The following is a 56,503-nucleotide window of genomic DNA, read 5'->3' on the forward strand; positions in this document are numbered from 1 at the left end:
CTGACGATGATCTGCCGCCCTGCATCCACCAGCGCATTGAATGTATGGAAGAATTCTTCCTGCGTGCTGTTCTTCCCGATCAGGAACTGGAGGTCGTCAATCATCAGCACATCAACCGACCGGAGCTGTTCCTTGAACTCCATCTGGGATTTGGACTGCATGGACGCAATGAAACGGTACATGAATTTCTCGGCAGACATATAGGCGACCGAGATGTTCCCGCGGCTGATCAGCTTGAGGCCAATAGCGTGCATGAGATGGGTCTTGCCAAGACCAACGCCACCGTACAGGAAGAGCGGGTTGAAACCGGGGCTGGCGGGATGATCCGCAACACGCCCTGCACAGGCATAGGCGAATTCATTGGGCTTGCCGACCACGAAATTGTCGAACGTGAAGCGGCGGTCCAGCGGGACGGCAAGATCATTCCGCACTTCATTCATCGAGGGCGAAGTGGCTGCAACGGCCTCTTCACGATCCAGGGCCGCTGCATCTTCATTGGCCATGGCGCTGATGGAGAGATTCGCAGCCCCCCCGCCCTCTTCAGCCTGTGAAGCATCATCCCCGGTTTTTGCGGCACGCTGTGCTTTCTTGTCGATCCGTAATTCGACATGCTGGACAGCTGGATTCTCTTCACGCCACAGGGACTGAAGGCGTTGGCCATACTGGGCACGGACCCAGTCTCTCAGAAAACGTTCCGGCAGGTAGAGGGTAATTTCATCATCATCCAGCGGGCCCAACGTAATGCGCTGGATCCACATCCTGTATTCCACATCGCCGACCTCACCTTTCAGGCGATCGCAGATGCGCAGCCAAGATGCCTTGAGAGCAGAATTTTCAGAAGAGGCCATAGCAGCGTCCTGGGACTGAGCTTTTTCCACTTCTGATCTCCGTACTTCATGGTCTTGCAGGCCTTCGGCTAGGGTAGAACCCGCCAGAAGGGGTAATCAAGTGTTTTTGCCGGGGCGTTGGGTGCCTTGTCACACTAGCTTAACCTTCAGGAAAGGGAAAGCCTGCTTGGGCCATGATACGACCCCGCCTTGCGTGAGGGCAAAAAAAGAACGCGCCCAGTGGGCGCGCCCGAAGCCGTTTCATCAGGTCCTGATGAAACGGGCCATTCTGCCTGGATCGGACGATCAGGCAGCGGCGGTAAGAGACTTGATGCGGGCAGAGAGGCGGGAGAGCTTGCGGCTGACCGTGTTGCGGGAAATCACACCCTTGCCAGCTGCACGCTGCATCTCAGGCTGGGCCGCACGAAGTGCTTCTGCCGCTGCATTCTTGTCGCCGGACAGGATGGCCTTCTCAACATTCTTGATGAAGGTACGCATACGGGACAGGCGGGAAGCGTTGCGCAGACGGCGGCGCTCGTTCTGACGGATGCGTTTACGGGCAGATGCGTTGTTTGCCATGGGCTTCAGGTTTCCTGCGGATAGTTCGCTAAAAAATAATGTCTGCCCCTCTACCGCTCCGCTGACATGGCGTCAAGCACTGTCTTCATATCCTGCGGCAATAACGGGTCACTTACGCAACTTTTTCTGGCAGTGTGGACAGAAAAACGTGGACCGACTGCTCTGTGTCATACGCTGTATGGGGATGGAATGCCCTTTTGCCAGGCATGCTGGGCAGGGTTGCCCTTCCCTGCCATAGACAAGATGCAGGGTCTGGAAAGTCCCTGGCTGGCCATCAGTGTGCACATAGTCCCGCAATGTGGAGCCTCCGGCTGCAATAGCCGTCTGGAGTATCTCCACAATGAGGCTGCAGAGACGGTTTGTCTCCGCCTTGCTCAGACTGTCAGCGGCCCGTGCGGGATGGATGCGGGCCCGAAACAGGGCTTCGCAGACATAGATGTTCCCCAGTCCGACAATCCGGCGCTGGTCCAGCAGGGCATTCTTGATAGGCATCCGTGTCGTGACCAGGGTTGCCGCAAGGGCTTCTGCCGTAAACTGGTCAGAAAGAGGTTCCACTCCCAGATGGGCAAGCTGTGGCTGCTGGTGTTCCTGTTCTGTCTGGAAGAGACAGACCATGCCGAAACGTCTGGGATCCACCAGGGCGACACGATGGTCGTTGCTGGTCCACAGGACGAGATGCTCATGCTTGCGGGGTGGCAGATTCTGGCGGGCAGGGTCGATGAACAGCCTGCCGGACATGCCCAGATGTATGAGAAGGGTCCAGCCATGCTGGAAATCCATCAGAATATATTTGGCACGACGTCTCAACTGGATGATCGTTTGATGGAGGAGGATTGTGGAGAGACCTGGCGGAAAAGGCAGACGCAGGTCAGGCCGGTTGACCTCCACGCTGGACAGGCTGTGCCCCTTCAGCGAAGCCTTCATGCTCTGGAGAATGGTTTCAACTTCTGGGAGTTCTGGCATAAATATCCGCAATGAGATAACGGTGGCATATGACTGAACACCATTCTTCCCATACCTCCTCTTCTTCGTCAGCTGATTTTGAGGCTGATACGATTGATTTCGGCTACCGTGATGTGCCACGGGGCGAAAAGAAACCGCTGGTCCGACAGGTTTTTGAAAGCGTTGCTGGCAAATACGACGTCATGAATGACGCCATGTCCCTCGGTATCCATCGGGTCTGGAAGCGCATCTTCGTGACCATGCTGTCCCCGCAGCCGGGATACAGGCTGCTCGACCTTGCTGGCGGTACGGGAGACATCACTTTTGGCTGGTTGCGTCGTGGTGGTGGCCATGCCGTGCTTTCGGACATCAACGAGGCCATGCTGGAAGTTGGCCGTCAGCGGGCCATCAAGGCCGGGCTGATCGGGGAGATGGATGTCTGTGTTGCCGATGCCGAGGCACTGCCTTTTCCCGATGCTTCGATGGACAGGGTCTCCATGGCGTTCGGACTGCGCAACTGTACGGACAAGGATGCTGTCCTGCGGGAGGTCCGTCGTGTGCTGAAGCCGGGCGGGCGTTTTCTTTGCCTTGAATTTTCGAAAGTGGATGTGGCGGCCCTCTCGGCCCTTTATGATCTCTGGTCCTTTCAGGTGCTGCCCCGCATGGGGCAGATGATTGCTGGTGATGCGGAGAGCTATCAGTATCTTGCCGAAAGCATCCGCATGTTCCCGGATCAGGAAACACTGGCAGGCATGATGCGGGCGGCGGGGATGGATCGTGTATCCTATCAGAATCTTTCGGGAGGGATCGTGGCCATTCATTCTGGCTGGCGGCTTTGAGCATGGCCCGCGTCATTCTCATTCTGGGAGGTGGCATTGCTGCCTACAGGGCGCTGGATCTCGCTCGGCAGCTCCGGCATGAGGGCATGGAGGTCGTGCCCGTCATGACGGAAGCGGCGAAGCAGTTCGTGACGCCATTGTCCCTGGAAGTGTTGTGTGGCGCTCCTGTCCATGATGAGCTGTTCCGCCCCGGGCAGGAAAGTGAGATCGGTCATATCGCTCTTGCCAGGTCGGCCGACCTGGTGCTGGTCTGCCCGGCCACGGCCAATCTGATGGCTCGCATGGCACAGGGCATGGCTGATGATCTGGCCACGACCCTTCTCCTGGCAACGGCAGCTCCCATTCTTCTGGCACCGGCCATGAATCCTCACATGTGGTCCCATCCTGCCACACAGGCCAATCTTGCCCTGTTGGAGCAGCGGGGTGTCCGATGCGTTGGTCCGGCGCATGGTGCCGTGGCCTGTGGTGAAACCGGCATGGGACGTCTGGCAGAGCTGGACGAGATTCTGGCGGCAGTCCGTTCAACCCTGTCGGGGGGAACAGGCCTGAGGGGGTGCCGTATCATTGTCACGGCCGGCCCGACGGTAGAGCCGATTGACCCTGTCCGCTTCATTTCCAACCATTCATCAGGGCTTCAGGGCTATGCCATTGCAGGCGCTCTGGCGGCCAGAGGTGCCGACGTCCGGCTCGTGAGTGGTCCTGTCTTTCTGCCCACTCCACCGTCTGTCCAGCGGATTGACGTAAGGACGGCAGAAGAGATGAAGGCTGCCTGCCTTGCACAGCTTCCGGCTGATGCAGCCATCTGTGTGGCAGCTGTCAGTGACTGGCGCCCTGAGACTGTCAGCAGCCGGAAGATGAAAAAAACGGCAGAGGCTCCGCCTGTTCTTTCCCTGAGAGAGAATCCTGACATTCTGGCCACGCTGTCCCATGTTGCAAAACGTCCGGCACTGGTTGTCGGGTTTGCGGCGGAGACGGATGATCTTCAGAGTCATGCGGAGCAGAAGCGTCGCCGCAAGGGGTGTGATTGGCTTCTTGCCAATGATGTGAGCCGGCATCCGTTTGGTGGGCAGAAAAATCAGGTATTGTTCCTGACAGAGAATGGAACGGAGAGCTGGCCAGAAATGACCAAACCCGCTCTGGCAGAACAGCTTGCAGAGCGGGTGGTGGCTTTTTTCCAGAAACAGGATTAACAGTCCTCTGGCTTTAGCTGTGAGGGGATCAAGCCATGTCCGATGTCGTGAAAGTCCGTATTCTTCGCCTCCCCCATTCCGAGGGGCTGGAGCTGCCTGCCTATGGAACTGCCGGAGCTGCCGGTGTTGACTTCCAGGCGGCGGTGCAGGAGCCTCTGATACTTCGTCCGGGGGAGCGGAAACTGGTGCCGACAGGGCTGTGTGTTGCCCTGCCTGAGGGGCATGAGCTTCAGATACGTCCCCGCTCCGGGTTGGCCCTGAAGCACGGCATCATGGTGCCCAACAGTCCCGGCACCATTGATGAAGATTACCGGGGAGAAATCCGCATCATCCTCATCAATGCCGGGGCGGAAGATTTTGTCATCGAACGTGGGATGAGGATTGCCCAGGGGGTTCTGGCGCCTGTCGTGAGAATGCAGTGGCAGGAGTGCAGCAGCCTTGATACAACAGACCGAGGGCATGGGGGCTTCGGCAGTACCGGCCATTGACCGGTTTTCCAGTCCCGGCGGCTGATTTTTGAGGGGTCGGTCATGAAGATTCATTCGGCCATGGGCCAGCCATGAGACGGGATACTTGGCCCTTTGCGTACCTTTCCAGACTGGGGGAAAGAAGCAGGCACTGGCTGTTGGCTTATCAGGGAAGTGGTCTGTCCTGCTGTGTCCTGATTCTGGGGGGACTGTATGGGCTTCTGCGGGCATGTGGTCTGGTGCCCTTCCCTGTCTTCCCGTCTCCATGGGATGATATGTTCTGGACCCTGGGCAAGGGAGTGGTGGCGCTGCTTCTGGCGGCTGCGGGGCATTGTGTTCTCCTCTCCTTGGCGGCCTGTTCGACTGGCCTGCGTCGGGCGCTGGCTGGTGTGACGGCCATACTGGGAGAAATTCCCTCCCTTTGCCTTGTCGGGCTGTTCTGTATGGTCATGACGCCGTTCTGGGATGTCGTGGCGGTGGGCTGCTTCAGCCTGCTGGTCAGGAGTGTCCACGCCACCCTGAAAGCGGAAACAGGAATCCCGTCCAGTTTTCTGAAAACGGCAAGAGCCTTGCGGCTGGGGCGCTGGCAGGGTTTCTGGCGCCTTCACATCCCGTTTGCCTTCCCTGAACTCGTACGGTCCGTTCTGAGGGACCTGCCCGATTTCTGGCTCCGTATTCTGGGAGGGGAGCTGGTTCTTGCACTGTTTCTTTCCCATACCCCTTCCGGGTTGGGGGGAGCACTTCTCTCGGCCCTGAAAACAGGCGGAGAGTTGTCCGCCTGTGGCGTACTGATTCTCATGCTGGTGCCTGTGCTGCTGGTTCAGCATGGTCTCATTGCGCCCCTGCGCGGATACGGTCGGCATTATGCCGTCTGTGACCAGATGCAGACACAGAGGCTGGAGGAGCGTTCCGCTTCCTGGAAGAGGCGCTGCCTGCTGGGAGGGGCCGGAACCATGCTGACCATGATCCTTTCCTGGGGGTTCTGGGGCATACCGGGGCCGTTGGGAGCTCTTGTGGTAGCGGTCTGTCTGGTTGGTGGGGTCTGGGGGTGGCTGGGGGGCCTGCTGCTGGGTGCACCTGTACAGGTGCAGAAGCGGATCCGGAAGGCCTGCCTGGTGGTAGCGCTTTTTCCTGTTTTCATGGTCTGGCTGGGACTGTCCGTACCCGTCCCTCTGAATGTCATGCCGGCTCTGGCGGTCATGGGCATCACTGGCTGGGCGTTTCTTCGGGAAGCCGACGTTGCGGGGCGTCAGTTCATCGTGATGGGGCATCATCTTCGTTTGCCCCTGTGGTCATTCTGGAAGGATGTCCGCCTGCCCCTGCTTTGCCCGCCTCTGCTGCAGGCAGCTGTCGTGGCGCTGCCTTTTTTCTGGGACAATGTCTATCTGGCCGCTCTGCTGGAAAGGAAAACGCTCCATCTGCGTATTCTTCAGGCTCACGCCTACAGTGTACAGGGCATCCTGCTGTGCCTGATGACGCTGATGGCTGTGTCTGTCCGATGGGGTATCTGCATTCCATTGCAGGAGCGCATGGCGCACCGTTATAGGATCTAGCTCATGAGTGCTATCTTACGCTTGGCCGACTGTGCACAGTTTGCACATAAATCCCGCCATCAGGACGTTCCCATTGTTGAACAGGTCAACATGGATGTTCGGGAGGGGGAAATTCTGGGGCTTGTCGGACGTTCCGGCTCGGGCAAATCTAGCCTTCTGAAGATCATGGCTGGCCTGGAACAGCCCCGAAAGGGGAAAGTGTTCTGGCGGGAAGGACGAGCTACTGCCCAGGCGCTCGAAACGGTGTCCATCATCCTTCAGGATGATGTTCTCTTTCCATGGCTGACAGTACGGGAAAATGTTCTTCTTGCTCTGGAGGCCAGACGTCAGCCCCGGGAAGAGCGGGAAAAAATTGCGGATGCCATCATCGAGGTCCTCGATATGGACGGATATGAAGGTGCCTATCCGAGAGAGCTTTCTGATGCTCTGGCAGAACGGGCCTCGCTGATCCGTGCTCTGGCACGGCAGCCTGAAATCCTTCTGCTTGATGAGCCTTTTCTCAATATCGATCATCTGAGTGCCGAAAACCTGCGAACAGACCTGATAGAACTGTGGCAGGAACATCGGCTGGGACCTTTGAAAGCCATGGTGCTGGCCACTCATGCCATTGAAGAAGCCGTGCTGATGTGTGACAGGATTTTACTGTTCTCATCGGGGCCAGGGCGTATCACGCATGAGATTGTTGTGCCCTTCCCCCATCCCCGGAATCGTCAGGACGATGATTTTCGCCATTTTGTGGACCAGATATATACATTGATGACCCTTCGGGCGCCCAGTGTTTCGGAGGCTGACCTTTCCACGCCCGATCAGGGAGAGGTTCAGGATGAAAGTGATTCCTTCATCGTGCTGCCCGACATTTCCATTGAACTTCTGGTCGGCCTCATGGAATCGCTGGAACATGCGCCCCTCTCTGGTCGGGCAGACCTGCCGGAGCTGGCCAATCAACTCCAGATGACTCTTGATGACCTTTTCCCGCTGGGTGAAACCCTGCAATTGCTGGATTTTGCAGAGCTGGAGGATGGAGACATCATGCTTACCAGCACGGGCCGTACCTTCGTGGAAGGCGATGCCGATGCGCGCCGGGACATCATGCGGACGGCCCTGCTCCATTCCGTCCCGCTGCTGAAGCTGATCCGCAGCACGCTGGATGAGCGGAGCAACCATGCCATGGATGCTGATATATTCCGCCGCAAGCTGGAAGATACCATGTCCACAACCTATGCCCGGCAGACAATGAATACAGCCATATCATGGGCCCGTTATGCCAATCTGTTTGGCTATGATGAAGAAACGGACCGTGTGCTGCTGGAATATGACGAGTGAAGGAACCTTTTTCCGTTCCTCCACTGTTGTCATGATGGAGAACTGATTATTTCAGCCGGTCCCGGTAGAGCTTGCGGGCCTTGGCAACCTTGGGAGCCACGACAGCGGCGCAATAGGCTGTTTCCGGGTTGCGGGCAAAATAATCATGATGGCTTTCTTCCGCCTCCCAGAAGTGGGCAGGTCCCTCAATGGAGGTGACAAGCGGTGCCTCCCAGATGTTCTGGGCTGCAATGTCGTCCCGGACTGTCCGGGCAACGGCCTGTTGGGCTTCATCACCAAAGATGACGGAGCGGTATTGCGTGCCTACGTCATTGCCCTGTCTGTTCAGCTGGGTCGGGTCATGGGTTGTGAAGAAAACCCGGAGAATATCTTCCAGACCAATTTCAGCAGGATTGAACACCACCCGTACTACCTCGGCATGGCCGGTCCTGCCGGTACAGACAGCCTTGTAGCTGGGATGCTCTACATGACCACCCGCGTACCCCGGTTTGGCAGAGATGATGCCCCTGAGACCGTTGAAGATGGCTTCGACACACCAGAAGCACCCGCCCCCAAGGATGATGGATGATGTCTGTGTCATGGTTGCTCCTGTCTGTCTAAAATCGTGAGTGCCCTGCATATGGTCTTCAGCGGCCTGTATCGCTAGGGGGCAATCACCATGCTTTTCATATCTTTCAATTTTTTTGTTTTATGTTACCGTTTCTTACTATAGAACGCCCTGAAATATTTTTTTTGAAAGAGGTTTCCTGAATGCCTGCCTATCGTTCCCATACAAGCACCCGTGGCCGCAACATGGCAGGGGCCCGTGCGCTCTGGAGAGCGACAGGCATGAAGGATGGGGACTTCAGCAAACCCATCATTGCCATTGCCAATTCCTATACCCAGTTCGTGCCCGGTCATGTCCATCTCAAGGACATGGGAGCTCTGGTGGCTTCGGCTGTGGAGGAAGCCGGTGGTGTGGCCAGGGAATTCAACACCATTGCCGTGGATGACGGTATCGCCATGGGGCATGGCGGGATGCTCTATTCCCTGCCCTCACGGGAACTGATTGCGGATTCCGTGGAATATATGGTCAATGCCCACTGTGCCGATGCGCTGGTCTGTATCAGCAACTGTGACAAGATTACACCGGGCATGCTCATGGCCTCGCTACGGCTGAACATCCCGACCGTTTTCGTGTCTGGCGGGCCAATGGAAGCTGGCAAGGCAGACATGGACGGCATTGAGCGGGCGGTTGATCTTGTGACCTCCATGGTGGCGGCAGCTGATGAACGTGTCAGTGATGACATCTCCGAACGTGTGGAACGATCCGCCTGTCCGACCTGCGGGTCATGCTCGGGCATGTTCACGGCCAATTCCATGAATTGTCTGACGGAGGCGCTTGGTCTTTCCCTGCCGGGCAATGGCTCTCTTCTGGCGACACATGCCAAACGTAAGGAGCTTTTTCTTGGGGCTGGTCGCCTGAGCGTAGAGCTGGCAAAGCGCTGGTATGAAGAAGGCGATGCAACGGCTCTTCCCCGTGGCATTGCTACGAAGGCGGCTTTCACCAACGCCATGACGCTGGACATTGCCATGGGGGGCTCCACCAACACGGTGCTGCATCTGTTGGCCGCAGCCCGGGAAGCCGGAGTCGATTTCACGATGAGTGATATTGATGCCCTGTCCCGGAAGGTCCCTCACCTCTGCAAGGTGTCGCCCTCCGTTGCTGATGTACATATGGAGGATGTCCACCGGGCTGGCGGGATTCCGGCCATTCTTGGAGAGCTGGATCGTGCCGGCCTGATTGATGCGGGAACGCCGACTGTGCACTCTCCTACGCTGGCGGCGTCCCTGAGGCGTTGGGACATCATGCAGAATCAGGATGAGGCGGAAGAGCTGTTCCGGGCAGCGCCCGGTGGCGTGCGGACGGTTGAGGCTTTTTCCCAGAACAGCCTGTACAGGGAGCTGGACCGGGACCGTCGGACCGGTGTTCTGCGTGACCGGAACCACGCCTTCTCGCAGGATGGCGGGCTGGCTGTTCTTTATGGAAATCTGGCGCTGGATGGCGCCATCGTCAAAACGGCAGGGGTTGCAGAACATATTCTGAAGTTCAAGGGGCGTGCCCGTGTCTTTGACAGTCAGGATGCTGCTGTGAATGCCATTCTGGGCAAGGAGATCATACCGGGTGATGTCGTGGTCATCCGGTATGAAGGGCCCAAAGGCGGACCGGGAATGCAGGAAATGCTCTACCCGACCAGCTATCTTAAATCCATGGGGCTGGGAGAAACCTGCGCACTGATTACTGATGGACGTTTTTCAGGCGGGAGTTCTGGGCTTTCTGTTGGTCACATGTCTCCGGAAGCCGCTGAAGGCGGTCTGATCGGCCTGGTGGAAGAAGGTGATACCATTATCATCGACATTCCTGAAAGGCGTCTGCATCTGGAAGTGTCGGAGACAGAGCTTGAAGCGCGCCGTGCTGCCATGCATGGGAAGGGCTCTGCAGGCTGGCAGCCTCAGCGTGAACGTGTCGTTTCCACGGCTCTGAAGGCTTATGCGGCCATGACGACCAGTGCAGCCCATGGGGCTGTTCGGGATCTGTCCCAGATCATCGTCAAGAAGCTGTAATATCAGGGACGGTTGTCAGTACCGTCCCTCTCGATAAATCCCTTACAATAAAAAAGCCTGCCGTTTCAGGGCAGGCTTTTTTACTCTGATGGCAACGGGAAATCAGCTTATACGCCCCAGAGCTGTTTTCTGCTTGGCAAGCTCCTGCTGGAACGTCTCCAGCCGGTCACGATTTTCCTGAACAACCTCAGGCTTGGCACGGGCAACAAAGTTCTCATTGCCGAGCTTCTTTTCGACCTTGCCGATTTCCCCCTCAAGCCGTGTGATTTCCTTCTGGAGACGGGCTTTTTCCGCCTCAAGGTCGATCACACCCTCCAGCGGCAGGAAGATGGTTGCTTCATCCAGAATGAGCTGGGCAGCCATTTTCGGCGGCTCCCCTGCCAGTGGTGAAACTTCGGAGGCACGAGCCATCTGGTCGATGGCAGCCTGCCATTTACGGGCCCGTTCGAGCGTTTTTTCCGAAGCATCACGCAGCAGCAGCGGGGCTTTCTGGGATGGCGGAACATTCATTTCTGCCCGAACAGTCCGCACATCACTGATCAACCGGATGACCCAGTTGACTTCATCCGCAGCGTCTTCAGCACCGGCAATCTGGGGAATCTCAGGCCAGCTGTCGGTCCCAAACGGTCCAGAATAACCCAGCTTCTCCCAGAGCGTGCTGGTCACGAATGGAATGACGGGGTGCATCATGCGCAGAATAATACCCAGTACATACGCACCAGCTGCCTTCAGCTCTTCTGCCTCCACACCACCGGCCCGGAAGGTCGGTTTGGAGAATTCCACGAACCAGTCACAGAAAATATTCCAGACAAAATTGTAACAGCAGCGTGTGTACTCATCAAAACGGGAGGCTTCCAGTGCCGCATCGGCTTGTGTCACGGCCTTGCGGGCTTCCTCCAGAATCCAGCGGGCCATGGTGGACTGGACAGCAGATGGATTGAAACCGGGATTCGGTTTCACTCCATTCATCTGGAGGAACCGGGAGGCGTTCCAGAGCTTCGTGATGAAGGCTCTATGTTCTTCAACACGGGTACGGCCCAGCTTGATGTCCCGTCCCAGCCCAGCACCCGCAGCAATGGCAAGGCGGGTAGCGTCCGCCCCGTAATCGGCAATCAGATCCAGAGGATCAATACCATTGCCTCGGGACTTGGACATTTTCTGTCCCTTCTCATCCCGAACAAGGCCATGGATCAGTATTTTGCGGAAAGGAACCTTCCCCATGAAGTGAAGCCCCATCATCATCATCCGGGATACCCAGAAAAAGATGATGTCAAAGCCGGTGACCAGGGTGCTGGTTGGATAATAGAACTCCAGCTCTTCCGTCCTGTCCGGCCAGCCCAGTGTCGTGAACGGCCAGAGAGCCGAGCTGAACCATGTGTCCAGCACGTCTTCATCCTGCGTCAGGGTGATGGAAGGGCCAGCCTTCTTCTGGGCTTCTTCTTCCGTCTCTGCAACGTAGGTTTTTCCATCAGACCCATACCAGGCCGGTATCTGGTGCCCCCACCAGAGCTGACGGCTGATGCACCACGGCTGAAGGTCCCTCATCCAGGCGAAGAAGGTATTCTCCCATTGTTGGGGTTCAAAGACCATTTCACCGGACTGGACAGCCTCGACGGCGGGCTGTGCCAGTCTGGGCGCATCGCAGTACCATTGCAGCGTCAGTCTCGGCTCCACAATGGCACCGCCACGTTCGGCTGTGGGTACCTGAAGCACATGGGGCTCGATTTTTTCCAGCCAGCCCATCTCTTCCAGCTTTTCAACGATCTTCTTACGGGCCTCATCACGGTGGAGACCTTCCAGAGCCTGGACGAACTCGATGTCGCTTATGCCAGCGTGGTCAGCCAGTTCGGCACGGATCTCATCCAGCCAGATGCAGGCGCTTTCATCCAGAATGGTCGGTGCTGGCAGGTCATGACGCTTTCCGACTTCGAAGTCATTGAAATCATGAGCTGGTGTGATTTTGACAGCCCCTGTTCCCTTTTCCGGGTCTGAATGTTCGTCTGCCACGACAGGGATGCGCCGCCCCGTCAGGGGAAGGATGATGGTCTGGCCAACCATGCTGGTATAGCGGTCATCTTCCGGATTGACGGCCACAGCCACGTCGCCCAGCATGGTTTCCGGTCGGGTTGTGGCAATCGTGATGGTTCCACCGTTTTCCAGAGGATAACGGATATGCCACATGGAGCCTCTTGTTTCCCTGTTCTCCACCTCCAGATCAGAAATGGCCGAGCGGAAAACAGGGTCCCAGTTGACAAGACGACGGTCCCGATAGATCAGCCCTTCTTCATGCAGCTGGACGAATACCTTGCGAACGGCGCGTGACAGACCTTCATCCATGGTGAACCGTTCACGGGTCCAGTCTGCCGAGGCACCAAGGCGGCGAAGCTGCTGGATGATGGTCCCGCCATATTCATTCTTCCAGTCCCAGATACGCTCAATGAAGCGGGGCCGACCAAGCTCTTTCCTGTTGATGCCTTCCTTGTCCAGAGCCCGTTCGACAACCATCTGCGTGGCGATACCGGCATGATCTGTACCGGGCTGCCAGAGAACATTGGCCCCCTTCTCCCTCTGCCAGCGGATAAGAATATCCTGGAGAGTGAAGGTCAGGGCGTGCCCGAGATGCAGTGTCCCCGTGACGTTGGGGGGCGGAAACATGATGGAATAAGGTGAGCCACCTTTCCCGGGGTCCGCCCTGAACGTCCCGGCATTTTCCCACAATCTGTAAAGCGTGGTTTCGTAATCGGCGGGGATGAAGGCCTTTTCCAGATCGGAAGGAATCAGAGAAGAGTGTGCATTCTGTTCGGACATGGTTCCCCGGGTCATGATGTAGCGTGTCAGAGGGTGATGTTCATATCACCGGCATGAAAACTTGCCGATAGGCAGAGGCGAAAAACCCCTCCCCCATTTATCGGCCTGGCTGGTTCACCTGATAATCCCCAACGCCCCAGAGGCGGTTTTTAACGGCATGATAATAGGCTTTTTCATCATACAGGGGGACATTCAGTTTCAGGTCCACAGCGGTGAGATGGCCCATGGCACGGGCAATGTCGTAGGAGGAGGTGACCAGGGATGTCACGCTCTGGATGAGTGCACGCTGTGACTGCAACAATGTGGCCTGCTGCTGGAGGACGGACAGGGTTGTTGCCGTACCGACAAGAGCCTGCCTTTCGACACCGGCAAGGGCCGCCATATTGGAGGAAACGGCAATCTGGTGGCTTCGGAGCGTGTCCTTGATGGACATGTAGGTCTGCCAGCTTTCTGATGTCTGCTCCAGGGCAGACCTGCGCTGGACATCCACCTCATTGCGGGCTGCGATGGCCGTCTGGCGGGCCTGCCGGACGGCTGCATATTCACTCCCTCCCTGATAGAGGGGAATCTGGAGGTTGAGCGTGGCGTATTTGTTGTCCTGCAGGGACTGGTCCTGCCCCTGATCTTTTGAACGCTGATAAGCCACTCCGGCAGAAAGTTTGGGCATGATGGCCGACATCTGGAGGGAGATGTTGTCTTTCTGCTGTGCTTCATTGAAGAGTGCGGCGATCACGTTCGGATTGTTCCGCACGGCCTCTGCTACGGCTTCCTGTTCCGTACGGACAGGCAGGGCCAGAGGCTGTGGTGGAACAAGGTCTGGTGGGGCCGGCACACCAACGACCTGGAGATAGCTGGCCTGGGCTGCCTGCACGGCACCTTCTGTCTGATGACGTTCGGCCGTGGCTGTTGCGAGGGCACCCTGCGCCTGCGCCACGTCTGTCCGGCTCAGTTCCCCGAGGCGGAAGCGCCTGTTCGCTGCATCCAGCTGGGCCCGCAGAGCCCGTTCATTATTGATGCTGACCTGGAGGAGCTGAAGATTGGCGACCAGACGGACATAGGCATTCATGGCCCCGTAAAGGACCTCCTGCTCCGTTTCTATCAGCCGAGCTCTCTGGGCAAAAATCTGGTTGCGGGCCATATGGATGCTCGCAACCGTTTTTCCGCCCTGATAGATGGGCTGGGTCAGCGATACGGTCGTGTTGTAACCGCCACTGTTATAATGCTGGATGTTGGGCAGCCTGACAGTCTGGCCATTGATCTCGGTCTGCTGTGTGTAGCGGCTGCTGCCCTTGTAGTAGGTCAGTGACCCATTGGCCGTAATGGTTGGTCGCCACCCCGCCTCTGCTGCGGACATCTGCTCATCAACAGAGCGGAGCTGCGCCCGGGCTTCCCGAAGCTGGGGGTTCGTCAGATAGGTCAGAGCCAAGGCATCTTTCAGGGTATGAGGGACGAACTCCGGGTTGCCATTGGGATTTGTAACCGCTGTCTGGGCATGGCCATGCTGGCACAGGAGCCCGGCTCCAACACATAGGCCCAGCCCCATCTTCATCGATTTTCTAATTTTTGAAAAAAAATGGGGCGGGAGTTTCATGCTCGTTAATCTGCCGGTTTGGTCGTCTGTTTCGGAAAAGATGTGCAAGAGGGACTATAAGGGAGAATCTCACTGAAAATAAGCGAAAAATGCCCTGTATCGTTTTCTCCCTATTGACCTGTGAGTAATAATCCTTATTAAGGACACACACCTGAGGTCTGGTGGCAGAATGGCTATGCATCGGACTGCAAATCCGCGTATGTGGGTTCGATTCCCGCCCAGACCTCCATGGTGTTATCCCGATACGTCCCAGACACCTTGAGAAACAGCCATTCTCGGGGTAGCGACTGTTCCGATTAGTCCCGGTGTATCCCACAATTTTGGGGGTATATAAGGGGGTAATATTTCTGGGGAATTTCCCTTTTTGATGACGGTTTTTTGTGTGGTCGCAGGCCACACAGGCGCTTCATGGAATTTCAGATTCTACTTCGTCCAAGCTGTTTCTCCCGAAACATGACGAAAAAGGGTGCGGCTTGGTAAAACATGGGGCGAATGGAACAGGGCCCTCGATCAGACCTGCATTTTTTCAGAAAATCATATCATGATGAAGGAAGGGAGCATCCTCTTTCTGGATGACTCCCCTCCCCTCATTCAGATCAAGCAGTTTCTGCCTGTTTGCTGGCTGTTTTGCTGGCATAAGCAGCGGCAGCACCGTACAGGCCAGGCTGCGGATGTGTGATGATTTTCACCGGCATTTCGCTCATCATGGTTTCGAAACGCCCCTTGGCGATGAACCGCTCAGCAAAGCCGGAATGCGGTAGAATATTTGCCAAGCGCTGGCCCAGCCCACCGGCCACAACAACACCATGAGCCCCATGGGCAAGAGCCAGGTCCCCGGCAACAGCTCCGAGACTCAGGAAGAAGCGCTCCAGTGCTGCGGCGGCCAGATTGTCCGTTCCTTCCATCGCTGTGGTCCACAGGGTGCGGTTGTCCTTGATGGTGATGGGACGATCCTGGAGTTCTGCAATGACTTCATACAGGTTGGTCAGGCCCGGCCCTGAGACGATTCTCTCAACAGAAACACGACGGAAACGTTCACGAAGCGCCTGAAGGATATGATCTTCCACCGCATCCAGAGGCGAGAAGTCCATGTGCCCACCTTCCGTTGCGATCACATGATACCCATCTTCGCCACGCAGAAGGCTTGCAACCCCCAGCCCCGTACCCGGACCAAGAATGGTGATGGTCCCCTCGGAGGGAAGATCAACATCTGGACCACACAGGTGGTTCATGTATTCCGGGCCAACCTGGGCCACAGCATGACCGATCGCTCCGAAGTCGTTCACCAGAACGAAATCATCCAGCTTCAGGCGGCTGCCAAGCTGGGCCGGCTGGATGATCCACGGATTGTTGGTCATCTTGAGGACTTCGCCATTGATCGGACAGGCCACGGCAATGCCCGCTTCCCGGGGAATGGGGCGCCCCAGTGACCGGCCAAAAGCCTCCCATGCCAGCGCCAGGGAAGCGTGCTCGGCACATTTGAGTGTCGTTGCTTCCCCGAGAGACACCACCCGACCATCCTTGATTTCAGCGATGGCAAAGCGGGCATGGGTTCCGCCGATATCAACGGCAACAATTTCTTTCATACGTTTATCCCTTCAATACGCAGAGAGATGTGCTGCCCCATTTTCCCATGCCCCCTTCCTGTCTGCAAGCACCTGACCTGTAAGGTTTTCTTCAATTATTGGTGGGCAGTCTTTTCATGTTCAGGATGCTGCATGACATCCAGCCGCCGCAGGATGCGATGGGCGATAGGACGGGGAAGGATCATCTCCAGCAGACGGGTCAGCTGGAACACCCACGGGAATACAAGAACCCCCCTGCCCTGATTGATGCTGCGGGCGATTTTGCGGGCTGCTTTCTCCACCGGAACGAGGAAAGCCTGCTCACCGTCCAGCCGCTGGCTCATGGGGGTATCCACAAAACCTGGAGCGATCAGGCAGACACGGACATTATGAGGTGTCATGGCTGCCTGGAGGGCCGTGCTGAAGCGTCCCAACCCTGCTTTGGAGCCACTATAGACTGTGGCCAGCGGCAGATCATGGAAGGAAGCGACAGACCCCATCAGGGCGATGCGGCCATGACGACGGGCTGCCATGCGGTTTGCCATTTCGGTGGCCATGGCCACAGGGGTGGCAAAATTGACCATGGACATTCTGAGGGCTGTCTCTGCTGATTCAGCAAGGGCGCCATGAGGCCGGATGTCCGCCATCCCGGCTGAGAGGATCAGGATGTCGATCGGCAGCTGGTCATCGGTATAGGCAAGGGCTTTCAGGGCCTCATCGGCCTGTGTCAGGTCGATGCTGAAGATGTCCACGCTGGCACCTTTTGCACGCACTGCGGACGCCGTTTTTCCCAGCCGCTCTTCACTCCGTCCCCACAGTGTCAGATGTACGCCGGGACGGGCATAATACTCCGCCAGAGCCGCCCCGATGCCGCTGGAAGCGCCAGTTATGAGGATGTGATGCCGAGGCATCGTTGAGTTTTTTTCTGGTCTGGACATGAAGCCCCTTTCATTTTTGCCCTCTAGCGGGAAGGCTCGTGTACGAGTATAGCCATTGCTATGCAATGTGAAGCGCCAAACTCTCAATCTGCCAAGGTCGATGTTCGTCCCGTGACCACACGGGGAGATTTACGTCGTTTTATCACACTTCCGCGCCATATCTATAAAGGAATGGACGGCTTCGTCCCCCCGCTGGACATGGAGCAGAGGCACCTGCTCAGCCCCAAGGAATCCCCGGTTTTCCGCCATGCGGAGATACAGTATTTCTTGGCTTGGTGCGATGGTCGCCCCGTTGGACGAATCGCTGCGATTGTCGATCATAAGGCAATTGATCACTGGCAGGAAGTTATTGGGCAGTTTGGTGCGCTTGATGCCATTCCTGAACGGGAGATTGTCTCAGCCCTTCTACAGGCTGTTGAGGATTGGCTGAAAAAACGGCAGATTTCCAAGATACGCGGCCCAGTCACGCTGAGCGGAAATGCGGAGACCGGGACCATGGTGGAAGGGCAGCGCTCCGCCCCCATGATTGCCATTCCCTGGCACCCGAAAGGTCTGGATGCCCTCATCCGTCAATGTGGATATGAGAAGGCGCAGGACCTGCTGAGCTACCGGCTGGAGTTGGATGGAACGACGGAAGAGCGCTTCAAGGTTCCAGGCAATCTGAGACTCGGTGAAGGGCGGCTCAGCACGATTACGACCCGCAATCTTTCCAAGAAGGAAATCACTACCCAGGGAGAGGTGCTGCGGAAGCTGTATAATGATGCCTGGTCACATAAGTACAATTTTGTGCCCATGCAGGATTACGAAATGACGGCCATGATCGAGCAGATCAAGCCGCTCCTGCGCCCTGAGCATTATGTCCAGATTGATCAGAATGGCGAACCGGTTGCCATGGCCATGGTTCTTCCCAATCTCTACGACATTGCGGGGGATCTGGGAGGAGCACCATCACCTCTTGGGTGGATGCGGCTTGGCTACCGGCTGGCAACGCACCGTTTTCGGTCGGCCCGTGTGATTCTGCTGGGTGTTTCCAGCAAAATGCGCGGAACGATGCTTGGGTCGCTTCTGCCTTCTCTCGCCATTGTGGAACTGATGCGTCGTGGTCATACGCTGCCTTACAAATGGGTTGAACTTGGCTGGGTTCTGGAGAGTGATGTCGGAATGAGGAATCTGGCGGAATCTCTCGTGCCTCATCCACATAAAACACATCGTCTTTACGAAAAAAATCTTTCTGCCTGATGAGGCTGGGTGGAGGAAGTGCCCTTCTTCCTCCATCATGGTCTGGCAGGGATCAGAAATGCTGCCAGCCGGTCCGTGAGAAATTGATGGGGGCGTGCTGTCTGTCCAGCATGGTCACGCCTTCGCCTTCTGTCACCATGCCCACTTTGGTGAGGGGCACGCCGTGCTGTCTGCAATGGGCCTGCAAAGCGTCCTCGCTGGCGGCGGGGCAGGTCAGTAGAAGTTCGTAATCATCCCCTCCGAGGAGGATTATCTCCCGGTGAGTCGTCATATGGGCAGCAACCTCAGGGAGAAGAGGCAGCTTTTCTTCAAAAAGGGTGATGGCCACACCAGATTCTTCGGCAATATGGCCAGAATCCTGCAACAGACCGTCCGAGATATCCATGGCGGCACTGACGATACCATACAGGGAAAGGCCGGTACGAGGTGTCGGTATACGATAGGCCTCTACAAGAGAAGCGTCCCCTGTCGCCAGTTTGCCCAGTCGGATCTGCAATCCCAACGCAGCCCGCCCGAGACTGCCGGTAATCCAGACACCATCTCCCGCTCTGGCACCATCACGGCGTAAAACCTGTCCCCGCCGGACTGACCCCAGAATGGTGACATTCAGCATCAGCGGGGAAGGACTGCCAGTTGTGTCGCCTCCCAGAAGAGAAATGTCATACTGTTTCTGATCCGCTGCCAGCCCGGCAGCAAATTCCGTAAACCAGGCTTCATCATAATGCCGTCCTGGCGGAACACTGACATTCAGCATGTAATGGCGTGGCCGACTGCCCATGGCAGCCAGGTCTGAGAGATTGCAGCGTAGCAGCTTGCGGGCAATCGTCCCTGCCGGATCATCTGGGAGGAAATGAAGCCCCTCAACCATGGTATCGCTGGAGAGAACAAGTTCTTCCCCTGCTGGGAGAGCCATGGTTGCTCCATCATTGCGAAGCTCCATGGCGCCCGGCCCTGCAAGCGGACGGAAATGCCGGGCTATGAAGTCAAACTCGCCCATCTGTACCGTCCTTTACCGTGCGCCCTGCTCTCCGCCCAGCTGACGGGCAAATCTGTCCAGAATGCCATTGACCATCTTCGGTTCATCCCCACTGAAAAAGCCATGGGCGACATCCAGATACTCATTGATGGCAACCTGGGCTGGCAGCCCTGTCATCATTTCTCCAATAGCCGTGCGCAACAGGGCACGCAGGACAGGGTCAAGACGGTCCATCGGCCAGCTTTCAGGAAGCAGTGCTGTCAGAGTCGTGTCGATGGCATCCTGTTTCAGCACGGCATTGCGGACAAGCTCTTCCAGCAGGTTCAGGTCGGCATCAGGAATATGGCCATCTTCAAAACAGGCCGTAGAGGCAACATGCCGGTGCCGGATGAACTCCATGAGGACACTCTCGGGATTGGCACCTGTCTGTTCGCACTGATACAGGGCCTGCGTGGCTGCCATGCGGGCAATTGTCCGGCTGCGTTTACGTGATGTAGTGGATGACGGTTCGGTCATGGGGTCTCCTGAGAGGGGGGATTGGCGGGGCTGTTCATATCGACAAGAATTTTGGAGAACGCCTCAATCTCCCGAAAATCTTTATAGACACTGGCAAAGCGGACATAGGCAACGCCATCAATCTCACGCAGCGCATCCATGACGAGCTCTCCGATCCTGTAGGATGGGATTTCCTGTTCGCCGGAGGCTTCCAGCTGTCTGACAAGGCCATTCAGCAGGCGCTCCTGCTGTACCTCATCGACAGGCCGTTTCCGCAGGGCAATCCGGATGGACCGGGCCAGTTTGTCACGATCGAAAGGAATGTGGCGACCATCGGCCTTGATGACGGTCAGTTCACGCAGCTGCACACGTTCAATGGTGGTGAAGCGTTGCGCACAGGCACAGCAGACACGCCGACGGCGGATGGCAGCACCATCTTCTGCCGAGCGGCTATCCTTGACCTGCGTTTCCTGATTTCCGCAAAAAGGGCAGTACATGGCATAATCCGAAAAGCAACCAGAGCAGGGTCTTTCTTGACCCCGCCTGCTGCACAGTTTATCGGAAATGGCAGCATTGAGGAATATGAAAGGGCTTTTTTCTTTATGATTGCCCTGTCTTTTCCCAGGCCATATGGCAGGAGCGAGGATCATGAACAGGACAGGACGCAACTCCCTGACAATAGCAGCCCTGCTGATCGGTCTCGGGCTGGAAAGTGCCGCCGCCGCTACCGACAGCGGTGTAGCCCCCCCGCCTCTTTCCCTGAAGAGCATCACCATCAATGATGCCGCGCTGCACACACGCTACAGGGAAGCTCCGTTTGCTTTCGGGACATTCTCGCTGAGCAATCATGGGGTAACGGACATGCTGCTGCGCGGTATCACATCTCCCGGATGCAATTCCGTCACGTCGAACCGGAACAGCCAGGTTGCGATCCAGTCTCCCCGGCAGACATATGATATCTTCCAGCGCATGGCTGTGCCGCATGAAGGGACGCTCGTTTTTCCGACAAGTGGCTATCATCTGATCTGCCACGGGCTGAAAGTCCCCTATCAGGCTGGCAGCAAACTTGATTTCACGTTTCATTTTCAGGATGTGGGAGACGTGACGGCTTCGTTTGTCATGCAGCCGATTGTGGAAGAAAAACACGTCGGCCCCTGATGCTCCCCTTTTCAGGGAGCTTCCTGCAGAATGGCCAGAACCGCATCGCCGTAACGTTCGATCTTGCTCTGACCAACCCCACGGATGTCTCCCAGCTCCTGCCTGTTGGTTGGACGGGCCCGGATGATCTCCCGCAAGGTGGCGTCACGAAAAATGATGTAGGGCGGGATTTCCTGCTGATAGGCTTCTTCCCGCCGCCACATCTTCAGCGCTAGGAAATGGCGATATTCTTCATCAGAAAGCCCTTCATTGGGGTCATTCCGTGGCGTGTCCCCCATGCTGGCCATGTGGCGTGACGTTGCATCTTCCCTCAGGCTGACGGACACCTCTCCCCTGAGAATGGGCCGTGCTGTCTCCCGCTTCAGTCCCAATCCGCCATGATCCCCCACCATGCCAATCGCACCACGGGCTATGAGCTGCCGGATGACCATGCGCCACCAGACATCCGTTCTGTCTTTCCCAATCCCGAAGACTGAAAGGTGCTGAAGGGCGTGGCGTTCCACCGCTTCTGTCATTTTGCCCTTGAGAACAGCAATGAGCTGCACGGCTCCAAACCGTTCGCCTGTCCTGTATATGGTGGAGAGAACCTTTTGTGCTGCTTCAGTAGCATCAAAGGTAGAGGGAGGATGCAGACAGTTATCGCAATGGCCGCAGGGTTCATGCAGCATTTCACCGAAACAGGCCAGAATGGCCTGGGTCCGGCAACCTGTTGTTTCTGTCAGGGAAATCATGCTTTCCAGCCGTCCCTGCATCGCCCGTTTTTCCGCCTCCGGCACCTGGGCTTCTTCCAGCCAGTAGCGGGCTCTGGCGACACCTTCTCCGCTGTGAAGCAGAAGAGTATGCGATGGTTCACCGTCACGTCCAGCACGGCCTATCTGCTGGTAATAGCCCTCTGGTGACGTCGGCATGTCCAGATGGATGACGGTGCGGACATCTGGGCGGTCGATGCCCATGCCAAAAGCTATGGTTGCCGCAACGATCATGGGCTCACCAGAACGGAACCGCAACAGGACATTCTTCTTGTCGGCGGGGGACATGCCAGCATGAAAAGCAAAAGCTGTATGGCCTTTTTCACGCAGCTGCCGGGCCAGTGTTTCCGTCTTCTTGCGGCTACCGCAATAGACGATGGCCGCACCCTGTCCCATATGGCGGTCCAGTGCATCCAGAACCTGACGTGTCTCCGAGTGTTTGGGCTGGGCCTGAAGAAACAGGTTGCTCCTGTGGAAACTGCCCATCAGTATGTGAGCCTGGGGCATGTCCAGAGCCGCCAGCATGTCACTTCGTGTGCGAGGGTCTGCCGTGGCTGTCAGCGCAATGCGGGGAACTCTGGGGAACAGCTGCTTCAGATTGGCCAGCTCTCGATATTCCGGCCGGAAATCATGGCCCCAGGCGGAAACGCAATGCGCTTCATCAATAGCAATGAGCGACAGGCTGCACCGCCGCAGCAGGTTGAGGCTGTACGGTGTCAGCAGTCTCTCGGGTGAAATATAGAGGAGGTCGAGCTGATCACAGAGCAGATCCTCCCGGACTGTCTGCTGATCCTGATACTCCATTTCGGAATGAAGGGCTGATGCCCTCACCCCGAGCTGCCTCAACCCGGCAACCTGATCTTCCATCAGGGCGATCAGGGGGGAGATGACGAGCCCAACCCCTTTGCGACAGAGAGCCGGTACCTGATAGCACAGGCTCTTCCCGCCGCCTGTTGGCATGAGGACGAGAACGTCCTCCCCTTTCATGACGGCCTGAACGGCACTCTCCTGAAGGCCCCGGAAGCTCTCAAAACCAAAAACCCGGTGCAGGACAGCTTCAGGAGTTTCACCAACATGACGGGGAAAGCGATCGATGGGGTTCCCTATTCCTTCGCAGGGTTCCCCGTCATGCTGACCGTGCTCCTGAATCAATGTGCGCCCAGATGGACCGTGACACGACGGAAGGCGACGCGTGAATTCTCGACATCTGTTGGCACGAAGGGTTCCTTGCGGATATCCTCACGCTTGATGCCATCCCGCACCAGCACATCAACCACAGAATCCGCACGGGCATCTGCGAGTTTTTTCAGCACGTCCGCATCCTCATTTTTCCCGGCAGAACCGGAAACCGTGATGTGCGAGATATTCCGTTTGTGGGCGGCATCAACGGCGCTGGCGATGATGGCCTCCCCTGTGGGGCTGAGGGTCACAGACTCCGTATCAAAAAACACGACATAATCATCCCGCGGCGGATGCGATACGCAGCCAGCCAGAAGCCCGGCCACCATGAGGGAGGTCGCCCCCACGGGAGCAAGACGACGCATGAAAGCAGAAACCTTCTTCATGGGAGCATCCTTCTCGTTACCTATGGAAAATGATCATCTTTAACTGCCCGTGCTTTGAGCTCCGGTCAATATGGGTCTGGGCCCTGGGAGTGGTAAAAATGCATCCATGGCTCAAAGAGGCTGGGACTTCAGGCGTCCCTCATGGAGGGTCCAGAGGTGATCCAACTGTTCCACTCCTGTAAGACGATGGGTAATCAGCAGGATGGTACGGGAGCGGTCCAGCTGGTTGAGTGTTGCCAGAAAGGCACGTTCCGTCTCCAGATCGAGCCCGGTACCGGGTTCATCAAGGATCAGTACCGGGGCTTCAGAAAGCAGCACGCGGGCCAGAGCAATGCGGCGCCCCTGCCCGCCGGAAATGTGGGACCCGTTTTCACCAATCCAGCTATCCAGCCCATCAGGCAGGGAACGCACGAAATCAGCAATCTGCGCCTGTTCCAGAGCAGCCCAGAGGGCTTTGTCAGAAAAGCCCTCCCGTCCCAGAAGCAGATTGGAGCGGATTGTGTCGTCAAAAAGATGGCTTGCCTGAGAGAGCCATGCCACCTGCTCCCGCAGGGCCTCGGTCTGGATGGAAGCCATGTCCTGCCCACCCAGTGTAATGCTTCCTTCCTGAGGCGCCACGACCTTGAGCAGCAGCGCTGCAAGACTGGACTTCCCGGCACCTGATGGTCCGACAAGTGCGGCCCTTTCCCCTGCCCGGAGTCTGAAATTCACATTCTGCAGAACGGGTTTTTCCGGTGTCCAGCCAAAGGTGACGTCCCGCCCTTCAATCTCATGGCCAGCGGGGGCAGGCGCTGTTCCTTCTGCGGGAGTGCCTTCAGGCATGACCGTGGCATCCACCACACGTTCTGCCGCATGGCGGATGCGCCCGAAAAGAAGGCCTGCCCTTGGTAGATCCACGATGCTGTCCAGAGCAGTCATGACAACAAAAAGAATGGTGATGCCCATGACAGCCTGCTCTTCAGGGAAGAAGACTCCCGCACATCCTGCCAGAGCAAGGATGATCCCCAGGCGGGTCAGCAACAGGGAGATGGCATGGATGTGTGCCATGGCCTGTCCCTGTCGACGCTGCACGGTGTAAAAGGCTTCCTCTGCGGCCAGAAACCGCTCTGCAGCGGCATCTTCATGCCCGAAGATGCGCAATTCACGCATCCCTCCCACGAGATCAAGGGCCTGATTGTTCATGTCAGCCTGCGCCTGTTGCAGCTCTGGCCCCCAGCGATAGGACAGTTTCGCCATGAGTACCGGCAAGGCAAAGGCGACCAGGCAGAAAATGACACCGATACTGAGTGCCAGGAGCAGGCTTCCCTTCAGACAAACCCAGATGACGATGGGCAGACTGAACAGCGCCGTTGCCAGCGGGACCAGAATACGTAGATAGAGACTGTCCAGACTCTGCACATCGGCCACGAGGCGGGAGAGCAGATCACCAGAACGCCGGAAGCCCAGCCCAGCTGCGGCTCCTTTGGCCAGATTTCTGTAAAACCAGAGGCGGATGTCTGCAAGAACCCGAAAGGTGGCGTCATGCGTGGCCAGACGTTCCAGATAGCGGAGAATGATACGGGCGGCGCCAGCAAAGCGGAGGATGCCAAAGGCAACGACCCCACCAATGGCGATCAGCCCGAGGCGGGAGCCGGTCTGCCCCATGAGCAGGAAAGCGGCACAGACGGAAAGTTCGGCCAGAACCAGCCCGATAAGCAGGCGTCCCCCACGGGCTTTCCATACATTCCATAATGGCTGCAATTGCCTCATGCCAGTGTCTCCTGTTCCGTAAGCCGTCCCGTCTCCATGGTAAGACGCACGGTCTCACCAATATTGTGGAACTGGGGCGAATGGGTGGAAATCAGGGCTGTACGACTCTTCAGCAGCCCCCGGAGAGACATGAGGATGTCCTGCTCCGTCATGGGGTCAAGATGGGCGGTAGGTTCATCCATGATGAGCAGCGGGGCATCTTTCAGGAAGGCACGGGCGATGGCGATCCGCTGGGCCTGCCCACCTGAAAGGCCGAATCCTCCCTCACCCAGTCTTGTCTCCAGCCCATCAGGAAGCAGGGGCAGATATCCCGTGATGGAAGATGCTTCCAAAGCCGCCTGAAGCTGCTTTTCAGACGCTTCAGGTGCAGCGAACATGATATTCTCACGCAGCGTACCTGCAAAAATGACCGGCTTCTGACCAATCCAGCTGATCTGTTGCGTGATTTCTGCCGGGCCCAGCGCCTGGAGGTCGACACCGCCAAGACGTATGGAACCTTCGAGGGGTCTGATGAAACCCAGCAGCATTTCAATGAGGGTTGATTTTCCAGCTCCTGATGGGCCTGTCAGCAGGGCCACGTCACCCGCCTTGAGCTGGAATGACACATCGTCAAGCGCCAGTGGCCGATCCTTTACCCACTGATAGGAAACCCCCTGCACATCAAGCTCAATACCCCGAGCCGTCCGCTCGGCACGTGGCTGGTCAGCAGATGTGCCAGCTGCCATTTCTGGCAGGGTCGGCAGTTTCTGTATGGCCTCGCCGCTGCTGGTAATCTGTGCTCTGTCCTGATAGGCCGCTGAGAGTGCACGGAATGGCGCAAAGGCTTCTGGTACCATGAGCACGGCAAACAGGATGCTGGTTGTCTGCGCAACAGACCCGCCATGCATGAGACCGTGGCGCTGGTCGATCACGATCCAGACCAAGGCAACGATCATGGCAACATCAGTGGATGCTGATGTCAGAAAGGCCAGACGCAGCACTTTCATGGTCCGCTGTCGCAGTTCATCAGCAGCCTGCCCCAGGCCTTGGGCATCTTTTTCCGCATTGCCGGAAAGAACGATGGTAGCAATGCCCCTGATCCTGTCCAGAAAACGGACCTGGAGGCGGTTGAGGGCAAGAAGCTGACGGCGTGAGGCAATGGCTGTAGCAATGCCGAACACGGCCTGGAAAAAAGGAAGGGAAAGGCAGCATCCCCCCAGAATGAGCCCTGCCCGGTGATTCTGCCAGAACACAACAAGAACGACAGACCACTGCGCTACCACCCAAAGGGCCGAGGCAGGCAACCAGCGGGCAAAATAGCCCTCCAGCGCTTCGATGCGGTCTGTCAACAGAGACGCCAGTGCAGCACTGTGCTGATGCCGGAGCAGCGCCGGCCCCTGTGCAAAAAAGCGGGACAGCAGCTCGCGCCGCAGGCGTTTGCGGGCCAGCTCACCACTGGAGACAGCCAAGTGTTCCTGCACATATCCCAGAATGACACGGACGACAGACATGAGAATGAACATACCCAACCAGCGGGCATCCAGCCTCCCCCCGCCTGCCAGCAGGCCTGCCAGAATGGAGGCCAGGCTCCATACCAGCACCATTCCGGCAAGGACGTTGCACATTCCGATCAGGGCCATACACATGGTGGCTGGGCGATTGGCGCCATTCTGCTGCCGTACCCAGCCTTTGAGCATCTTCTTGTCTGCCTTCATGGGGAGACATATACAGAGGAAGCGGGGAAAAGAAAAACAGACAGAGTAAAAGTTTTCCATCGGAAAAATCTTTCTTTCACCTCTTCATCCGTTCCATATTGCAAATCTGCTTCGGTTTCTTCACATCAGGCCCATGTCTGCACCAATCCTCAATCTACAGAACATTTCATATACTCTGGGTGGCCGTCCGTTGCTGGACGGTGCCACGCTCTCCGTGTTGCCGGGTGAACGGCTCTGCCTTGTCGGGCGAAATGGCTCGGGCAAATCCACCCTGCTCCGCATTGCAGCGGGGGAGCTGGAACAGGATGATGGCGAGCGTTTCCTCCAGCCAGGGCTGAAAGTACATTATCTGCCGCAGGAACCCGACCTTTCTGGGTGGGACACGGTTTTCGATTATGTGACGGCGGAGCTGGACGAGACAGCCCATTACCGGGCCCGAGCCATGCTGAGTGAGCTCGGCATGGATGGTCGTGAAAAATGTGCCAGTCTTTCTGGAGGGGAAGCACGCCGAAGCGCCCTTGCCCGGGCTCTGGCAACTGAGCCGGACCTTCTCCTTCTGGATGAACCGACCAACCATCTGGACCTCCCCTGCATCGCCTGGCTGGAGCGGGAGCTTCTGGCCTCGGGAGCGGGGATGATCATCATCAGTCATGACCGCCGCTTTCTGGAAACATTGTGCAAGGCAGTCATTTGGCTGGATCAGGGGGGCACGCAGAGGCTGGACGCCAGCTTCGCCCATTTCGAATCATGGCGGGACGAGCAGATTGAGCTTGCCGAACGGGCAGCGCACAAGCTGGACCGTCAGATTGCCCGTGAGGAAGACTGGATGCGCTATGGCGTCACAGCACGCCGAAAGCGAAATGTCCGTCGTGTTGCTGAACTGGCCGCCCTGAGGGCGGAGCGGCGTGATCTTGCCTCCCGCCAGAGAGGCTCCCTGAAGCTGGAAGCCAGTGAGACGGAGAATACCAGCAAGATTGTCATGGCTGCGGAAGGTGTTGGCTGGGCCTATCCGGAGCGTCCCCTCATCCGTGATCTGACGCTGAAGGTGACCAGAGGCGACCGGTTGGGAATCTGCGGGGCCAATGGGGCCGGGAAAACGACGCTTCTGCGCCTGCTGACCGGTGAGATGACCCCACAGGCCGGTGAAATCCGGCGTAGTCCGTCCATCCAGATGGTGACGCTGGACCAGCAGCGCAGCGCCCTGGATGGCGACCAGAGTGTGGCCAGCTTCCTGACGGACGGACATGGCGAGATGGTACAGGTCGGCACGGAAAAACGGCATGTCATTGGGTACATGAAGGACTTTCTGTTCCGGCCGGAACAGGCCCGCACGCCAGTCAGCCATCTCTCCGGGGGAGAACGGGGGCGGCTGGCGCTGGCGGCTGCCTTGGCCCGTCCTTCCAATCTGCTCGTGCTGGATGAGCCTACCAACGATCTGGACCTTGAGACGCTGGATATGTTGCAGGACATGCTGGGCGATTATGCTGGGACGGTTCTGCTCGTCAGTCACGATCGTGATTTTCTGGACAGACTGGCAACCTCAACTCTGGTGGCAGAGGGTGATGGCAGCTGGATTGAATATGCTGGTGGCTATTCAGACATGCTGGCCCAACGCAGGGGACGGTCTCCCGTAGAGAGACGCCAGAAAGACACGGCCCCCTCCTCCAGCGATACAGGTTCTTCTCCTGTACGTACTGTCAAACAGACCGTCAAACTGAGCTACAAGGAACAACGGGAGCTGGACCGGCTGCCTGAGCTTCTTGAAAAACTTGAAAAAGACGCCACGCTTTGCCGGAATGCTCTGGCTGACCCCGGGCTGTACAACCGGGACCCTGTCCGGTTTGAAAAGATTACGGCTGCGCTGGAAGACACCGAGACAAAGCTGCGCCAAGCGGAAGAGCGCTGGGTTGAGCTTGAAAGCAAACGGGAAGAACTGCTGGAAAACTGATCTTCGGCAAAGGTCCTTCCAGCCTGCAATGGCGGGCTGGAAGGACATGCCGTTACAGGCGGTTGATGAGACGTTCCTTGGCCTTGGCGAATTCAGCTTCTGTCAGGGCGCCACGGTCTTTCATCTGGGCGAGCTGCTCCAGCGTTTCAGTTGGCCGGTCAGAAGATGATCCTCCAAAAGATTGGGTCCGATCATGTGCCTGATAGGGGCCCCAGCCCTGTCCATCCTGAAATGCAACCAGTTTTTCTTTTGGCCAGAGTGCCCAGATGAGCAGGCCGATCCAGAAGAACCCTGTCCACCCAGCAAAGACATTCAGACCGATGAGAAGCCATTTCTGGGGATGCTGCCGCATGATGGCAATGATGCTGGGCAGGAAATACAGCGCCAGCATGGAGAGCATGAGGATGGCGAAGATCAGCAGGCTCAGATAAGGATTTATGGCGTTGATCTGCTGCGTGTAGTCAGTCATGTCCATGATGATTGTCCCTTCATGTCGTAAGGAAATGCACTATAGTGTCCTGATCAGTCGATCAGACCTGCATGCCGGATCAACTCCTGCGCAGCCCGTATCTCTTCACCAACTCTCAGGGCAGCGTCAAGAGCCCTGAGACCGGCCTGTCCATCCACCATCACGGGAGCACCATCCAGACAGGACGCCACAAAAGCATCATGCTCGGCAGCCAGGTTGTCATGGTCATGCCACCGCACACTCTGCCGCCGGAAGCCATTGCTGCCCGGGAGGGGTATTCCTTCACGACGGTTTATGAAAACCAGCTGTCGACTCATGAAATCCGCCGAGAGATAGCCTTCCTGAGAGAAAAGACGCATTTTCCGTTCGGTCTTGAGAGAAATGCGGCTGGCCGTAATGGAGGCAACGCAGCCATTGGCAAAACGGACACGTGCATTGGCGATGTCTTCATGAGCACTGGATACGGCGGCGCCCATCGCATCAATATGGAGGATGGGGCTGTCCACAAGGGACAGGATGAAGTCGAGATCATGAATCATCAGGTCCAGCACGACTGATACATCCGTGCCCCGCTCCTTGTAGGGAGCGATCCTTGTGGCCTCGATGTACAGAGGCTGTTTCATGCGGGCTGAAATGGCCTGATGCTCGGCCGAATAACGCAGCAGGTGTCCGACCTGGAGGATGCGTCCCTGCTCTCCAGCACAGCGTACCAGTGCAGCCCCTTCTTCTTTTGTGGCGGCGAGAGGTTTTTCAACCAGCACGTGGCAGCCGGCCATCAGGGCCTGTTGTGCCATCTGATAATGTGTTTCGGCAGGGGAAGCGATGATGACAGCCTCACACCGTTCCAGAAGCTCCTCGTAGTTTCTGAAGGCAGAGGTTCCCGTTTCTTCCGCAATGCTTTGGGCACGACCATGATCAGGGTCGTACAGCCCGACCAGCCGCTCCCGGGGGTGTCTGGCAGCCTGGAGGGCATGGTAACGGCCAAAATGCCCGGTACCCGCAATGGCGACATCAAGGAGCTTTTCCGTCTTCATGAAAGGAATCATAGCACCCGGAAATGCTTGTGCAAGGCGCCATGCAGCCATGCATAATGGTTGCAATAAAATACTGGAGAGGGCATGGTCGCACCCATCTGCGAGATTAGTTCTGGCCTCTTCATTTCCACGTTTTTGAGGTTCTCTGACCCCTTATGTTGTATTACAGCCGCCTCAGGATGTTAGGCGTGGTGGGCATCTGTCTGATCAGTGCCCTGCTCTGCCTGCCCAATTTCATGAAATCTCCCTCATCATCCCTGCCCTGGCATCAGGTACATCTGGGGCTTGATCTGAGGGGAGGCTCCTATCTCCTGTTGCAGCTGGATACGAAAACCCTCCAGCATGACCGGCTTCAGTCACTGGAAGGTGAGATCCGTCAGGGGCTGCTTAGTGCCCACCTTGGCTATCGGCTCATCCAGCGGGATGATGCTACGGCCTCCGTGCTGCTCACGCCCCGCTCCGAAAGTGAAAAGGAGAGCGACCGGAAGGTTCTGGAAGAACTGACGCCCTCCATTCCTGGTGAACTGGCCATCAATGAGAAAGATGGCCGCTTCGTCGTCAGCCTGACACCGGAATCCATCCGGGCCCGGGCCCGGGAGGCTGTGTCACGCTCCATCGAGATTGTCCGCCGCCGTATCGACAGTACCGGAGCCATCGACCCGAGCATTGCCCGTGAGGGGGAAGACCGCATCGTGCTGGAACTGCCGGGCATCAGCGATCCTCAGCGTATCAAGACCCTGCTGGGCACAACAGCCCGCATGACCTTCCATCTCGTCTCTCCAGACCCGCTCCATGCTGGTCCCGGCACGACCATGCTGCCCCTGCCTGAGGGGCGTGGAGAAATCGCCGTGGAGGACAGGGTCGACGTGGATGGTGCCAACCTGACAGACGCCGCTGCCACAATGAATGAGGGGCAATGGGTTGTCGAACTGAAGTTTGACAATAAAGGTGCAGATGACTTTGCCCGCATTACGACAGAGAATGTCGGCAAGCCGTTCGCCATCGTTCTGGACGGTCACATCCTGACAAGCCCTGTCATCAACGGCCCCATCACGGCGGGGCGCGGGATCATCACCGGGCGCTTCACGGCTCGTTCCGCCTCCGACCTGGCGCTGCTGCTCCGTGCCGGGGCCCTTCCTGCTCCCCTTGCCGTAGTGGAACAGCGCAGCATCGGGCCGAGCCTTGGTGCGGCCTCCATCCATGCTGGTGTGGTCAGTCTTGCGGCTGGCTTTGTGCTGGTCGTACTGTTCATGCTGCTGTTCTATGGCCGGTTCGGCCTGTATGCGGACATTGCGCTGTTTGCCAATCTGGTCATGATCCTGGCCATCCTGTCGCTTTTTGGAGCAACACTGACCCTGCCGGGCATGGCGGGTATCCTGTTGACCCTCGGCATGGCGGTGGATGCCAATATTCTTATCAATGAGCGTATCCGGGAAGAAGTACGGAACGGCCGGAAACCCCTGCAGGCGCTTCAGGCCGGGTTCCAGCGGGCCACGGGGACCATCATCGATAGCAATGCCACGGCCTTCCTCGCCCATGTCATGCTCTTTGTCTTTGGTACGGGGCCGGTCCGCAACTTTGCCCTGACCATCACCATTGGCATCGTCACCACGCTGTTCACGACGCTGGTGCTGTCCCGCATGCTGATTGTCCGTTGGTATGCTCATAAACGTCCACAGGAATTGCCGGTCTGATCGCCATGTTTTCTCGCCCTCTTCTCCGTTTCGTACGTGATGACCGACAGATCCACTTCATGCGTGGCCGTCATGCCGGTCTGATTGTCTCCGCCCTTCTCTCCATCGCCTCTGTGGTGCTGTTCATCGCGCCGGGCCTCAATCTGGGGCTTGATTTCCGGGGTGGAATCATCGTGGAAACCCACTCTCCAGCAGCGGAAGATCCCGCCCATATGCGGGAGGTCCTCAAGGCTGGTCACATCAATGCGGCCTCCGTACAGTCTTTCGGGTCTCCGCAGGATGTCCGCATTGCCATCAACCTTCCGCCAGGGGGTGAAGATGAGCATGTTACCCAGAAGCTGGTGGATCAGGTCCGCACGGTCATCGTGCAGGCTGTTCCTGGTGTCCAGATCCAGCGGGCTGATGCTGTCGGCGGGTCCGTGTCGTCCGAACTGTTTCGGGATGGTGTGCTTGCCCTCCTCTTCAGCCTCGGGATGATTCTCATCTATATCTGGTTCCGCTTCGAGCGCGAGTTTGCCCTGAGTGCTGTCATCACACTCGTGCTGGACCTGACAAAAACCATTGGTTTTCTAGTGGTTACACGGTTCGAGTTTGACCTCGTCATGGTTGCGGCACTGCTCACCATCTTGGGTTATTCCACAAATGACAAGGTGGTCGTGTATGACCGTATCCGTGAGAATCTCCGCAAATACAGGGCAATGCCTCTGCGGGAATTGCTGGATCTTTCCATCAATGAAACACTGAACCGGACACTGGGTACGTCCATGACGGTGTTCCTTGCCGCTCTGCCTCTGGCACTGTTTGGTGGAAGCACGCTGACCGGCTTTGCTACGGTCATGCTGTTCGGCATTGTCGTGGGGACATCATCATCCATCTTCATTGCCGCACCACTTCTGCTCCTGATGGGGCAGAAGCGACTGCGCAAAGCAGGCTGAGACCAGCCTTTTCACCGGAATATGGTCAGAAAAAAGGGGGCTCTGGAGCCCCCTTTTCTGTATCCTGTCCAGCTCCCGGGAACTATTTCAGGATAAGCCCAAGATAACGGGTCAGTATCTGTTCCGCCCTGAAGTCCGACCTGATCGTCTGTGAGTCCAGATTGTGGATCACAGCCTTGCGGGTCACCTCATCCATCTGGATCAGCGTGGGCATATCTTTCTGGTGCAGTTGGCCCAGCAGGAAAGCGCCACGGGCCATTCCATTGATGATGAAATATGAATAAAGGTGCGCATTGGGCGACAGAGGGACCCCGAAAGCTGTACCATCCGCCCTAGCGGAACTGGCAGACAGGACGCCTGCCAGAGCAAGACCCGCCAGGGCGCATCGTGCCGTCATTCTCATGGGGAAAAAACGGGTCATTTCTCTACTGCGCGTGCCGCCAGGAGGTCACGGATCTCCGTCAGCAGCACTTCCTCTTTGGAAGGAGCCGGCGGGGCGGAGGGCTGCGCTTCTTCCTTGCGGTGCAGCTTGCCGACCAGACGCATTACCCAGAAGATGAAGAAGGCAATGATGAGGAACTGGAGGACCGCATTGAGGAACAGGCCCACATTGATGGTCACAGCTCCGGCCTTCTGTGCCTCTGCCAGTGTATCCTTGACCGGCCCTTTCAGGGTGATGAAGATGTTGCTGAAGTCCACGCCCCCCGTCAGAAGACCCAGGATCGGGGTCAGGAGATCCTTGACGGCGCTGTTGACGATGGAGCTGAAAGCAGCGCCAACCACCACACCGATTGCCAGATCCACGACATTCCCGCGCATGATGAATTTCTGAAAATCAGAAACCCAGCCAGGTGTTTTGATAGGACTCATATAGCCTTTTCCTGAAATTTGAAGAATCTAGACCGCACGACAGGCATGATCTGTGCCATGTAGCCGAGCCCTGCCGTAGCATACAGCGTATTATGGCAAAACTGTATGAAGTCTCTAAGAATCGCTTTATCAACAAAAAGAATGATGCCCAACCTTTATTTTCCGAGCCATATCCTTTATGGAGGGCTCCGTCTGCTCCGGTCGGTATCGGAGCTTCTTTCATCAGGTTCAGGAAATATTATGAAACCCGGTATCCACCCCGACTATCATGAAATCACGGTCGTGATGGCTGATGGCAGCGAATATACAACGCGTTCCTGCTACGGCGAGCCCGGCGCGAAGCTGCGTCTGGACGTTGACCCCAAGACCCATCCGGCCTGGACGGGCGTTCAGCGTATTCTGGATACAGGGGGGCAGGTTGCCAAGTTCAACAAGCGCTTCTCCGGTATTGGCAATATCAAGAAGTAAGACAGTTTCCCTTTACGGGATGTCTGGATAGAGAAACCCTCCACCCTTTTCCTCGGGTGGAGGGTTTCTTTTTATTTCTTTCCATCTTGACCTCTCATGGTCTCTGACGCATCTTGGCGGCACTGTCGTGCATTGTCGCAGGCACCGCCCCTCATGCGGGTGGCGGGTGATTCTTTTCCAGAGTGGCCCGGGCCCTGCCAGATGCCGGACCATATTATCGCTCTGCAAAGGACTGCGTTGACATGACCCTGCCGCTAATGCCGAAGGCAACTGCCGTCTGGCTGATTGAGAAAACCGGCCTTACCTTTGACCAGATCGCCACTTTCTGCGGGATGCATCCGCTGGAGATTCAGGCTATTGCTGATGGTGAGGTTGGCGGCGGGATCAACGGCTATGATCCTGTAAAAAACAATCAGCTGACTGAAGCCGAGATCAAGCGCTGTGAGGCCAATCCCGCCGCCCGGCTCAAGCTGACAGCCACTCCCAATCCCGTGGCCCGTCGTGCCAAGGGGGCACGCTACACGCCGGTGGCCAAGCGGCATGATCGCCCCGATGCCATCGCTTTTGTCCTGCGCCAGTTCCCGCAGCTGAACGATACCCAGATTGTCCGCCTGTTGGGCACAACCAAGGATACGATTGCCAAAATCCGCAACCGTGAACATTGGAACAGCCCCAACATCAAGCCTCGTGACCCCGTCATCCTTGGCCTCTGCACCCAGACAGACCTGAATGCTGCCGTTCAGGCCGCCAATGACCGTCTCGTCCGGGAAGGGAAGCCGCTTGAGAATGATCATGAGGCAATCGACCCGGAGAGCCTCTTCCCGTCCCGTGATGAAACCGGCAACAGCTTCTGAGACAAAGAGGGGCAGAACACGATGAGTGTCTCACCAGCGCCGTCAGTCGGTGTGATCATGGGCAGCCAGTCGGATTGGGAGACCATGAAGCATGGTTGTGAGCAGCTGGACGCTCTGGGCATCCCCTATGAGGCCCGGATCGTTTCCGCCCACCGGACGCCGGACCGGCTGGCTGATTATGCCAGAACGGCTCGTGAACGTGGCCTGAAGGTCATCATTGCCGGAGCGGGTGGCGCAGCCCATCTGCCAGGAATGTGTGCAGCATGGACGACCCTGCCTGTTTTTGGAGTGCCGGTGGAAAGCCGCACGCTCAAAGGGCAGGACAGTCTGCTCTCCATCGTGCAGATGCCTGGCGGGGTGCCTGTCGGCACACTGGCCATCGGCAAGGCTGGAGCCATCAATGCAGCTCTGCTGGCTGCATCTGTCCTTTCCCTCTCCGATGACAGCATAGCCGAAAGGCTTGAAGCCTTCAGGGTACGGCAGACGGCTTCCGTAGCTGAGGTTCCTGCAGGATGAAGACGGAAGCATTACAGCCTGGCGCCTGGGTCGGCATTGTTGGGGGGGGACAGCTTGGTCGCATGTCTGCCGTGGCCGCTGCCCGGTTGGGCTATAGGGTCCATATCCTCTCCAACAGTGAGCCAAGCCCGGCAGCGGAAACATCGGCCCGTTTCACGGTTGGTGCTTACGATGATCCGGTGTGTCTGGAGCAGTTCGCCCGTTCCTGTGACGTCATTACGTTTGAATTTGAAAATATCAGCGCAGAGGGTCTGGCCCATCTGGCACGGTTCTGTCCGGTCCATCCATCCGGTCATATTCTGGAAACCAGCCAGGACCGTATCACCGAAAAGACCACTCTGGAATCCTTCGGCCTGCCGGTTGCCCCCTGGAGGGAAATCGGTTCGGCAGAGGAGTTTCATGCTCTCCCATCATTCGGCTTTCCCTGCATCCTGAAAACAACCCGTTTCGGTTATGATGGGAAGGGGCAGTTCCGTCTGGAGAATGAAGCCGCTTTCAACTCTCTGGCAGCAGAGGCAGACACCCTCCCCTATCCGCTGGTTGCGGAGCGGAAAATTGATTTTGCCCGTGAGGTCAGCGTGATGGTTGTCCGCAATGCAGCAGGCACCGTGCGCTGCTTTGATGTTACGGAAAATCATCATCGCCAGGGGATCCTCCGTGTCTCCATCACACCAGCCCCCATCATGCCCGATCTGGCTGAAAAAGCGCAGACCCTGGCCGCAACGTTGGCTGAAAAGCTCGGGCTTGTCGGTATCATGGGGGTGGAACTGTTTGAGGATCGGGATGGCAGGCTCCTTGTCAATGAGATTGCGCCTCGCCCTCATAATTCCGGCCACTGGACCATGAGTGCCTGTCTGGTAGACCAGTTCGAAATGCATGTCCGGGCCGTGACCGGGCTGCCCCTGCCGTCTGCCCGACGCCATTCTGATGCCTACATGCATAATCTGATTGGCCCGGATGACATGGCGCTCCTGCCAGAGATCGTGGGGGAGGAAAATGCCTCCATCCATCTCTATGGAAAAGAGGAAGCTCGTCCGGGGCGCAAGATGGGCCATATAAACCGCATCTTCCCTCGTGGAGGACTGCCCGGAAGCATGGTTCTTTCCCGCTATCAGCCCCAGCTTGAGGACTGATCAGTCATCATCAAGAAGCCCAAGCTGGCGGAAGCTGGTCTGGGTTTTTCTTGTGATGATGACATGGTCTATCAGACAGACATCGATGACAGCCAATGCCTTCTGAATGGCCTGGGTCATGGTGATGTCTCCCCGGGATGGGTTTACCTGCCCTCCCGGATGATTGTGGACCATGATGATTCCGGCTGCGCCCAACGCCAGACATCGTTTTGCTATCTCACGTGGATAGACCGAAACATGGTTGATTGTCCCGTGGCTCTGCACTTCATCGCGGATGAGGTGTTTCCTGTCATCCAGAAAAAGCAGCCGGAACTGTTCCACTCTTTCCCTGGCCATCTGGACCATCAGATAGTCCTTCAGCAATTCCGGTTGCTCCAGCAGGTTGCCCTCTGGCAGCAAGGACCGTCCATACCGATGGGCCAGCTCTTTCAGCACAGCACAGAATACGGCCAGAGGCACATCATCCCGGTTTATGGCCTTTCTGTCCGTTGGCTGAGCTGAAATGAGTTCAGCCAGTGAAGAATGATGCCGCAGAAGGCGCTCAACCAGCTCCTTGCGGGCATCTTTCCCGGCAACAACAAACGATGCGATTTTGTGAAAGCTCTCCCTGACGGAGGGCAGACGGTCCGTAATGATCATCCTCCTTATAGAAGCCCGGATTCACTCATGCTGACATACCATCCCTCACCAATTAGGATGCCTTCATGGACGATGACATCCAGAGACCGCAAGGCCTGTCTCAGCCCCCGTACCTCTGGAGCCAGTGCCGTGGCTGGACTGCGTGGATGGTAATAGACGACGATGGCCGCAGTGGCGTGGCAGTTGAGAAGTGTCTGTGCAATTGATCGGTGGAGGGCATGAAGGTTACTGGCTGCTGGCAGCAGCTTTTCCATGATCAGGCCGTTATTGCTGTCCAGGCAGATCAGACCGATGGCTGGCTCATCTGTCCTTTGCAATGTGCCTTTCAGATAATTCATCAGAGCCTTGGCATTGCCCAGCTGAAGCGGCATGTCTTCATCACTCTCCATGAGGGAGCGTGCTGCCAATACGGGCAGTTCCAGAAGGCTCATGATGCGCTCGCTCAGACCATGCTGCTCCAGTCTGGCAGAAGATGCCTGCAACAGCTTCCCTATCGACCCGAAAGCGGAAAGCAGCGCTTTGGCCTGCGGGTTGGTGTCCCTGCGAGGAATGGCGTAGAAAAGCAGAACCTCCAGGAGCTCATAGTCGGCCAAGGTCTCGGCTCCATGGGTGAGGATGCGCTCTCTCATCCGTGCCCTGTGCCCCTGTTTGGATGAAACTGCTTTTTTCACAATCTATGGTTATGTCCTAGCCAGCGGGTATGAGCCGCATTATACCAGATAATTGTGATGGATGATCTTTTTTCCCCCCGTTTTCCGTCTTCCGGTCCTGATTATCTGCACGGGCTGAATGAAGAGCAGCGTCTTGCCGTGGAAACGACGCAAGGCCCCCTGCTGATTCTGGCTGGTGCCGGTACCGGGAAGACCCGGGTTCTGACAACACGGTTCGCTCATATCCTGCTGGAAAAGCTGGCATGGCCCGAGCAGATACTGGCCGTGACCTTTACCAACAAGGCTGCCCGGGAAATGAGGGAGCGCATCAGCGCCATCCTCGGCCGACCAGTGGAAGGCCTCTGGTTGGGAACCTTCCACTCTCTCTGTGCCCGCATGCTTCGGCAGCATGCGCCACATGTCGGGCTGGAGCGCAACTTCACCATTCTCGATACGGACGACCAGCTCCGTCTTCTCAAGCAGGTCATCGAGCCCTGGAAACTGGACCTCAAGCGCTCTCCTCCGGCACAGATCATGCATCAGATCCAGTTATGGAAAGATCAGGCCCTGCTGCCCGATGGCATCACTGCTGCGCAGACACCTGAACTGGCCAATGGCCAGCTCCCGGCCATCTACGCTGCCTATCAGATACGTCTGAAGGAAATGAATGCCTGTGATTTCGGGGATCTCATGCTGCATGTGGTGACCATCCTCCGTCAGCATCCCGATGTACTGGAGCAGTATCAGAAACGCTTCCGCTATATTCTGGTTGACGAATATCAGGATACGAACACCATCCAGTATCTGTGGTTGCGTCTTCTGGCCAGAAGGCAGGATGGACAACCTTCTAACATTGCCTGCGTCGGGGATGACGATCAATCCATCTATTCATGGCGTGGTGCCGACATCGCCAATATCCTCCGTTTCGAGAAAGATTTTCCCGGTGCACGGATCATCCGGCTGGAGCAGAATTATCGTTCCACCCCCCGCATCCTGACCGTGGCTTCGCAGGTCATTGCCCATAATGAGGGACGGTTGGGCAAGGTTCTGCGGCCCGGGCTCGACATCATGGAGGGTGATCCTGTCGAGGTCATCAACATGCCGGACTCGGATGACGAGGCCCGTGTCATTGGCCGCCGGATACAGGAGTTTCACACAAAAGGTCATCCTTACGGTTCCATCGCCATCCTGATGCGGGCTGGTTTCCAGACACGTCCCTTTGAAGATGCCCTGATGAAAATGGGCATCCCCTATCAGATTATTGGCGGTTTGCGTTTTTATGAACGGGCCGAGATACGGGATGCCATCGCCTATATGCGGGCAGTGCTGTATCCCGTTGACGATCTGGCTTTTGAGCGCATCGTCAATCTGCCCAAACGGGGATTTGGCAGTGTTGCCCTGACCCGTCTGCGGAATGCTGCCAGAGAGAGGGGGCTGTCCCTTCAACAGACGCTTCAGCATCAGCTGGAACAGGGGCAGCTGAAGGGCAAGGCGGCCGCCACGCTGTCGGACCTGATGGACAGCCTCTCCAGGGCCAGAGACACTGTCGGCAAGGAAGGCCATGTTGTCGCCACTGACATGGTGCTGGAAGAAAGTGGGTATCTCGCCATGTGGCGGGATGACCCGAAGACCATAGAAGCCGCCGGCAGGCTGGACAACATCCGGGAGCTGATCCGGGCGATTGGTGAGTTTCCAACAATGGATGCGTTTCTGGAACACATCGCCCTTGTGATGGACAGCGACAATGCCGAGGACGATCCGGACAAGGTCAGCCTGATGACGCTCCACGCCGCCAAAGGGCTTGAGTTCCCAACGGTTTTCCTGCCCGGATGGGAGGAAGGCCTTTTCCCGTCCCAGCGTTCTCTGGATGAAGGTGGAAACCAGGCTCTGGAGGAAGAACGGCGCCTCGCTTATGTCGGCCTTACCCGTGCCCGTGAGCGGGTAATCATATCCCATGCAAACAGTCGTCGGCTTTATGCAAACTGGCAGGATTCCATACCAAGCCGCTTTCTGGATGAACTGCCTGAAGAACAGGTTTTACGGAATGTTGCAGAGGCCGGTCACGCCCTGCCCTCAAGGTCATTTTTCAGGCACAGGGCTCAGGTTCTGTCAGGACAACAGCGGGCCAGACCGTCCGCTGTGCAGCCTGCCGTCCCCATCGGAGCGACGGTGCGCCACAACCGTTACGGTGAAGGTGTGGTCATCGGGGTTGAAGGCGATCGTCTGTCCATCAATTTTGAAAATATCGGTCTGAAGCGGATCATGGCCGGTTTTATAGAGGTCGTATCGTGAAGACAAAACAGAGCCCTATTGCCCCCACCCATGTTGGTTCCCGTCATGCCCGGGCGCTGGAGACGCTTTCCATTGTGGTGGAGGAAATACACGTTCCACTTTTCGAGCAGGCCCTGCTTGGGGTCTGTGACACGGTCGGCATGTTCGAAGAGGATGATGAGCAGCGTTACTGGCGGCTGGAAGCCGTCAAGGAAAAAGGGCGGAATGAGGAGGAGCTGGATAACGCCCTGGCGCTTGTCCGTGCCATGACAGGCGTGGACGCTCCCCTGCACCGGCAGAACACCGAGGCCGAGGGCTGGCTGGCCCGTACGCAGGAAGCCTTCCCTCCCCAATATGTCGGACGGCGGTTCTGTATCCGGGGGACACATCTGAAGGAGACGTCACCTTCCAATCGGCTGGACATCATACTGGATGCCGGGATCGCTTTCGGGTCCGGTGAACATGGTTCCACCCGCGGGTGCCTGCGTGCCTTGGAACAGATTGCCCATCGGCGCCCCCGTCATATTCTGGACATGGGATGTGGGTCCGGTATTCTGGCCATGGCAGCGGCTCGTCTGCTGCATCGCCCTGTTCTGGCTGTGGATATCGAGCCATGGTCTGTCCGTGTTGCAGCTTCCAATGCCCGGCTGAACAGGCTCGGCCCCCTGCTGGACTGCCGCTTCGGCAATGGCTGGCATACGGAAGCTGTTCGCCGCAATGCTCCCTATGATCTTGTTTTTGCCAATATTCTGGCTCGTCCTCTCTGCCGTATGGCCAAGGATCTTGCCCGCAACCTTCAGGCAGGGGGAACAGCCATCCTGGCCGGACTGCTCAATACCCAGGCCCGCATGGTGCTGGTTGCCCACCAGAGGCAGGGCCTGATCCTTGAAAAGCAGCTCAGGGAAGGCCCCTGGAGTACCTTGATCCTTCGGAAACCAGCCTGACTGTTCTCTCCCGTTTTTCCATGGTGGCGTCTGTGTCTCTTTCATCCATTCCTTTGCAGGACCGTCCTGCTCTCGTCCGCCAGCAATTCGACAGACTTGGCATTTCCGGTGTCATCGTCACCCGGGGTGATGAATATCTGGGGGAATATGTTGCGCCCCATTCTGAAAGACTGGCCTGGCTGACCGGTTTTACGGGCAGTGCTGGCCTTGCCATCCTGCTGGCAGAAACCGGCTGTGTTTTTTCCGATGGCCGCTACACCGTACAGATGGCCGAGCAGGCTCCTGCCGCATTGTGGGAAACCCGTCATGGCGGCCAGCATCCTCCCCGGCAGTGGCTGGCTGAGAAAGCGCAAGGGCTGCGCATCGGGTATGACCCCCGGCTGACCAGCCAGAGAGACCTCTCATCATGGGAGACGGATGGTATTCAGCTCGTACCCCTGTCTGACAATCCAATAGATATGTCATGGCATGATCAGCCTCCCTCACCAGCCAATCTGATCCATCACCAACCATTCGAATTTACAGGGGAAACGAGCCGGAGCAAGCGGGATCGTCTGGCCCGGCAGCTGCATGAAGCGGGGCAGGATGCCATGATCCTTGCGGACTGCCCGTCCCTCGCCTGGCTGTTGAACATCAGGGGAAGTGACATTGCCATGACCCCTGTCGCCCATGCGTACGGCCTGCTTCATGCTGATGGTTCGGCCGACATTTTTGCTGATGTGACCCGTTTCCATGATGCCCCGGAAGATTCAGGCATACGTCCATTCCCTCCTTCCGAACTGTCGAAGGCCTTGCAGGCCCTGACCGGAAAAACCGTACGGCTGGACCCTGCCACGACGCCAGTCTGGTTCAGCATGGTCCTGAAGGACGCCGGAGCTCACATCGCTGATGGGCCGGACCTGTGCACTCTTCCCAAAGCCATCAAAACAACCGTGGAACAGGATGGCAACCGTCGGGCGCATGAACTGGACAGCATTGCTCTGGCCCGGTTCCTGCACTGGCTGGAAGAACATGGCCCCGGCCATCGTGAAACAGAATTGGCCGATCGCCTTGAGGCGTTCCGGGCCATGTCCCCTGATTATCGGGGCCCCAGTTTTGAGACAATTTCTGCGGCTGGTCCCAACGGCGCTTACCCTCATTACCGGGCTGAAGCCGGGCATGACAGCATCCTCCAGAAAAACAGCGTCTATCTGGTTGATAGTGGGGCGCAATATCCTTTCGGCACCACGGACATCACACGGACTATCTGGACTGGCCCGGATGAAGCACCTGCCGCCATCCAGAAAGCTTTCACGGCAGTTCTGAAGGGGCATATTGCCCTGAGCCGCCAGCGTTTCCCCATGGGACTGCCAGGTTACAGGCTGGATACTCTTGCCCGGGCGGCTCTCTGGAATCAGGGACTGGATTTTGATCATGGTACCGGCCATGGCATTGGCAGTTATCTTTCCGTCCATGAGGGGCCTCAATCCATCTCCGTAGCGCCACGGCCGACCGGCCTTGTACCAGGGATGATCCTTTCCAACGAACCGGGCTATTACGAGGTTGGCGCTTACGGCATCCGTATCGAGAACCTGCTGCTCGTTCGGGAAAGTTCCCTGCCCGGAACCGTACGGCCCTCCCTGGAGTTCGAGGTGTTGACCCACACCCCCATAGATCGCCGTCTCATCGCCATGGAGCTTCTGACAGCAGAAGAACGGCACTGGCTGGACCAGTACCATGCCACGGTTCTGGAAAAGCTCCTGCCACTGCTGGAAGATGAGCTGCACCCGTGGCTCCGTCAGAGCTGTGCACCTCTGCTTTGAAAGCAGTACCTGCATATGAAAAAACCTCTCACCATCAAGGATGAGAGGTTTCCTGCTGTACCGGTAAGACCGCTACAGGTCAGGCAGGAGGGAGGTCTTCTTCCAGCACTGTCATGTTGACGGCATAGGAGACCTCGCCCTCATCCTCATCGCGATACACAGTCCCCACGACTTCACCAGCCACTGCGATTTCCACACTCATGCCCTTGCGTGGCGGGACCTGAACTGTCAGCTCCGGAGAGCCCAGCAGACGGCGCAGTGCCTTTTGCAGGCGGGGAACCTCAGCAGCGGAAATATCGGCCATAAAGCAAACTCCAAAAAGGGAAACGGCTCCTCCTTCTCTAACCGATTGCACTGGAGACTAAAACCCATCTTTCAGACAGAAAGAAAAACATGATAAAGCAGTCCCCCCATTGCCTGCCTTTCTACTCTGATGGAGAGAGAATGACATTTCAGAAAATCCTGTTCCGGCTTACCTGTATGCTGCCGCTCGGCCTCTCTGCCTGCGGTTATTGGGATGCCCATGAGGCTCACAAAGCTCAATATGAAATGATCGGCATGACAAGCTATGATCTGCAGGCTTGTGCGGGAGCTCCCAATTCGACCAAATCACTGAATGACAGTACGGCGATCTGGGAATACGACATTTCCCGTTCGATCGCCCCTCTCCCCAGCTCTGGCCTTCTTCCAGTAAGTTCGGCTATCAGCGCCTATCAGTCTATTTTTGGTGGAGCTGGCTCAAGCTGCCGGATGCTTGTCCGTATGGATCATGATCGGGTTGCCGAGATCCATTATGCAGGCGACGATGACGAATATATTGGCGAAGATGGTATCTGCTCCATGCTGACACGCGGCTGTGCACGACAGCCTGAAGGAACAATGCGTGATGCTCCGGGCGTCTGGCCCATGGGGCCGATTTCGGCATTTCATTCCATGCCCACGGAAGAGCAGCGGCCAGAGGCCACCTATTCCGACAAATCAAGTAAATTTGTTCCGAATTACGATCATAAGCCGAACGAACCTCTTATCCAGCCAGCTCCTAAAGACGGGAGCATCCCTAAGGTCCGTCGTAACAATGGGCTATTCAGTATCCAGCAGGGCAATAATGGATTGCCCATCTTCAACACACAGCCCAACTGAATCCTGAGGGAGGTCCCAGTGACGGGACCTCTCCATGACGGTTTGTGAAGTCTTCAGGAAAGCAGATCTTTCATCCGCCGTACGGAAGCTCCCAGCCCGACAAAGACGGCTTCGCTGATCAGGAAATGGCCGATATTGAGTTCTTTCAGCCCAGGCAGTTTCGTGATGGGAGAGACATTCTCGTAGGTCAGACCATGACCGGCATGAAGTTCAATCCCGCATTCAGCTGCCATATGGGCAGCCCTGTGGAGACGTTCCAGCTCGCCTTCTTTCCCCAGAGCGTAGGCTCCCGTATGCAGTTCAACCACTGGAGCTCCCAGAGCAGCCGCCGTGCGAATGGCTTCCGGCTCTGGATCGATGAACAGCGAAACACGGATGCCAGCTTCCAGAAGGCGGCTGACATGCGGGGCCAGACTTTCTCGTAATCCTACGACATCAAGCCCACCTTCTGTTGTCAATTCCTCCCGTCTTTCGGGCACAAGGCAGCAGGCGTGGGGCTTCAGTGCGCAGGCCATGGTCACCATTTCGTCCGTGACAGCCATTTCAAAATTGAGTGGAGCCGAAAGCGCCCGGAGGCGACGGATATCTTCATCCCGAATGTGGCGGCGGTCCTCACGCAGATGGGCCGTAATACCATCAGCCCCATTCTCCAGAGCCAGCTCAGCAGCACGGACAGGGTCGGGGTAGCGCTCACCCCGTGCGTTCCGCAATGTTGCAACATGATCAACATTGATACCAAGACGGATCATGGGCTGTTCCTTTCCCTCTTCATGGAGTCTGCGCATCACTCATGACACGCTGGCTTGCCATATCATGGGCCATGGCAAGCGCTGATGAAAGGCTTGAAATGCTTGCCTTTCCTGTCTCACCCGGACCGACGGCAATATCAAAGGCTGTTCCATGATCTGGCGATGTGCGGATGATGGGCAGACCCAGTGTGACGTTGACACCTCCAGCCATGTCCAATGTCTTGACCGGGATGAGGCCTTGATCGTGATACAGGCAGATTGCCGCATCGTACCGGGGGCGGACAGCGGCACTGAACATGGTATCTGGTGGCATGGGGCCACTTACCTCCAGTCCTTCCCGCTGCAAGGCCTCTATAGCGGGTTTGATGATGCGGCTTTCCTCATCCCCCATCATGCCATTTTCACCTGCGTGAGGGTTCAGCCCTGCAATGGCAAGCCGAGGCTGGACCAGACCGAAATCACGTTGCAGGGCAGATGCCGTTACCCGGCTCACAGCCATGATGCGGTCTGCCGAAAGCGTCTCGATGGCCTGTCTCAACGAGACATGAATGCTTGTCAAAGCAACCTTGAGCTGCGGGCAGGCCAGCATCATGACTTCCCTGCCACGGGCACCACACAGAGCTGCCAGAAACTCTGTATGCCCCGGATGGGGAAAACCGGAAGCTGCCAGCACATGCTTGGCAATCGGGTTGGTCACGACAGCTCCGGCTGCCCCTGACAGAGCGTAATGAACAGCTTTTCTGATGCTCTCGATCACCGCTACGGCATTGCCTGTTGAGGGATGCCCGGGTTTGACCGGTTCCGGACAGGAAAGCGCCAGTACGGGCAGGGCTTCTGCAAAACAGGCGGCTGCCTCGGACGGATGGCATATCTCCCGGTAGGGTGTGTTGCCTCCCAGCAGCACCGGGTCCCCTATCCAGAAAAAAGGTCGCCCAGCCGTTCTGAGACACTCCCAGACACGGCGTGTCAGCTCCGGCCCTACACCAGCCGGGTCTCCCATGGTCAGGGCAACAGGTTGCGCCATGCCTGGTCTTATACGATTCATCGGGCCAGGGCAGCCAGGATGCGGACCCATGAGCGTATCCCGTGGAAGAATGAATCAAGACCATACTGCTCGTTGGGAGAGTGTATCCGATCATCAGCCTGAGCAAATCCCACCATGAGTGCATCCATGCCCAAAGCTTCACGGATTTCCTCTGCTACCGGGATCGAGCCTCCACAACCAGTCATGACGGCCTGTTTGCCCCATTCCTTACCCAGAGCGTCCAATGTTGCCAGAAGAAAGGGATTGTCCTGATTCACGGCAAAACCGGATGAAGCTCCATGCCCCGTAAAGACAACCTCGACATCTTCCGGCAGGGCTGCACGGACATAAGCCCGGAAGGAGTCCCGAATCCTGAGTGGGTCCTGCCCCGGTACCAGACGGAATGATACCTTCGCCGAAGCCCGGGCCGGAATGACCGTCTTGAAGCCATCCGCCTGATACCCGCCAGCAAGGCCATTGACCTCAAAACTCGGACGGCACCATGTCTGCTCAATGGCACTGAAGCCCCGCTCACCAGCAGCATGGGACAGGCCGACATCTTCCAGCAGGGCTGCATCATCAGGATAGAGTGTCCGCCACTGCTGGCGGGTATGCTCATCCGGCACGGTCACACCATCATAAAAACCGGGCAGTGTGACCCGCCCCTGCTCATCACGCAGGCCACTGATGATCTGGCAGAGCAGAAAAGCCGGATTGGCCGCAGCATTGCCATACATGCCGGAATGAAGGTCCTGGCTGGCAGCGACGAGCTCGATTTCCTCGGCAACCGTGCCACGCAGAGAGGTCGTGATGGCCGGGGTCTCCCTGTCCGGCATGGCGGTATCACAGATCAGGGCAATATCAGCTTTCAGCTCTTCCTGATTCTCCCTGAGAAAGGGAAGCAGATTCTCACCACCGGATTCTTCTTCACCTTCCAGAAGAAAACTGACAGCCACGGGGAGATCCCCATGAACAGCTTTCCATGCCCGGCAGGCCTCGATGAAGGTCATCACCTGCCCTTTGTCATCGCTCGCTCCCCGGGCCACGAGGACCTTCCGGCCATCTCCGGTCTCCTTCAGGCAGGGTTCGAACGGATCCGTTAACCAGAGGGCTTCGGGGTCTGTCGGCTGAACATCGTAATGACCATAGAAGAGAACGTGGGTCTGCCCGTTCCGTACCTTCTCTGCATTGGCATCATCATGCCCGACAACCATTGGATGCCCCGGTTCTGCCCATGAAACATCCCGCAAAGACGCCGTAAAGCCAAGCCCCTGCAATTCGTCCGCCAACCAGCGTGCGGCTTTCCGGCAATCATCCCTGTGCTGCTTCTGTGTGGAAATGCTGGGAATCCGCAACAGTTCACAAAGCCGCTCCAGCGCCGTCTCTTTGGTGGCCTCCACATGCTGGAGGACTGCGGCCATACGTTCAGTCATTGTCAGCCTGTTCCTTCTGATTCTGGTCTTCTTCAGGCAATGTCACACCCAGATGAGTGGGAAGCGGCATGAAATCATCCTCCAGCCCGTCTTCCGACTCTTCATTTTTATCTTCGGCGGCAGGGGGGGCTCCAGCCGGTTTCAACACGATGCGCAGAGGGGCCGGTGCAAAGGAGCGATGTAGCGGTGCCCCTTCCTTCCCGGCAGGGGGGGCTACCGTAGCGGGCCCATTCAGTAATGCCCCGATGAACCGCCCAAAAGCTTCATGCAGGCGACCATGGCCGTGCCTCTCCCTGACCGTTTCATGCGCTTTGCGCCGTATCCGGTCCCAGAGAGCCGGATCTTCATACAGACGGATGATCTGCCGGGCGAAATGCTGCGGATCGTTGAAACCACCATCCAGAGCTTCTTCTTCATCCTTCCAGCCCAGACGTTCCATCTGAACCTTGTTCAGCACGGCCGGGATGCCCTGACCGGCGGCTTCCAGTATCTCGGTAGCCTGTGTGGCCGGGACCCGCGAAGGGTCCATGAGAATACGGCATCGCTGCATCATCCTGGGCAGCGTATCCATTTCGGCCAAGCCATCCAGTGGTGCCAGGCGCTCATAAAATCCCAGATCGACCAAAGGATGATGATACCCTCCGATCCCGATGGAAGGTGGCAGACTGAAATGACGTTGCAAGTGGGGCATCACGGCAAGGCAGAACCAGTCAAATCCGTCATGTCCGGAATCCCCTGCCCGGTAGATGGAAAGAGGGAACAAAATACCCTGCCGCCGTTCAAATTCGTCCTGTTTGCCCAGCTGCCGACACGAAACAGCATAAGGCAGAGCTGTGACATTGCCGTAGCCCAGCCTGTGCAGCAGTGCGGTTGTCTGCTCATCACCCGTCACGATGCCTTGGCAGAGCCATGCATAATCCAGTTCTTTTCTGGCTTCTCTCATGAGACGTGCCGGCTCATCCACAATGCCAACGAGACGTCGCAGATGCTCTTCCACAGCTCTGAGGGCCGTGCCGTCCTGATTGACAGTATCAAGAACGATCAGCTTGTCCTGAAGGGAAATGTCCCCTGTGGCAAGAACCGGCCCCAGACGGGACAGAACATGCGTTCCACCAATCCAGAGCAGTTTCATGTCGGTCAACCGGTCCCGCAGGAAGGATGAAAAATCATCCACACCCCGCCAGCATTCCACATCAGCTGGATAATCATGAGGAATGACGAGCCTGTCTTCTTCTTTCCGGTCCAGACCGACAACCAGCACCTGCCAGCCCAGCCAACGGAAAGCATCAATCTGCTGCATGACCCGCCGTGCTGAACCACCTTCAATCAGGCGTGGAAGATGGGGGAAAACCATCATGACAAGAGGGCGATAACTCTTGCCCATGCGGGCGTCCCCTCGTGCCACGGCATGTCTGGGCAGAAAAACGGGGAATAGATGCCGCAAGGCATCCTTTCCCATGGTCCGCCTCGCATAACTTTCCGGCGTGGCATTCAGCAGTCTGGCCTGTACGGTTGGCCAATAAGACAGGGTCCGCCCCGTGGCCCGCAACGCCATGGAAAAACAGGTAAAGAAAGGCTCCGCCCTGTGCCCTTCCAGGTAGTGCAGTGCCTGTTCCATCGCTGTGCGATGGCAGAACAGCAGCCCCCCCTGAATGGCTTCCACCATCTTCTGGAAACTGACAGACTGGGCCTGTCCTTTTTCTCCCTGACCATGGCACGTGATGCTGCCATCACGCCATACAGCGCTACCTGCTTCCAGTACGGTATTGATGCTTGTAAGAAGTTTGCCGCCCCCCTCACTTTCTTCAGCCATCATGGAAGCCATGGCAAAGGACAGGGCCATGGGCAACAGCTGCACGCCGGATTCCAGAAGCAGGATGCGCTCACCGGCAAGAAAAGGCAGACTCTCCCGCAACTGCTGCGCCAGGGGCTGGAGCTTGTCGCTGACAACGTGCCGCAACCCCTCTACTGCCTGATCCAGCCGTTGCCGGGAAAGGGGGTTGCCCGTACTGGCCACGACGACCTGCATGTCGGGAATACCCTGCGCATGCAGGGAAGCAAGCGTTGCAATATCGAGCAGATAATTGCCCTGTGAAAACAGAACGACACTCAGCTGGGGAGACGCCTGATTCACGAATCTCAAAGGCTTCCTGAACAGGGAGGGCAGACTGGCTTCGACCTTGCATAACGCCAGCCTGTTGGCAGCAGTAATGGAAATCCCGGGAATTTCGGCACCTGTCCGCCCTTCCTGCTGTAAAATCCAGAGCAGAAAGGGATTGTCCACGTGTGCCTTGTTGAGTGACTGGGGCATATCCAGCGTGGCCACAAACGCCCTGAAATCCAGATCAGCCGATGGATTGCGCAGCTCACTGATCCCTGCCCGGATGAAATGGGCATAACCATTGCGGAACATTCCGCTTTTCACGGCATCAGCTACGTCAGGATTCTGTGCCAGATAATAGGATTCATCAAAATAAGGGTTCGGATCATAAGCGCTGGGATTGTCACATCCCATGTAATGGTGAAGTGGCCCTGTAAATACGCCATCCTCTATCAGCTTGAGAACATCGGGATATTTTTCAAGATACCAGACAGGATCGAAGTACCAGGACGTTCTGACTGTTTTCATGTCAGGATGTTCGAGGGCCAGATATTGGCTGAAGGCCCCCTGGGAGGGATCAAACGGAATGTTTTTCCCCAGACATTCACGAATGAAGAGTTCGGCATCGAAAAGGAAATGAGGCGACCGGAAACCATAATCCCCGACACGGAGAAAATGGTCATAGGCATTGACATGCCCTGCCTCACGCATGGCCCGGAGACTGTAGTCCGAATTCACCTTGAAGTAGTATTCTGCCGAGAAAAGCCAGTGTCCAGAGCAGCTCTGGCAGCCTACATCCACATAATGCTGGAACCCGCTCTGAAAGATACCTTTCTCCTGCACGCCACGCCGGACATCAGGATAGGCATTCAGGTACCATTCTTCATCAAAATACCTGTTGGGTGAAGTTCCTTCCTGTCCCTCACCGCTCTGCCATCGCTCGGCAAGCTGTCCGTCCGTCCAGACCGTCCCCGCCTCTGCCAGCTGCCGGGCATAACGGCGACGGTACCAGGCGGCATCAAATTCACTCCAGACAGGAGCCCTTGCCCGATCATTCGCTACAGCCTCGAAAAAGGTCCCATCCGTGTCCATCTTGCTTCTACCAGCCTTTCCAGCATTGAGACGACGCCTGAGCGCCTAATACCAGAGTTTCCCCTTTTTAGGGAGGATAACTACACCTCCTTTCATCAAGATCATGTAAAGACAAAACAGATGGATGACAGAATGGGCGAGTTCTTCTAGAGTCCGCCAACAACATTCACCAGCATTCTTCATGACCCTCCTGGTCCATCTTGTTTACTGCCACAAGGCAGGGTAGGAGCAATCCGCATGATTCGCCTTCTGATCATCGTTCTTTTTCTGGCCGTTACGGCCATTTTCGCCATGAGCAATCTTGATGATGCCACCGTCTGGCTGGCCTCATTCGGCTTCTCCATCAAAATGGGAAAACTCATCACCCTGCTTGCCGTGCCGTCCCTCGTGCTGGGGCTGCTGCTTGGCCTGACAGGCGAACTGCGCCAGCGTCGCCGCGCCCGCAAGGCCGAATCACAGCTGCGTACATCCCAGAAACAGCTGATCGAGCTGCATCAGCGGCTCGACCAGCTCAAGGCGGGCAGTGTTGCTCCCACTTCTGATGCGATCCAGCCTTCTTCACAGAAATAAGACCATTTCCTCATGTCTATTCGTCGTACCCGCCTCATTGCCGCATTGGATACCGCCTCCCACGACCAGGCCCAGCACTGGGCAGCAGCGCTGGAAGGCAAGGTTGATGCCATCAAGCTTGGTCTGGAATTCACCTATGCCTGCGGGCTGGATGCCGTAAAAAGTCTGGCCGCCCGGCAGGAGCTTTTTCTGGATCTGAAGCTGCATGACATTCCCAACACGGTTGCCTCTGGCCTCCGGGCTCTGGCTCCCATCCAGCCGAGCCTGATGACCATTCACGCACTTGGTGGTGCCGAGATGATCAGCCGCTCCCGTGCAGTTCTGGAAGAGGCTTTCGATGACGGGCGGAAGCGCCCCAAGCTCCTTGCTGTGACTGTACTGACCAGCATGAATGAGGAAAGCCTTGCGGAGATAGGCATCAACACCACACCGCTAAAGGAAGTGGTACGGCTGGGCCGGATGGCTGTCCGGGCCGGAGCTGATGGTCTGGTCTGTTCAGCTCATGAAATTACGGCGATGCGTGATGCTCTGGGTGACGGACCAGAACTTGTCGTTCCGGGCATTCGCCCCGCAGGCAGCAGCACGGATGACCAGAAGCGCATCATGACACCAGCACAGGCAGCACGGGCTGGTGCCGACTGGATCGTGGTTGGCCGTCCCATCACCCGGGCGAATGATCCCGCCGCTGCCGCACAGGCCATTCAGGATGAATTGCAGGCTGCGACCTTGTGAAGGTTGATGTCAAAATCTGTGGTCTGACACGGGCAGAAGATATGGAAGCCTGTGCCGTATCGGGTGTGCGCTGGGTTGGTCTTGTGTTCCATTCCGCCTCCCCCCGTTTTGTCCGACCGGAACAGGCAGCCCGGCTGCATGAGGCCATAGCGTCTCCCTCTGCGGGGGGGCCTCTTCGTGTCGGGCTTTTTGTGCGGCCAACCCATGAGCAGATTGCTGCCGTTCTGGAGCGTATCCCTCTGGATATTCTGCAACTCTATACAGATGAAGCCACTGCTTTCACCCTGAAAGAGCAGACAGGTCGGCCCGTCTGGTTGGCCCGTGGCGTCGCCCAGCAGCACGATCTGCCTGTCTCGAAAGCCATGGATGGGTATGTCATCGAAGCACCTGCCCAGAAAGGAGATACCCGCCCCGGTGGGCTGGGGCGTGTGTTTGACTGGACGCTGACACGCCAGTGGCAGGCTCCTGCTCCGTGGCTTCTTGCCGGTGGACTGACCCCTGACAATGTGAGCGAGGCTGTACGGGTCAGCCGCGCCCAAGCCGTTGATGTCTCATCCGGAGTGGAAGAAGCTCCTGGGATCAAGTCTGCGCTTCTTATTGAAAAATTTGTGAAAAATTCTCAGAAAAAGGCTTGCACTCGCAAAGAATAATGGTATTGTCCCCCCATCGCTCGCGGAGAGATGGCCGAGCGGCTTAAGGCGCACGCTTGGAAAGCGTGTGTACGTTAATAGCGTACCGAGGGTTCGAATCCCTCTCTCTCCGCCACTTCCCCTTGAAAATCTGCTTTCCGTTCAGCGCTCCGAGTGCATGCCTGTAGACCCCACCGGAAGATCGTAATCCCCCGGTGAAGCCTTGTGTTGCTCAGGCCTTCGAAAAGATGCTCTCAGGTGCCAGGCGGGATTTCGGGCATGTCGCATTGGCATCTTTGTCAGAATGATAGCCAAGCGCAACAATGACCAGAGGTGTCAGCCCTTTTTCTTTCAGGCCGAATTCTTCTGAAATGACATCCGGCAGGAAGCCCTCAATTGGTGTTGCATCAACACCCAACAGCCCCGCGGAAAGCAGCAGAAAGCCCTGTGCCAGATAAACCTGTTTCTGGTTCCAGTGGGCGACATCGCCAGCATCCAGATGCTGCTGGACATACCCGGCACGGGCTGTACCAAAACCCTCACGGGCCGCAGCATCAGCGTAGCGTCCGTCCTGCTCTTCTTTGTCGAGCACTGTCTCAAGATAAGATTCCGGCAGCTCATTGCGGGCGCAGAGAACCACTACATGAGAGGCCTGCGTGATCTTGGGCCGATTATAAGACAGAGACCCGGAATCTGGTGTTGCCTTGGCCAGACGCTGCTTGCCTGCATCATCATCGGCAATGATGAAATGCCAAGGCTGGGCATTGACCGAAGACGGGCTGTACCGCAGGGCTGCCAGCAGCTGCTGCACTGTCTCCTCCGGGATACGGCGAGCCGCATCGTAGGCTTTGGTCGTGTACCGTGTTTTCAGAACGTGGAGAAGATCCATGACATCCATCCTTCAGTTATGTGGGAATATGTTCCATTTATATCAAACAATAAGGATTCAGCAAACGATTCCATCCTGTTCCCAGTATCAAGATGGGGGGGTGTGGGCATCAGGAGCAATGAAAAGAAAAACTTATGGGATAAACAGGATTTTTAAATATATATCGAAATGACAAGAAAAACCATGAAATACTCACCGTGCGATTTTGATAATCTTTCTTATAAAGTCTCTTTGATAATGATTATCAAGTACGAATACATCGTAATTTAATTTTTATATTGCAATCCTCAAAGTTGAAGACTATACCGACCTTCGTTGGAGATAATCCTACAGTTCATACTTCATGCGATGGAGAGAAAAATGGCCGCAAAAGACCCGAAAGTAATTGAATATCTCAATGCTCAGCTTGCCAATGAGCTGACAGCCATCAACCAGTACTTCCTTCATTCCCGCACCCTGAACCATTGGGGCGTCACCAAACTGGGCAAGAAGGAATATGAAGAGTCCATTGAAGAAATGCGTCATGCCGACTGGCTGATCGAGCGCATCCTCTTCCTGGGTGGACTGCCGAACCTGCAGCATCTGAACCCGCTGCACATTGGCGAGAATGTCAAAGAGATCCTGGAATGTGATCTGAAGGTCGAGGCTCTGGCTCTGGAGAAAATCCGCGAGGGCATCGCCTATTGCGAAAGCGTCCGTGACTTCGTGTCCCGCGACCTGCTCTTCCGCATCCTCGCTGACGAAGAAGCCCATGAAGACTTCATCGACACCCAGCTGGACCTCATCAAGCAGATCGGCCTGGAACGCTACATTACGCTGAACTCTGAAAGCGCCGACCAGAATAGCGGCCACTGATCACTGTCAGAAGCCAGACTGATGAAAGGAGCCTCTCTTAAAGGGAGGCTTCTTTTTTTTGTATCGGGTCATCACCATTGGCTATCTGTGCAGCCATCCCCTGCTCTATTGCCATAGTTGTCGGGCAGGGACAGGTTTTCCGCCTTGCTTCTTTCAGAAGGCAGGCGACTCCCTTTACACAGTTGCCGCATTTCACCTGACACTTACGGGCAGAGTAAACCTCGGAGACTTTCACAACTCCGGCCTGGATGGCCGCCTGCACGTCCCTGTCAGACAATCCGTTGCATGAGCATATAATCATCTGGAGCCCGCCTTCCATTCTGCTGTACCCCTGTGACGCTAATGATAATGACATTCTTTCGCAACTTAATTCTCTCCTTTCTTTCTCGAAGGCTTTTCAGAATGATAGCGAAATGGGTATGAAAAAATTCAGGTTTCACCGAAAACAGAAAGTGATTCATGACACGACCATGGAATATCTCTACCATTCGCCAGATATCCCGGGCGATAAGGGAGAACTGGTCGCTGAATATACAAAATTGAAAAAAAATCATCTTTATGATATCAGAAACATACTTCTGCGTCTGGACAGGCATACTGAATTCCTATTTCAGGGCTCTAATAAAACGCTTCCTGTACGGACGATAATTCAAGGGGCCTGAGCACTCTCGTAAGGCCAGTCAATCATCTATTGAGGAATGAAGCGCCACGGACTGGCTTTTTTCATCCCTCCCCAACCAATGGAGAGATTTCATGGCAGGCACGCCAGACAAGAAACCACACTTTGTTGAAAAAATAGGCATACCGGCCGCCCTGTTCTGGGCCTTTGTCGGACAGCTTCTCTTCATGGTCGGCGATGGTGTCGAGGCGGGATACCTGGATACGTTCATGCTGCACACCGGCCACCCCCAGAGTTTCGTCAACGAGCTTTTCACTTTTTACGGCATCACCGTGATGATTGCCGCCTGGTTTGCCGGGCCACTATCCGATCTCATGGGACCTAAAAAGGTCATGTGGAGCGGTCTGGTCCTATGGGCTGTCCTGGAGGTCTGCTTCCTTGTTTTTGGGCTTACCCCCAACAACAGTACATGGATATTGACGTTCTATGCTCTCCGCGGGTTTGCCTACCCGCTGTTCGCCTATGGTTTCCTGGTCTGGATTGCTGCAGCGACACCAACATCCATGCTTGGAGCGGCAGCCGGCTGGTTCTGGTTCTCTTTCTCTGCCGGCCTGCCTACTCTCGGCTCCCAGTTTGCCCGTTTTGCGATTCCTGCCATCGGTGAAATCAACACCTTCTGGTGCTCTCTGGGGCTGGTTGTTCTCGGCGGACTGATCGCCCTGCTTTTCACAAGGGAGCCAACCGGCAATCGCCGTCTTCTGCCTGCCGATGTTCCTGCCCGACAGATATTTCTGGGCTCCATCAGCATCATCTGGCGTGAGCCCAAAACTCTCATTGCCGGTATTGTCCGCACGGTTGATACATCATCGGAATATGCCTTTCTGGCCATCATGCCCGGCTTTTTTGTCGATCATCTGGGGTTCACGCTCGGGCAGTGGCTCAACCTGCTGTCACTCATCTTTTTGAGCAACATCATCGTCAATCTGATTTCAGGCATGGTGGCGGACAAAATGGGCTACCGCTTCGTCGTGGCTGTTTTTGGAGGTATCGGTGGCTTCATCACCATTCCTCTCTTCTATTATGTTCCCCTCTGGTATCCGGGCAATTTCGCAGCGGCTGCGGTTGTGGGCATACTTTATGGAGCCTCCATCGCTGCCTTCGTTCCTCTCTCCGGTCTTATGCCCCAGATCTGCCCACGGGAGAAAGCCGCTGCGCTGTCCATACTCGGGCTGGGCGCTGGAGCGTCGACATGGGTAGGGCCTGCCATTGTTTCCCTCTGCGAAATGATTTTCGGCGTCGGCATGGCCTACGTCATCTGGACATTTGCCATCATCTATCTGCTGACCGCCGGTCTGACCATGACACTGACCGTTTCATCAGAGGCTCGCCGTTTTACCGAAGAGCAGGAAAAGAAGCAGGGAACCCCCTGATCATCCCTTCCATGCCCGATCAGAACAAAGGCCATCCCCTGCGGGTGGCCTTTTTCTCTCCGTCCCTGTCATGCCTCATAACGGCTATGCTCTGACAGACGGCATGAAGTGAGGCTGAGCCCTTGCAGTTCAGGCTGTAGTGGCGCAATCTCCCAGTGTTGC

General features: G+C 56.7%; 52 protein-coding genes and 2 tRNA genes (1 of these 54 running past the window's edge). 26 read left to right on the forward strand and 28 right to left on the reverse strand.

Features of this window, described 5'->3' with window-relative positions:
- The 3 genes from dnaA to mutM all read right to left on the reverse strand — a co-directional run.
- Positions 1-848 carry the 5' portion of a chromosomal replication initiator protein DnaA gene (gene dnaA / locus CO583_RS01335; RefSeq protein ID WP_249102974.1) on the reverse strand. Its footprint begins 604 nt before the window's first position, so 848 of the gene's 1,452 nt are visible here — the first part of the coding sequence; the start codon lies at positions 846-848; the stop codon falls past the left edge of the window.
- A 285-nt stretch (positions 849-1,133) separates the two neighbouring features.
- Positions 1,134-1,406: a 30S ribosomal protein S20 gene (gene rpsT, locus CO583_RS01340; protein ID WP_043560115.1), complete on the reverse strand. Its 273-nt coding sequence runs from the start codon at positions 1,404-1,406 to the stop codon at positions 1,134-1,136.
- Positions 1,407-1,514: 108 nt separating this feature from the next.
- Positions 1,515-2,369, reverse strand: a complete 855-nt coding sequence (gene mutM / locus CO583_RS01345) for a bifunctional DNA-formamidopyrimidine glycosylase/DNA-(apurinic or apyrimidinic site) lyase (protein ID WP_081563159.1) — start codon at positions 2,367-2,369, stop codon at positions 1,515-1,517.
- Positions 2,370-2,398: 29 nt separating this feature from the next.
- Between mutM and ubiE the strand changes: the two genes are divergently transcribed.
- From ubiE to CO583_RS01370, 5 genes are all read left to right on the forward strand, one after another.
- Entirely contained in the window at positions 2,399-3,187 is a 789-nt protein-coding gene (ubiE, locus tag CO583_RS01350) for a bifunctional demethylmenaquinone methyltransferase/2-methoxy-6-polyprenyl-1,4-benzoquinol methylase UbiE (RefSeq protein ID WP_081563158.1), read from the forward strand.
- A gap of 2 nt (positions 3,188-3,189) precedes the next feature.
- Positions 3,190-4,377 carry a bifunctional phosphopantothenoylcysteine decarboxylase/phosphopantothenate--cysteine ligase CoaBC gene (gene coaBC, locus CO583_RS01355; RefSeq protein WP_249085510.1) on the forward strand — a complete coding sequence of 396 codons (1,188 nt, stop codon included), beginning with the start codon at positions 3,190-3,192 and terminating at the stop codon, positions 4,375-4,377.
- 35 nt (positions 4,378-4,412) lie between these two features.
- The gene (gene dut / locus CO583_RS01360; RefSeq protein ID WP_043560125.1) at positions 4,413-4,865 is read left to right on the forward strand and encodes a dUTP diphosphatase; all 453 of its coding nucleotides are present in this window, start codon (positions 4,413-4,415) and stop codon (positions 4,863-4,865) included.
- A gap of 254 nt (positions 4,866-5,119) precedes the next feature.
- The gene (locus CO583_RS01365; RefSeq protein ID WP_248630481.1) at positions 5,120-6,397 is read left to right on the forward strand and encodes a hypothetical protein; all 1,278 of its coding nucleotides are present in this window, start codon (positions 5,120-5,122) and stop codon (positions 6,395-6,397) included.
- A 3-nt stretch (positions 6,398-6,400) separates the two neighbouring features.
- Entirely contained in the window at positions 6,401-7,720 is a 1,320-nt protein-coding gene (locus tag CO583_RS01370; protein ID WP_081563154.1) for an AAA-associated domain-containing protein, read from the forward strand.
- 46 nt (positions 7,721-7,766) lie between these two features.
- Here the strand turns inward: CO583_RS01370 and msrA are convergent, their stop codons facing one another.
- The gene (gene msrA, locus CO583_RS01375; protein WP_043560130.1) at positions 7,767-8,300 is read right to left on the reverse strand and encodes a peptide-methionine (S)-S-oxide reductase MsrA; all 534 of its coding nucleotides are present in this window, start codon (positions 8,298-8,300) and stop codon (positions 7,767-7,769) included.
- 170 nt (positions 8,301-8,470) lie between these two features.
- On the opposite strand from msrA, the gene ilvD reads away from it, so the two are divergent.
- On the forward strand, positions 8,471-10,324 hold the full coding sequence (gene ilvD / locus CO583_RS01380) for a dihydroxy-acid dehydratase (protein WP_248630480.1): 1,854 nt from the start codon (positions 8,471-8,473) through the stop codon (positions 10,322-10,324).
- 102 nt (positions 10,325-10,426) lie between these two features.
- On the opposite strand, the gene CO583_RS01385 is transcribed toward ilvD, so the two are convergent.
- Together CO583_RS01385 and CO583_RS01390 are read right to left on the reverse strand one after the other, a co-directional pair.
- The gene (locus tag CO583_RS01385; RefSeq protein WP_248630479.1) at positions 10,427-13,132 is read right to left on the reverse strand and encodes a valine--tRNA ligase; all 2,706 of its coding nucleotides are present in this window, start codon (positions 13,130-13,132) and stop codon (positions 10,427-10,429) included.
- A 97-nt stretch (positions 13,133-13,229) separates the two neighbouring features.
- The gene (locus tag CO583_RS01390) at positions 13,230-14,681 is read right to left on the reverse strand and encodes a TolC family outer membrane protein (protein WP_081563152.1); all 1,452 of its coding nucleotides are present in this window, start codon (positions 14,679-14,681) and stop codon (positions 13,230-13,232) included.
- A gap of 197 nt (positions 14,682-14,878) precedes the next feature.
- Between CO583_RS01390 and CO583_RS01395 the strand changes: the two genes are divergently transcribed.
- Positions 14,879-14,952: transfer RNA gene (locus tag CO583_RS01395), tRNA-Cys, on the forward strand.
- 367 nt (positions 14,953-15,319) lie between these two features.
- Here CO583_RS01395 and glk read toward each other — a convergent pair.
- Together glk and CO583_RS01405 are read right to left on the reverse strand one after the other, a co-directional pair.
- Positions 15,320-16,309 carry a glucokinase gene (glk, locus tag CO583_RS01400; protein WP_043560138.1) on the reverse strand — a complete coding sequence of 330 codons (990 nt, stop codon included), beginning with the start codon at positions 16,307-16,309 and terminating at the stop codon, positions 15,320-15,322.
- Between the two features lie 95 nt (positions 16,310-16,404).
- Positions 16,405-17,199 carry an SDR family oxidoreductase gene (locus tag CO583_RS01405; protein ID WP_248630478.1) on the reverse strand — a complete coding sequence of 265 codons (795 nt, stop codon included), beginning with the start codon at positions 17,197-17,199 and terminating at the stop codon, positions 16,405-16,407.
- 87 nt (positions 17,200-17,286) lie between these two features.
- Here CO583_RS01405 and CO583_RS01410 point away from each other — a divergent pair, with 87 nt between their 5' ends.
- The gene (locus tag CO583_RS01410; protein ID WP_043560144.1) at positions 17,287-18,465 is read left to right on the forward strand and encodes a hypothetical protein; all 1,179 of its coding nucleotides are present in this window, start codon (positions 17,287-17,289) and stop codon (positions 18,463-18,465) included.
- Between the two features lie 52 nt (positions 18,466-18,517).
- On the opposite strand, the gene thiL is transcribed toward CO583_RS01410, so the two are convergent.
- Genes thiL through nrdR form a run of 3 tightly spaced genes read right to left on the reverse strand, consistent with a single transcriptional unit; the run spans position 18,518 to position 20,433 of the window.
- Positions 18,518-19,462 (reverse strand): thiamine-phosphate kinase, encoded by a 945-nt coding sequence (gene thiL, locus CO583_RS01415; RefSeq protein WP_248630477.1) that lies wholly within the window; start codon positions 19,460-19,462, stop codon positions 18,518-18,520.
- Positions 19,463-19,474: 12 nt separating this feature from the next.
- A complete protein-coding gene (gene nusB, locus CO583_RS01420) occupies positions 19,475-19,957 on the reverse strand; it encodes a transcription antitermination factor NusB (RefSeq protein WP_043560149.1) in 483 nt (160 codons plus the stop codon).
- Positions 19,954-20,433, reverse strand: coding sequence for a transcriptional regulator NrdR (nrdR, locus tag CO583_RS01425; protein ID WP_043560151.1), 480 nt, complete (start codon positions 20,431-20,433; stop codon positions 19,954-19,956). Before nrdR ends, nusB begins: the two co-directional genes overlap by 4 nt.
- A 151-nt stretch (positions 20,434-20,584) precedes the next feature.
- Between nrdR and CO583_RS01430 the strand changes: the two genes are divergently transcribed.
- Positions 20,585-21,094 (forward strand): copper chaperone PCu(A)C, encoded by a 510-nt coding sequence (locus CO583_RS01430; protein WP_181005200.1) that lies wholly within the window; start codon positions 20,585-20,587, stop codon positions 21,092-21,094.
- An 11-nt stretch (positions 21,095-21,105) separates the two neighbouring features.
- On the opposite strand, the gene recQ is transcribed toward CO583_RS01430, so the two are convergent.
- From recQ to cydD, 4 genes are all read right to left on the reverse strand, one after another.
- Positions 21,106-22,950 (reverse strand): DNA helicase RecQ, encoded by a 1,845-nt coding sequence (gene recQ / locus CO583_RS01435; RefSeq protein ID WP_248630575.1) that lies wholly within the window; start codon positions 22,948-22,950, stop codon positions 21,106-21,108.
- A gap of 41 nt (positions 22,951-22,991) precedes the next feature.
- A complete protein-coding gene (locus CO583_RS01440; RefSeq protein ID WP_043560156.1) occupies positions 22,992-23,408 on the reverse strand; it encodes an OmpA family protein in 417 nt (138 codons plus the stop codon).
- Between the two features lie 111 nt (positions 23,409-23,519).
- Positions 23,520-25,157, reverse strand: coding sequence for a thiol reductant ABC exporter subunit CydC (cydC, locus tag CO583_RS01445; RefSeq protein WP_248630476.1), 1,638 nt, complete (start codon positions 25,155-25,157; stop codon positions 23,520-23,522).
- Positions 25,154-26,851 carry a thiol reductant ABC exporter subunit CydD gene (gene cydD, locus CO583_RS01450; RefSeq protein WP_248630475.1) on the reverse strand — a complete coding sequence of 566 codons (1,698 nt, stop codon included), beginning with the start codon at positions 26,849-26,851 and terminating at the stop codon, positions 25,154-25,156. The genes cydC and cydD overlap by 4 nt, the downstream gene beginning before the upstream one ends.
- Positions 26,852-26,984: 133 nt before the next feature.
- Between cydD and CO583_RS01455 the strand changes: the two genes are divergently transcribed.
- Complete coding sequence (locus CO583_RS01455; RefSeq protein WP_154981450.1) at positions 26,985-28,799, forward strand: ABC-F family ATP-binding cassette domain-containing protein; 1,815 nt, start codon at positions 26,985-26,987, stop codon at positions 28,797-28,799.
- 52 nt (positions 28,800-28,851) lie between these two features.
- Here the strand turns inward: CO583_RS01455 and CO583_RS01460 are convergent, their stop codons facing one another.
- Positions 28,852-29,274, reverse strand: coding sequence for a superinfection immunity protein (locus CO583_RS01460; RefSeq protein ID WP_052349062.1), 423 nt, complete (start codon positions 29,272-29,274; stop codon positions 28,852-28,854).
- A 47-nt stretch (positions 29,275-29,321) separates the two neighbouring features.
- Complete coding sequence (locus CO583_RS01465; RefSeq protein ID WP_248630474.1) at positions 29,322-30,302, reverse strand: Gfo/Idh/MocA family protein; 981 nt, start codon at positions 30,300-30,302, stop codon at positions 29,322-29,324.
- 155 nt (positions 30,303-30,457) lie between these two features.
- Between CO583_RS01465 and secD the strand changes: the two genes are divergently transcribed.
- Both secD and secF read left to right on the forward strand, forming a co-directional pair.
- The gene (secD, locus tag CO583_RS01470; protein WP_248630473.1) at positions 30,458-31,996 is read left to right on the forward strand and encodes a protein translocase subunit SecD; all 1,539 of its coding nucleotides are present in this window, start codon (positions 30,458-30,460) and stop codon (positions 31,994-31,996) included.
- A gap of 5 nt (positions 31,997-32,001) precedes the next feature.
- Positions 32,002-32,931: a protein translocase subunit SecF gene (secF, locus tag CO583_RS01475; protein WP_248460640.1), complete on the forward strand. Its 930-nt coding sequence runs from the start codon at positions 32,002-32,004 to the stop codon at positions 32,929-32,931.
- An 82-nt stretch (positions 32,932-33,013) separates the two neighbouring features.
- Here secF and CO583_RS01480 read toward each other — a convergent pair whose 3' ends face one another.
- Positions 33,014-33,352, reverse strand: a complete 339-nt coding sequence (locus CO583_RS01480; RefSeq protein ID WP_248630472.1) for a hypothetical protein — start codon at positions 33,350-33,352, stop codon at positions 33,014-33,016.
- Positions 33,349-33,801 (reverse strand): large conductance mechanosensitive channel protein MscL, encoded by a 453-nt coding sequence (gene mscL, locus CO583_RS01485; protein ID WP_043560173.1) that lies wholly within the window; start codon positions 33,799-33,801, stop codon positions 33,349-33,351. The genes CO583_RS01480 and mscL overlap by 4 nt, the downstream gene beginning before the upstream one ends.
- Positions 33,802-34,041: 240 nt before the next feature.
- Between mscL and rpmE the strand changes: the two genes are divergently transcribed.
- The 4 genes from rpmE (at position 34,042) to CO583_RS01505 (ending at position 36,772) form a co-directional block, all read left to right on the forward strand.
- Positions 34,042-34,269, forward strand: a complete 228-nt coding sequence (gene rpmE, locus CO583_RS01490; RefSeq protein ID WP_043560174.1) for a 50S ribosomal protein L31 — start codon at positions 34,042-34,044, stop codon at positions 34,267-34,269.
- A 242-nt stretch (positions 34,270-34,511) separates the two neighbouring features.
- Positions 34,512-35,123 (forward strand): DUF1013 domain-containing protein, encoded by a 612-nt coding sequence (locus CO583_RS01495; protein ID WP_052349063.1) that lies wholly within the window; start codon positions 34,512-34,514, stop codon positions 35,121-35,123.
- A gap of 21 nt (positions 35,124-35,144) precedes the next feature.
- A complete protein-coding gene (gene purE, locus CO583_RS01500) occupies positions 35,145-35,639 on the forward strand; it encodes a 5-(carboxyamino)imidazole ribonucleotide mutase (protein ID WP_043560177.1) in 495 nt (164 codons plus the stop codon).
- A complete protein-coding gene (locus CO583_RS01505; RefSeq protein WP_248630471.1) occupies positions 35,636-36,772 on the forward strand; it encodes a 5-(carboxyamino)imidazole ribonucleotide synthase in 1,137 nt (378 codons plus the stop codon). Before purE ends, CO583_RS01505 begins: the two co-directional genes overlap by 4 nt.
- Here the strand turns inward: CO583_RS01505 and CO583_RS01510 are convergent, their stop codons facing one another.
- A complete protein-coding gene (locus CO583_RS01510; protein ID WP_086431389.1) occupies positions 36,773-37,411 on the reverse strand; it encodes a RadC family protein in 639 nt (212 codons plus the stop codon).
- Between the two features lie 5 nt (positions 37,412-37,416).
- Positions 37,417-38,040, reverse strand: a complete 624-nt coding sequence (locus tag CO583_RS01515; protein WP_154981453.1) for a JAB domain-containing protein — start codon at positions 38,038-38,040, stop codon at positions 37,417-37,419.
- 99 nt (positions 38,041-38,139) lie between these two features.
- Here CO583_RS01515 and CO583_RS01520 point away from each other — a divergent pair, with 99 nt between their 5' ends.
- The 3 genes from CO583_RS01520 to CO583_RS01530 are packed head-to-tail and all read left to right on the forward strand — an operon-like array spanning position 38,140 to position 43,078.
- On the forward strand, positions 38,140-40,353 hold the full coding sequence (locus tag CO583_RS01520) for an ATP-dependent helicase (protein ID WP_081563141.1): 2,214 nt from the start codon (positions 38,140-38,142) through the stop codon (positions 40,351-40,353).
- A 17-nt stretch (positions 40,354-40,370) separates the two neighbouring features.
- Positions 40,371-41,276 (forward strand): 50S ribosomal protein L11 methyltransferase, encoded by a 906-nt coding sequence (locus CO583_RS01525; protein ID WP_043561252.1) that lies wholly within the window; start codon positions 40,371-40,373, stop codon positions 41,274-41,276.
- A gap of 32 nt (positions 41,277-41,308) precedes the next feature.
- Positions 41,309-43,078: an aminopeptidase P family protein gene (locus CO583_RS01530; protein ID WP_086431509.1), complete on the forward strand. Its 1,770-nt coding sequence runs from the start codon at positions 41,309-41,311 to the stop codon at positions 43,076-43,078.
- A gap of 79 nt (positions 43,079-43,157) precedes the next feature.
- Here the strand turns inward: CO583_RS01530 and CO583_RS01535 are convergent, their stop codons facing one another.
- Complete coding sequence (locus CO583_RS01535; RefSeq protein WP_043560191.1) at positions 43,158-43,382, reverse strand: DUF3126 family protein; 225 nt, start codon at positions 43,380-43,382, stop codon at positions 43,158-43,160.
- 140 nt (positions 43,383-43,522) lie between these two features.
- On the opposite strand from CO583_RS01535, the gene CO583_RS01540 reads away from it, so the two are divergent.
- Positions 43,523-44,218, forward strand: coding sequence for a hypothetical protein (locus CO583_RS01540; RefSeq protein WP_227431435.1), 696 nt, complete (start codon positions 43,523-43,525; stop codon positions 44,216-44,218).
- Positions 44,219-44,271: 53 nt separating this feature from the next.
- On the opposite strand, the gene CO583_RS01545 is transcribed toward CO583_RS01540, so the two are convergent.
- From CO583_RS01545 to CO583_RS01560, 4 genes are read right to left on the reverse strand one after another with little or no spacing between them, the layout of a single operon-like run.
- Entirely contained in the window at positions 44,272-44,967 is a 696-nt protein-coding gene (locus CO583_RS01545) for a pyridoxine 5'-phosphate synthase (RefSeq protein WP_248630470.1), read from the reverse strand.
- A gap of 19 nt (positions 44,968-44,986) precedes the next feature.
- Entirely contained in the window at positions 44,987-45,991 is a 1,005-nt protein-coding gene (gene pdxA, locus CO583_RS01550) for a 4-hydroxythreonine-4-phosphate dehydrogenase PdxA (RefSeq protein WP_248630469.1), read from the reverse strand.
- 17 nt (positions 45,992-46,008) lie between these two features.
- Complete coding sequence (locus tag CO583_RS01555; RefSeq protein ID WP_248630468.1) at positions 46,009-47,424, reverse strand: M20/M25/M40 family metallo-hydrolase; 1,416 nt, start codon at positions 47,422-47,424, stop codon at positions 46,009-46,011.
- Positions 47,417-50,617, reverse strand: coding sequence for a glycosyltransferase (locus CO583_RS01560; RefSeq protein WP_248630467.1), 3,201 nt, complete (start codon positions 50,615-50,617; stop codon positions 47,417-47,419). Before CO583_RS01560 ends, CO583_RS01555 begins: the two co-directional genes overlap by 8 nt.
- A 237-nt stretch (positions 50,618-50,854) precedes the next feature.
- On the opposite strand from CO583_RS01560, the gene CO583_RS01565 reads away from it, so the two are divergent.
- The 4 genes from CO583_RS01565 (at position 50,855) to CO583_RS01580 (ending at position 52,684) form a co-directional block, all read left to right on the forward strand.
- On the forward strand, positions 50,855-51,187 hold the full coding sequence (locus CO583_RS01565) for a LapA family protein (RefSeq protein WP_249102978.1): 333 nt from the start codon (positions 50,855-50,857) through the stop codon (positions 51,185-51,187).
- Positions 51,188-51,199: 12 nt separating this feature from the next.
- A complete protein-coding gene (pyrF, locus tag CO583_RS01570; RefSeq protein WP_248630466.1) occupies positions 51,200-51,919 on the forward strand; it encodes an orotidine-5'-phosphate decarboxylase in 720 nt (239 codons plus the stop codon).
- Entirely contained in the window at positions 51,916-52,569 is a 654-nt protein-coding gene (locus CO583_RS01575) for a phosphoribosylanthranilate isomerase (protein ID WP_081563136.1), read from the forward strand. The genes pyrF and CO583_RS01575 overlap by 4 nt, the downstream gene beginning before the upstream one ends.
- A 24-nt stretch (positions 52,570-52,593) precedes the next feature.
- Positions 52,594-52,684 (forward strand) — tRNA-Ser (locus CO583_RS01580).
- 96 nt (positions 52,685-52,780) lie between these two features.
- Here CO583_RS01580 and nfsB read toward each other — a convergent pair.
- The gene (gene nfsB, locus CO583_RS01585; protein ID WP_081563470.1) at positions 52,781-53,437 is read right to left on the reverse strand and encodes an oxygen-insensitive NAD(P)H nitroreductase; all 657 of its coding nucleotides are present in this window, start codon (positions 53,435-53,437) and stop codon (positions 52,781-52,783) included.
- 360 nt (positions 53,438-53,797) lie between these two features.
- Between nfsB and bfr the strand changes: the two genes are divergently transcribed.
- A complete protein-coding gene (bfr, locus tag CO583_RS01590) occupies positions 53,798-54,292 on the forward strand; it encodes a bacterioferritin (RefSeq protein ID WP_081563135.1) in 495 nt (164 codons plus the stop codon).
- 37 nt (positions 54,293-54,329) lie between these two features.
- On the opposite strand, the gene CO583_RS09245 is transcribed toward bfr, so the two are convergent.
- Complete coding sequence (locus CO583_RS09245; protein ID WP_408902076.1) at positions 54,330-54,647, reverse strand: bacterioferritin-associated ferredoxin; 318 nt, start codon at positions 54,645-54,647, stop codon at positions 54,330-54,332.
- Positions 54,648-55,045: 398 nt separating this feature from the next.
- On the opposite strand from CO583_RS09245, the gene CO583_RS01595 reads away from it, so the two are divergent.
- Positions 55,046-56,341 carry an MFS transporter gene (locus CO583_RS01595; protein WP_081563132.1) on the forward strand — a complete coding sequence of 432 codons (1,296 nt, stop codon included), beginning with the start codon at positions 55,046-55,048 and terminating at the stop codon, positions 56,339-56,341.
- Positions 56,342-56,503: the final 162 nt, after the last annotated feature.

The organism is Parasaccharibacter sp. TMW2.1882, assembly GCF_023337635.1.
Lineage (GTDB): Bacteria > Pseudomonadota > Alphaproteobacteria > Acetobacterales > Acetobacteraceae > Bombella > Bombella apis.

What these genes read in the sequence shown, in the direction of transcription:
- rpsT (WP_043560115.1), bottom strand. Translation starts at nt 1,406, where the DNA reads ATGGCAAACAACGCATCTGCCCGTAAACGCATCCGTCAGAACGAGCGC.
- mutM (WP_081563159.1), bottom strand. Translation starts at nt 2,369, where the DNA reads ATGCCAGAACTCCCAGAAGTTGAAACCATTCTCCAGAGCATGAAGGCT.
- ubiE (WP_081563158.1), top strand. Translation starts at nt 2,399, where the DNA reads ATGACTGAACACCATTCTTCCCATACCTCCTCTTCTTCGTCAGCTGAT.
- coaBC (WP_249085510.1), top strand. Translation starts at nt 3,190, where the DNA reads ATGGCCCGCGTCATTCTCATTCTGGGAGGTGGCATTGCTGCCTACAGG.
- dut (WP_043560125.1), top strand. Translation starts at nt 4,413, where the DNA reads ATGTCCGATGTCGTGAAAGTCCGTATTCTTCGCCTCCCCCATTCCGAG.
- CO583_RS01365 (WP_248630481.1), top strand. Translation starts at nt 5,120, where the DNA reads ATGTTCTGGACCCTGGGCAAGGGAGTGGTGGCGCTGCTTCTGGCGGCT.
- CO583_RS01370 (WP_081563154.1), top strand. Translation starts at nt 6,401, where the DNA reads ATGAGTGCTATCTTACGCTTGGCCGACTGTGCACAGTTTGCACATAAA.
- msrA (WP_043560130.1), bottom strand. Translation starts at nt 8,300, where the DNA reads ATGACACAGACATCATCCATCATCCTTGGGGGCGGGTGCTTCTGGTGT.
- ilvD (WP_248630480.1), top strand. Translation starts at nt 8,471, where the DNA reads ATGCCTGCCTATCGTTCCCATACAAGCACCCGTGGCCGCAACATGGCA.
- CO583_RS01385 (WP_248630479.1), bottom strand. Translation starts at nt 13,132, where the DNA reads ATGTCCGAACAGAATGCACACTCTTCTCTGATTCCTTCCGATCTGGAA.
- CO583_RS01390 (WP_081563152.1), bottom strand. Translation starts at nt 14,681, where the DNA reads ATGAAGATGGGGCTGGGCCTATGTGTTGGAGCCGGGCTCCTGTGCCAG.
- glk (WP_043560138.1), bottom strand. Translation starts at nt 16,309, where the DNA reads ATGAAAGAAATTGTTGCCGTTGATATCGGCGGAACCCATGCCCGCTTT.
- CO583_RS01405 (WP_248630478.1), bottom strand. Translation starts at nt 17,199, where the DNA reads ATGCCTCGGCATCACATCCTCATAACTGGCGCTTCCAGCGGCATCGGG.
- CO583_RS01410 (WP_043560144.1), top strand. Translation starts at nt 17,287, where the DNA reads ATGCAATGTGAAGCGCCAAACTCTCAATCTGCCAAGGTCGATGTTCGT.
- thiL (WP_248630477.1), bottom strand. Translation starts at nt 19,462, where the DNA reads ATGGGCGAGTTTGACTTCATAGCCCGGCATTTCCGTCCGCTTGCAGGG.
- nusB (WP_043560149.1), bottom strand. Translation starts at nt 19,957, where the DNA reads ATGACCGAACCGTCATCCACTACATCACGTAAACGCAGCCGGACAATT.
- nrdR (WP_043560151.1), bottom strand. Translation starts at nt 20,433, where the DNA reads ATGTACTGCCCTTTTTGCGGAAATCAGGAAACGCAGGTCAAGGATAGC.
- CO583_RS01430 (WP_181005200.1), top strand. Translation starts at nt 20,585, where the DNA reads ATGAACAGGACAGGACGCAACTCCCTGACAATAGCAGCCCTGCTGATC.
- CO583_RS01440 (WP_043560156.1), bottom strand. Translation starts at nt 23,408, where the DNA reads ATGAAGAAGGTTTCTGCTTTCATGCGTCGTCTTGCTCCCGTGGGGGCG.
- cydC (WP_248630476.1), bottom strand. Translation starts at nt 25,157, where the DNA reads ATGAGGCAATTGCAGCCATTATGGAATGTATGGAAAGCCCGTGGGGGA.
- cydD (WP_248630475.1), bottom strand. Translation starts at nt 26,851, where the DNA reads ATGAAGGCAGACAAGAAGATGCTCAAAGGCTGGGTACGGCAGCAGAAT.
- CO583_RS01455 (WP_154981450.1), top strand. Translation starts at nt 26,985, where the DNA reads ATGTCTGCACCAATCCTCAATCTACAGAACATTTCATATACTCTGGGT.
- CO583_RS01460 (WP_052349062.1), bottom strand. Translation starts at nt 29,274, where the DNA reads ATGGACATGACTGACTACACGCAGCAGATCAACGCCATAAATCCTTAT.
- CO583_RS01465 (WP_248630474.1), bottom strand. Translation starts at nt 30,302, where the DNA reads ATGAAGACGGAAAAGCTCCTTGATGTCGCCATTGCGGGTACCGGGCAT.
- secD (WP_248630473.1), top strand. Translation starts at nt 30,458, where the DNA reads ATGTTGTATTACAGCCGCCTCAGGATGTTAGGCGTGGTGGGCATCTGT.
- secF (WP_248460640.1), top strand. Translation starts at nt 32,002, where the DNA reads ATGTTTTCTCGCCCTCTTCTCCGTTTCGTACGTGATGACCGACAGATC.
- CO583_RS01480 (WP_248630472.1), bottom strand. Translation starts at nt 33,352, where the DNA reads ATGACCCGTTTTTTCCCCATGAGAATGACGGCACGATGCGCCCTGGCG.
- mscL (WP_043560173.1), bottom strand. Translation starts at nt 33,801, where the DNA reads ATGAGTCCTATCAAAACACCTGGCTGGGTTTCTGATTTTCAGAAATTC.
- rpmE (WP_043560174.1), top strand. Translation starts at nt 34,042, where the DNA reads ATGAAACCCGGTATCCACCCCGACTATCATGAAATCACGGTCGTGATG.
- CO583_RS01495 (WP_052349063.1), top strand. Translation starts at nt 34,512, where the DNA reads ATGACCCTGCCGCTAATGCCGAAGGCAACTGCCGTCTGGCTGATTGAG.
- purE (WP_043560177.1), top strand. Translation starts at nt 35,145, where the DNA reads ATGAGTGTCTCACCAGCGCCGTCAGTCGGTGTGATCATGGGCAGCCAG.
- CO583_RS01505 (WP_248630471.1), top strand. Translation starts at nt 35,636, where the DNA reads ATGAAGACGGAAGCATTACAGCCTGGCGCCTGGGTCGGCATTGTTGGG.
- CO583_RS01510 (WP_086431389.1), bottom strand. Translation starts at nt 37,411, where the DNA reads ATGATCATTACGGACCGTCTGCCCTCCGTCAGGGAGAGCTTTCACAAA.
- CO583_RS01515 (WP_154981453.1), bottom strand. Translation starts at nt 38,040, where the DNA reads ATGAGAGAGCGCATCCTCACCCATGGAGCCGAGACCTTGGCCGACTAT.
- CO583_RS01520 (WP_081563141.1), top strand. Translation starts at nt 38,140, where the DNA reads ATGGATGATCTTTTTTCCCCCCGTTTTCCGTCTTCCGGTCCTGATTAT.
- CO583_RS01535 (WP_043560191.1), bottom strand. Translation starts at nt 43,382, where the DNA reads ATGGCCGATATTTCCGCTGCTGAGGTTCCCCGCCTGCAAAAGGCACTG.
- CO583_RS01540 (WP_227431435.1), top strand. Translation starts at nt 43,523, where the DNA reads ATGACATTTCAGAAAATCCTGTTCCGGCTTACCTGTATGCTGCCGCTC.
- CO583_RS01545 (WP_248630470.1), bottom strand. Translation starts at nt 44,967, where the DNA reads ATGATCCGTCTTGGTATCAATGTTGATCATGTTGCAACATTGCGGAAC.
- pdxA (WP_248630469.1), bottom strand. Translation starts at nt 45,991, where the DNA reads ATGGCGCAACCTGTTGCCCTGACCATGGGAGACCCGGCTGGTGTAGGG.
- CO583_RS01555 (WP_248630468.1), bottom strand. Translation starts at nt 47,424, where the DNA reads ATGACTGAACGTATGGCCGCAGTCCTCCAGCATGTGGAGGCCACCAAA.
- CO583_RS01560 (WP_248630467.1), bottom strand. Translation starts at nt 50,617, where the DNA reads ATGGACACGGATGGGACCTTTTTCGAGGCTGTAGCGAATGATCGGGCA.
- CO583_RS01565 (WP_249102978.1), top strand. Translation starts at nt 50,855, where the DNA reads ATGATTCGCCTTCTGATCATCGTTCTTTTTCTGGCCGTTACGGCCATT.
- pyrF (WP_248630466.1), top strand. Translation starts at nt 51,200, where the DNA reads ATGTCTATTCGTCGTACCCGCCTCATTGCCGCATTGGATACCGCCTCC.
- nfsB (WP_081563470.1), bottom strand. Translation starts at nt 53,437, where the DNA reads ATGGATCTTCTCCACGTTCTGAAAACACGGTACACGACCAAAGCCTAC.
- bfr (WP_081563135.1), top strand. Translation starts at nt 53,798, where the DNA reads ATGGCCGCAAAAGACCCGAAAGTAATTGAATATCTCAATGCTCAGCTT.
- CO583_RS09245 (WP_408902076.1), bottom strand. Translation starts at nt 54,647, where the DNA reads ATGTCATTATCATTAGCGTCACAGGGGTACAGCAGAATGGAAGGCGGG.
- CO583_RS01595 (WP_081563132.1), top strand. Translation starts at nt 55,046, where the DNA reads ATGGCAGGCACGCCAGACAAGAAACCACACTTTGTTGAAAAAATAGGC.